This is a genomic window from Paenibacillus doosanensis, assembly GCF_025060755.1.
In the GTDB taxonomy this organism is placed as follows: Bacteria; Bacillota; Bacilli; order Paenibacillales; family NBRC-103111; genus Paenibacillus_S; species Paenibacillus_S doosanensis.
Genome location: NZ_JANYUY010000019.1, coordinates 1 through 57671, shown reverse-complemented (window position 1 = coordinate 57671; position 57671 = coordinate 1). Strand labels below are relative to the sequence as shown.

Below are 57671 nucleotides of genomic sequence, written 5' to 3'. Positions count from 1 at the left end.
CACATACGGAGATCGGTTTGATTTCTTCGGTAACGCAAGCTTTTTGCGGTAGCTGCACGCGGGCCCGTCTATCTGCGGAGGGGCATTTGTATACGTGCTTGTTTGCTTCGGATAAAACGGATTTGCTGAGTGTAATGCGGGCCGGCGCCAGCGATGATGAAGTAAGGCAGCGGATCGTTCAAGTATGGAGCGAACGTCAGGACCGTTACTCGGAAACGAGACTCGCGCAGACATCTCCTAGGCGCAAGGTAGAGATGTCCCATATTGGCGGATAGAAATAAGGTTTTCAATAGCAATTCCAGCAGAGCCTCTGGCGAGTGGCGAGTGTTGAAGCCGGGGGCTTGTTTTTTTGCTGCCGATTTGTGAAAACAAATGAGATTGATTTTCAAAATGTGAGGGGGATCACAATCCCCTTGGATTCGCTGAGGTATATTGAATAATGACATGGGCCTGATCGCTCGCGTATTCGCCTGGTAGCTGCTTCCAGTGACTTCGGCGAGAGGGCCGGGGCAGCCGGTCATTTGCTGAGTCTTTTCGATATTAAAGGGCTCACAATGACTTTTATCACGGAGGACGGACGGCCGCTCATGGTTTAATACAAACATCAGGTCAATAAGCGAGGGAGCAATGATAACATGGATCGAGCATTCGCATCAAAATTTGCCAAATGTGTGTTCCTCACCGTATGCGGTTTAATTATTCTGATGGGCATTGGATCAAGAATGTTCACACACGTGGATTTGGCTTTGTATGGGTACATGGTAGGTACCGTTGTTTTCGTCGGAGGTTTCTTTTATCGATTTATTGCATGGGGAGAGCGGCCGCCGACCAAAATCATTTTGAAAAAAGGCATCAAGCTGCTGTTCCGCAAAAGCACGCCGCAGACTGCAACGGAGCATCTGATTACTTACCGGTTTATATGGAACCGAGGCTGGTACCGTTGGACGCAGCACGTGCTGCTGGGCTGGGGCTGTATACTGTCCGCCTTCGTAACCTTTCCCCTCGTATTCGGCTGGATGTACTTCACGATGAGCGAGAACGGAACGTACACCGTAGTCGGCTTCGGGATCGACATTATGAAGATTAAAGCGGACGGCATGCTCGGATTTCTGTTCTACAACGCTTTGAACATTACGGCGTTCATGGTCATAGGCGGCGTATGCATGGCTTTGTACCGCAGAATCAAACATATGCAGGCCCGCGCCGAGCAGACCTTGATTTACGATTTTCTACCGCTGTATATGCTGCTTTTTGTAAGTATCACGGGGCTGCTGCTCACATTCTGCAATATTTTCCTACATGGGTACGGACATTCGGTTGTGACGCTGATTCATCAATGGTCCGTAATCGTAACGCTGATCTATATTCCTTTCGGAAAATTGGCGCATATCCCATTCCGTCCGATGAGCGTATTCGCCCGAAACTATCGCGAGCATTACGCCGGGCAGGCGACCAAAAGCTGCAAAGTATGCGGAAACGGCTTCGTATCGGTAGAGCAGTCCGATGATGTTATCGCTGTGCTGAAAGTCAACGAGATTGAATTCAAAACCGAAGAGGGCTATCACTTGGCCGAGCTGTGCCTGCCATGCCGCCGTAAATATAGAATGTCTCGGTTTACCGGAATACCCACGCATCAGATTCACGTGAAGGAGGCCAACCAGAATGCCAAAGGATAAATTTTTTAAAGTCATTGCCAACAAACAGCACCCGAACGAAGAGCTGGTGCCGACCCATTGCTCCTACTGCGGCATGCAGTGCGGCATGAACCTTCGAGTCGATAAATCGACCAACAAGATTATCGGCGTTGAGCCGCGATATGACTGGCCTGTTACGCTCGGGAAGATGTGTCCGAAGGGCGTAACGGCTTACCAGCAGACGAACCATGATGACCGGCTGCTGCGGCCGCTGATCCGCGACGACGCAAGTCTCAAAGGAACGAAGGAAGGCTTTCGCGAAGCCAGCTGGGATGAAGCTTACGCGTTAATCGTGAAAAGATTCCAAGAGCTTCAAGGGAAATACGGCAAAGATTCGCTATCCGTATTCAGCGGCGTCTCGATGACCAATGAAAAATGCTACCTGACAGGGAAGTTCGCCCGGGTTGCTCTGCAAACCCGCTACATCGACTATAACGGCCGGTTCTGTATGTCGAGCGCAGCCGCAGGTTTTCTTCGCAGCTTCGGAGTAGACAGAGGCTCGACGCTTCCTTGGACGGACCTGCACGAAACAGATTGCTTGTTCATCGCCGGAAGCAATACGGCCGAATGCCACCCGACCTCCATGTTCCGGGTATGGGAAGTACAGAACCGCGGCGGCTATCTGATCGTAGCCGATCCCCGCGAGACGCCGATCGCCCGCCGCGCGGACGTTCATCTGGATCTGCGCCCCGGCACCGACTTGGCGCTGGCTAACTGCATGCTCAACCTGCTCATTCAGAACGGTCACGTCGACACTGAATTTGTGCGTAATCACACCAACGGCTTCGAAGAAATGCAAGAGGTCGTGAAAAAATTCACTCCTGCATGTACCAGCGAAATCACGGGAGTCGCGCCTGAGAAGCTCATTCGGGCAGCCGAAATTTACGGCAAAGCGCCGAACGCCGTCGTCATGTTTGCCCGCGGGATTGAGCAGCAGCACAAGGGAGCGGACAACGTTTCGGCCTACACCAATATGTGCCTGGTGACCGGCAAAATCGGCCGTCCGAAATCCGGCGTGGCGACGTTCACCGGGCAAGGAAACGGCCAGGGCGGCCGAGAGCATGGGCAAAAGTCGGACCTTCTGCCCGGTTACCGCAAGCTGACCAACCCGAAGCATGTAGAAGAAGTGTGCAAAGTGTGGGGCATCGCGCCGGAAGAAATGCCTCAGCCCGGCGTATCGGCATACGAGATGTTCGAGCTGATGGAGCAGAAGACGATTCGCGGATTGTATCTGTTATGCTCCAATCCCGCCGTTTCGGCGCCGAACCAGAATTATGTCCGCGCAGCGCTGAAGAGTCTGGATTTTATGGTTTGCGCAGACATCTATCTGTCGGAATCGGCGGAATTTGCAGACGTAGTGCTTCCGTCCGTTACTTGGTCGGAGGATGAAGGCACCGTGACCAATCTGGAAGGGCGCATTATTAAAATCAATAAGGCGCAAGAGCCTCTAGGCGAGTCCAAGCCTGATTGGCTGATCGAGGTAGAATTGGCGGAGCTCCTCGGCAGAGGGCAGTACTTCCGCCATCTCAAGACAGCTAGAGACGTAGCCGACGAATTCCGTCTAGCTTCCAAAGGCGGCTATGCCGACTATTACGGAGCGACTTGGGAGAAGATAGAGAAGCTGGACGGCGTCTTCTGGCCTTGCCGCAGCGAGGAAGATCCGGGTACGCCGCATATGTTCCTGGATCATAAGTTCTACCACCCGGACGGCAAAGCGAAGCTATGCGCGCTTCCTTACAGACCGCCTGCCGAGGAGCCTTGCGATCAGTATCCGCTTCGGCTGACAACGGGCAGGGTTGTTTATCACTACCTGTCGGGGAATCAGACGAGAAGAATTCCATTCCTGCGGGATATGTGCCCCGAGCCGTATGTCGAGGTTCATCCGGAGACGGCAGCCAAATATAACATTCAACACGATGAAGTGGTTCGTTTATATACTCGGCGCGGAGAGGCGTTTTATAAGGTTAAAATTATTGAAGCGATCCGTCAGGATACTGTGTTCGTTCCTTATCACTTCGGACATGAGCAGTCTATTAATCTGCTTACCATTCCGGCGCTGGACCCGATGTCCAGAATGCCGGAATTCAAAGCCTGCGCGGCCCAGATCGAAAAGCAACCAGAGAGGATAAATGTCCGATGAAACAACATTTATATATCGAAATGGACAACTGCATCGGCTGCCGCAGCTGTTTGGCTGCTTGTACCCAATGCGGAGGCCACGATCAAAGGAACCGCAACTACGTATATGACGTGAATCCGCTTGTCACGCGACAGACGATCCCGCTGATGTGCTTGCACTGCGTAAATCCGGCTTGCGCCCGAAGCTGTCCTGCGCAAGCTATCCAGATAACGAAGGAGGGCGCAGTGCTCTCGGCTCTGGTCGAGAAATGCATCGGCTGCCAGAACTGCACCATCGCATGTCCTTACGGCATTCCGAAATTCGATGAAGAGCAAAACTTAATGTATAAATGCGATCTTTGCTATGACCGCACGAAGGAAGGAATCCCGCCGATGTGCGCCTCGGTTTGTCCGACGAACACCTTGCAGTGGCTGACGGAAGAAGAGCTTGCTGCCAAGAAAGAGCAGCATCGGTTAGGGAAATGGACGGCCAGTCATGAGCTGCCCGATCCTCTTGAAGGGGAAACGAATGTGAAGATCAGCCTTCCGGGCATTCTGCAAGGGAAGCAAAAATTGTTCTAATCTATTTTGGTATTGGAGTGAGGCTGTATGGAACAGGACAACAAGCGCGATAATAACCATAGTCCTTTTAATGAGGATAATTATACCCATAATATACGCAAAAACAACGAACGAAAGCTGGATCGCCGCAGCTTTATGAAGACGCTGGTCGGGGCGGCGGGGGTCTTCGCCGTTTCTACTCTTCCATGGGGAGCGCTTGCGGCTAAAGAACTGACCGGCCTCAAGAAGAAACCGTATCAGCCGCTAAAGATTGCCGATATCCGATCGCTCAGAGTGGGGGACGCCGTTGAATTCGCGTACCCTGGCGAACACGACTCCGCGCTGCTGATCCGGCTGGGCGAGAATGAATACAAAGCTTATCAGAATGCATGCACGCATCTGAAATGCCCCGTATTCTGGAGCCAAGAACAAAGCGAAATGGTATGTCCGTGCCATCACGGCATATTCGATGCCAGAACAGGCGCTCCAACCGCCGGACCTCCGAGAAGACCTTTGCCCGAAGTGCTGCTCAAAGAGGATCAAGGCGCGATCTATGCGATAGGAGTGAAGCGCTATGAAGCGTAGCTATGTAGGGGTGCTCCTGCTTTGCGTCGTGTTGTTTCTGAATATTATCTGCACGCAGAAAGCCGTGAATGCGTACTTTTTTGAACAGTATCGTACGGTTATTGTATATGCAATTTGCAATATATTATTATTTCCATTCGCTATTTGGATTTATCGACGGGAGTGTAATTCTCAATGAATACGATGATAAAAAAAATACAATTGCCGCTGCAAACCGTTAACCTGGTGCTTGGCTTCATGGTTTGGGTCATACTCTCATCTTTGATGCCGTTTATTAAAGAATCGATTTCATTGACGCCTTCTCAGCTTACATGGGTAACTGCCATTCCCGTATTATTCGGCTCTGTTATGAGGGTGCCTGTAGGGTACTGGACCAATCGGTACGGAGCACGAAAACTATTTGCCATCAGCTTTATTCTTCTGCTGGCTCCCGTGTACTGGGTCAGTCAGGCCGACTCTTTCACGGACCTGATTATCGGCGGATTCTTCTTGGGGATCGGCGGAGCCGTATTCTCCGTAGGAGTAACTTCTCTGCCTAAATATTATCCGAAAGAAAGACACGGTTTCGTTAACGGGATTTACGGGGCGGGTAATGTGGGTACCGCGTTGTCGACATTCGGCGCGCCGATCGTCGCCGACCATCTGGGATGGTCCAAAACCGTCATGCTATACAGCATCCTGCTTATCATTATGGCGGCTCTCAATTTTTTCGCAGGCGACCGTAAAGAACCGGCCGTAAAAACGTCCCTCGTCGAGCAAATTAAAGGGGTATCGGGCAACTCCAAGCTTTGGTTCTTATGCTTATTTTACTTCCTTACCTTCGGTTCTTTCGTTGCGTTTACCGTTTATTTGCCCAACTTTATGGTCAGCAGCTTTCATTTGACCAAAGTGGATGCGGGCATGCGTACAGCCGGATTTATCGTTCTTGCAACGGCTATGCGGCCTATCGGGGGATATCTGGGAGATAAATTTAACGCTTTCAAAATTCTTATCTTTGTTTTCGCCGGCTTAACCGTTTCCGGAATTCTGCTTTCTTTTGCTCCGTCGATGACCTGGTATACGATAGGATGCCTGACGATTGCGCTTTGCGCAGGCATAGGCAACGGGACTATTTTCAAATTGGTGCCTATGTATTTCTCGAAACAAGCCGGTATTGCCAACGGTATCATATCGGCGATGGGCGGCCTGGGCGGTTTCTTCCCGCCGCTTCTGCTTACGTTCCTGTTTAAACTCACAGGCCACTACGCCATTGGCTTCATGGCTTTATCCCAGGTGGCTATGGCAAGCTTGATTCTTATTGTGTGGATGTTCTATCAAGAAAAGCTGGGTCTGTCGTCCAAAATCATCGAAAATACGGTTGAAGGCATCATGGTTACCGATACTAACGGCAATATCCGCTCGGTGAACGGGGCATTTACGCAGCTTACCGGTTATGAATCCGATGAGGTCATCGGCAAAACGCCAAGCTTGTTGAAGTCAGGCAAACAAGACCGCCATTTTTACAATGCCATGTGGGATAGCATCCGCGCGCTGGGCTTCTGGCAGGGCGAAATTTGGAATCGAAAGAAGAACGGCGACATTTATTTGGAATGGCTCACGATTAGCGCGGTTAAAAATGATGCGGGAGATATCGTGTACTATGCCGGTATGTTCAGCGATATTACCAAGCAGCGGGGGCTCAAGCAGGAAGGAAGATGAGGATGCCTACAGAGTTTGCGTTGGACCTGTGCTTTATCCGGGAGCATGGGCAGCTTCCCTTGCCGACGCTGATCGACCGGGAGCTGCAAAAACTGTTTGCCGGAAGAGGGAGCTGGTATATCGATTTCAAGGTAAAGGAAGGTCTCGATATTGCGGTCGCTGAAGTCAAGGGGCTGGGGACATGGGAAACTGAGGATGAACTCCTTCAGTATATCGAAGAGAGCATGGAGCAGGACTCTGATTCCGCTGAAGACAGCTGGGAATATCTGCAAGGGTATCAAGTGAAAGTATGGCCAAAAATAGATGCAGGCTCCTGCCGCATAAAGACGAGGTGAATGCGAGATGAAATGGGAGGATAAGCTGTCACAATGGATGGGGTCCCAGATCGAGGTGCATATTGAGGATCAAGCAGGTCTTGATCCTGTTGCTCCTCCTAAAAAAATAACGCTGGAGAAAATAAAAATGACCGACAACAATGAATATATGCAAATCTATATGAACGAACATCAATTTCTGGCCATACCTATTCTAGGCGAGGACAGCACGAGCTTGGTCACAACAGACGACGGCGCAGTGCTCTGTTCCTCCGATGCGGCGGCGCAGCTTGTGTACAAGGTTTATTTCGGCGTATAATCTTTATTTTTCCATACCTCCGTCCGGATAACTGCCGTCATTCCGGTGAAAATAGAAAAAAAGGGAGGTAGAGGAAATGGACTGCGATGAAACAGGAGCGAAGTGCGGCATAGATGCTGCTGAACTCAAGAACGAGCTGCAGAGGACTTTGGCCTATGAAACGGAATTGCTTCGCACCTATACGATCATGTCGGAAAGATTGCACAGTCGGGAGCAGCTCAGGGAACGGCTTCAAAATTTTGCGGAAGGAAACGCCAAGCGTTCCCGGCAGTTAATAGATGAAATCGAACAATTAAATTCGTAAATGGTAAGAAGGGACAGTCGCGATATCAGCGGATACTGTCCCTTATGCATGAGCGGATCGTTCAATTGGATGTTCGGCCCTAATGATGCGACAACAGCTTCTTCATCTTTCCTAGCAGCAGTTCAGGGTCCGGATGAATGAAAGGACGGGTCCATTCAGCTACTCTCCTGTGCGATAACAAAAGAGTCAAGATTAGTCCGGTTCCAAGCAGCAGCCACAAGTGTCCGAAATGTGCGGCACCCCGGTATACGCCCGCCGCGGTAAGCAGCTTTAATGCCGCTCCATGCATCAGGAAGACATACACCGTCCGCTCGCCCCATTCCGTCACGATGCTTTTCTTATCCGTCTGCAGCAGCAGGAACGCAAGAGAAACTACGGCAGCGAGTGCATATACGGCGAGTCGGAACAATACCGCGTACCATTCAAGCATATTAAGCTCGGTATAGGTTCGGCTGCCGAGGAGCCAGCCCAGTTGGAGCCGGAAGATGCCATTGTAAAAGAGTGCAAGGAGCAAAGCAAGCACGGCGGCTGCCATAAGCTTTACCAAAACATGACGGGCAGCTTTGCGTAGGCCGGCCCCGTTATAATAATATCCGGCAAGAAAGAACGGAAAAAAAATAAATGTCCTCCCGGCACTCAGCCAAAATCCATCGAAAGGCAAGTAGCCTATAAGCGCCCCTAGCAGAATGGCTGCGACAATCGGGTGCTTCAATTTGACAAAGCCGAGCAGCAGCAATTTCCAGAAAAGATGGCTCAGGAGAAACCAAAGCATCCAATAAGGCGCCCAAAACGAGTAGATGTTGCCTTCCGTATGAAAGCAGAAGAAATCTAGCGTCGAATAGATCGTTTGGAAGACGACATATTGTAAAAAGATTCTCATCAGCACTTGGAGATAATGCGGGTCCTCCGTAAAGCCTTTCGAAAAATATCCGGTCACAAAAACAAACACGGGCATATGGAAAGTAAATATCGTCAACACGACGGCATTTGCCCCGGAATCATGCGGAATGACCGGCATAAGGAGGTTTCCGAGCACGACCGTCACAATGAGGACGAAGCGGGTGTTTAGCATAAAGATATCATTTTTGTTTATTTCCGCTGGTCTGTTCATTTAAATCACGGCTTTCTTAAAGGATTGCAGGCATAAAGCCCGATGTCATATTCATTATACGTTGCACAAGCAGCAAGATATGTGATTGTTTTCACAATCAAGCAAAATTCGGCGGAATGATTTTTATCACACCATCCCGCGACGATCTATCCTATAATCAAGAGCAAGCTAGAGAGAGGTTATACAGGAGGGATTGGAATGGAGCGGCAGAGAAAAAAACTCGTTCTTATTGGGAATGGCATGGCTGGCATGAGTGTCATCGAACAGGTACTGAAGCTGACTGACCAGTATGAGATTACCGTGTTTGGCAGCGAGCCTTATCCGAACTATAATCGCATTCAGCTGTCCTATGTGCTGGAAGGCAGCAAAACGATAGACGACATTATTTTGAACCCAAGAGAATGGTATGAAGAGAACGGGATTGCACTTCGAACAAGCACTACGGTTACAAAAATCGATACGATCAATAAAAAAGTGTACGCGGACGGGCTTGAGCCGGCGGCTTATGATGCCCTCATTATAGCAACGGGCTCCAAGCCATTCGTTCTCCCGATTCCCGGGTCCGACCTGGCCGGTGTCATCGGATTTCGCGACATTCAAGACTGCGAAGTCATGCTGGATTCTGCAGCAACGTATCGCAAAGCTACGGTCATCGGCGGGGGACTGTTGGGATTGGAAGCGTCCAAAGGCCTCGTGCAGAACGGCATGGATGTCACCGTTGTTCATTTGATGGGTACGTTAATGGAACGGCAGCTGGACAAGACGGCGAGCGACATGCTGAAAGCTGAACTGGAGGCCCAGGGCATCAAATTCCGCATGAATGTGAAAACAAGCGAGCTAATAAACGACGGCAGCGGCCGGGTCGGCGGAATCCGCTTCGAAAACGGAGAGACCTTGGAGGCGCAGCTTGTGGTCATGGCCGCAGGCATCAAGCCCAATACCGATGTCGCGAGGGCCAGCGGCATTCAAACCGGTCGCGGTATCGTCGTCGATGATCTGCTTCGTACAAGCGCTCCGGACGTCTATGCGGTCGGCGAATGCTGCGAGCACCGCAATGTTTGTTACGGTCTTGTCGCACCGTTGTTTGAGCAAGCGACCGTGCTGGCCAAAGTTCTGGCCGGCCAAGATACGCAGCCGTATGAAGGTTCTTCCGTTGCAACCAAGCTGAAAATTTCCGGTGTAGACGTATTTTCCGCCGGCGAATTCCTGGAGAAACCGGAACATCAGGTGCTCACGCTCTGCGATTCCTGGAAGAAAACATATAAAAAGATACTCCTTCAGGAGGGTCGAATCGTTGGAGGCATCTTATTCGGCGATGTCGCACATGCCCAGAAGCTGACCAAGTGGGTGCGAACCAATGCCGTTTTGGATGAAGAGATTCATGGAGAGCTTTTTGGCGGCGGAGGTTGCTGCGGCAAAGAGAATTCAATGCTTTCGGTAGCCTCCATGGACGACAGTGAAATCGTATGCGGCTGTAACGGAGTTACGAAAGGAACCATCGTTTCGTGCATTCAAAGCGGCTGTACAACAATTGACGCGATCAAAATGTCGACAGGGGCGACCCGCTCCTGCGGCGGGTGTAAGCCCGTTGTCGAGCAGATTCTGAAGTATGTGCTTGGAGAGAATTACGACGGAGCCGCAGTGAAGAAGGAAGGCATCTGCGGATGTACGAAGCTTGATCGCGACGAGATCATCGCAGCGATCAGGGAGAAAGGGCTCACCCATGTGCGTGAGGTCATGCATGTTCTGAATTGGAGCAACCCGGAAGGATGTTCGAAGTGCCGGCCGGCGATCAATTACTACCTCGGTATGCTGCTGCCTGAAGAATACGAAGACGAGCCGGAATCGCGATTCGTTAACGAGCGATTGAACGCGAATATTCAAAAAGACGGAACCTTCAGCGTCATTCCGAGGATGTACGGAGGCGTAACGTCGCCTGAGGAGCTGCGTAAGATTGCGGATATAGCAGAGAAGTATCGAGTACCGATGGTGAAGCTCACAGGCGGCCAGCGAATCGATCTCCTGGGCGTAGACAAGGCGGATCTGCCGAAAATCTGGGAGGAGCTCGATATGCCTTCCGGCTACGGCTATGCTAAAGCGCTTCGTACCGTAAAAACTTGCGTTGGCTCTCAATTTTGCCGCTTCGGCACGCAGGATTCAATCGGGATGGGCATTGCCCTGGAGAAAAAATTCGAGCGGCTGAATATGCCGGCCAAATTTAAAATGGCAGTCAACGGCTGTCCGCGCAATTGTGCAGAATCGGGAATTAAGGATCTCGGAATCGTCGGCAACGATGGCGGGTGGGAACTCTACATCGGCGGTAACGGCGGAACGAAGCTGCGTAAGGGGGATTTACTCTGCAAAGTAAAGTCGGATGAAGAATTGATTGCGATCTCCGGCGCATTTATCCAATATTACCGAGAAAACGGCAAATACGGCGAAAGAACAAGCGAATTCGTAGAGCGAGTCGGGCTAGAAGAGATTGAGAACGCCGTCGTGAAGGATGCGGAGAACCGGAAGTTGCTTGTCCAAAGGGTAGAGGAGGCGCTTGCCCGCTTGAGCGACCCATGGCAAGCCGTATTGCACGATCATACACAACGCGATCAAATGTACGAAACGATACAAATTCCGGCGAAAGTAAAATAAAGGTACAGGAGATGGTTTACAATGGAGCTGAATACGCTGGAATTGCGATATGTCGAAATTGGCGCCTTGGCGCAATTCAAGCCGTTCATCGGCAAGGAGGTTCGGATCGGAGAATATAGCCTTGCCGTGTTCCGTGCAAGCGATGGCAAGCTATTTGCGCTTGAGAATAGAACCCCGCACAAGAAAGGCGGACCCTTGACGGAAGCTATTGTCAGCGGACATACCATATATTGTCCGCTGCGGGATTTGCATATAAGCTTGGAGGATGGCAAAGTGCTGGAGCCGGACACAGGCGAAGTTCAAACCTATCCTGTTGTTATTGAAAATGAAGTTGTGAAGATCGGACTTCCAGAAACTATTGCGTTGGGTTGAAAGAAAGAAAAACCACTGACACAGGCTGCCAGCATGATTGGCAGCCTATATTCAACTATCGAGCAGTTTAGTTCAACATTTGCCTGTCTTCAAACTGTTTACAAATGAAATAAAATCAAATCCTTTTCTAACATCGGACAACCTTTCATCTTGAACAAAATGTAATGTACCCTTTTTTGAATCAAGAATTGCTATACTCCCAGGTTGGACCCTTCTCAATATCTCTTACAGATCTTGGTCGATGCTACAGTGGGCGTGATAGAGGGAACAACATCTTTGACCAATGCATTCGGATGGTTGGCGATTTTTATCGGGATTTTATTTTTACATTCGATATTTGAGATGATAAATCAATGGTACGGTTCCAATTTACGTGAACATATTAAAGTTAAAGCACAAGAACAATTACTTCATAAAGCCAGCAGACTTTCACTGGAACACTTCGAAACACCTGCTACATACGATCAGTTGCGCCGGGCACAGCAAGGAGTAGAACAATCACTTTCGGGAACGCTAGAGCATTTATTTTATTTATTTTTGCATTTCTTCACAGCAGCCGGATTGTTGATTTATATTGGGTCGACTCATGTTATTTTTCCACCCATTCTCATTACCGGGGTCATCGTATTACAATATGTGCAGATCCGATTCAATCGGCAAAAATATCTTTTGGATCAAAAACACACGCCTTCTGAACGAAGGCTACAGTATCTAAGCAGATTGTTGGTGGAAAGACAATCAGCCGCAGAAATCCGTGTATTTGGCTTACAGAATTATTTATTCAATAAAAGGGAGGAATTGTTTCATAAATTGCGAGATGACCGACTAGAATTGGCAGCACATGGATTTAGACTAAGAATATTTCCCTCCATACTCGAACAATTTATGTACGTTCTAGTGCTAACTGGCGTTGTGGCATTCGTAGCAATTGGTAAATTATCTCTAGGTCATTATGCTGCTTTTATTGGTGCGGCGGAACGATTCCGAGACTCAACCATGTTGTCATTCGGGAGTTTAATCACACTTGATCATGATTTAAGATACATTGGAGATATGTTGGATTATCTACAGATTCAAGAGAAATCCTTTTCAGGGAATGTCACGAAATTGAATGATGAAGGAATTAACTCCAGTAAGGAAAACCATATACCTACTATTCGATTTGAATCCGTTACTTTTCAATATTCGGGATTTAGCAAACCTATCCTTGATGGAGTTAGTTTTACTATTCATCCAGGTGAAAGAATTGCATTGGTAGGATTAAACGGGGCAGGGAAAAGCACACTTGCTAAACTGCTCCTTGGACTTTACCGGCCTACATCGGGTCGAATTACAATTGATGGTCAAGATCTATCCGATGTAGATCCAGCTTTGTGGAGGGTCCAAACAGCGGCGGTCTTTCAGGATTATATGAAGTATCAACTGACGGTTCGGGAGAATATTGGTTTCGGCAATCTTGAAATGATGAATAACGAGAAGATGATACACGATGCCGCTGTAAAAGGTGGGGTGGACCAGGTAATCCAATCTTTACCTGCCATGTACAATACTCTTCTTGGTAAAGAATTCGATGAACAGGGAGAGGATCTCTCGATTGGGCAATGGCAGAAGCTGGCTATATCAAGAGCTTACATAAAAAACGCATCCGTACTTGTTTTAGATGAGCCGACGTCAGCCTTAGATGCTAAAGCAGAGGTGGATGTATACAATCATTTTCAAAATATGGCTGAAAACAAATCTGTATTATTTATTTCACATCGATTAGGCTATGCTAAACTAACGGATCGAATCTTTGTTCTTGACTCAGGGAAAATCGTTGAGGAAGGTTCACATGACGAGCTTATTAGCATTAATGGAAATTATGCACAGCTTTACGAGATACAATCCCAATGGTATAAATAAACGAAAAACGAAAAACGATAATAATTTCGAATACATGAGCACTTACAAGTATATGTGGGTGCTCTAAAATATTTTATTAATTGAAAGGCTCAGCGTAACATTGACTCCGAACTAAATTGGAGAATTTATAACACATAATTACGAACTAAATGGAGTCAGTTTGAAAGCAATGTTATTAGAGTTCGTATTTAATTGTTACTGGACATATGGAAGTTCGGATTAAGGGTTTACTAAAGTCCGCCTTACATTTGCACAAAACCCGTATTTTGTACATATGTCTATAAATCATGAAAAGCCCTTGTTAATACTTTAGTTTAGTGTCATACATTATATTAGCTCTATTTTCAGATTTGGTCAGCATTTACAAGTTCATTTATTTTTTCAGAAGAATATAATGCCCCAATTGGAGCAACACGCATTGCCGCTCCACATCCATTACCTTCAAAAGCTATCCTAGAGGGATCACCTATTTGTTGGAATTTCCCCAGGAGTAATGTTGGACGATTAGATTTTCTACAGAGCATAAGTTCTTTTCCTACAGAAGTATGGCTGAGGGGTGTACCATTTGCAATCACCCTAGCAATGGAAATAGATTGTTCTGTATCGTCTGTTGTCTCCCCAAACCTCCATAGATAATGTTTTCCATCGTAACGAGGCATGACGGTATTTATAGCGCCGTGAAGTCCACTAATCCCTTCAGGAAACCATTCTTTTATTTCTTCGAACTTCAATGACTCTGTCTGTTTTCCAATAGCATCACCTATTGCTAAACCCTTGAAGCAACTAAAAACTCTTTCTTGTACGTCATGGTAAGATTGCATAATATCCGCCGCCTTTCTGTTTATAAGTATCCGTAAAAATATCACCATAGTCTGGAAGAATTTTGTTGCTTCTAAGGAAATTCTTGTCCGAATTTTACTCCCTTTAGCGTAGAAAAGCTGCCCGGTCAATTCCCCGGCAGCTTAACGTATTTCATGACCAAATTTACTTGGAAAAATATCAAAAAGAACCTAATAAAACAGGCTATCATTTATTCATATACCATAACCCAATATTTTTCTTCTGGCTTACCTTCTTCAACAACTTTCTTCCAACCATTATTTTCATAGAACTTCATTGCCTTTTGATTCTCAGACACACACTTCAATCTTATTGGTTTATTCATTTTTTCTATGGAGGCATTAACCAACCGCCCACCAACACCCTTACCTGAGAAATCAGGATGGACAAATAAATTGTGTATAAAATTATCTGGCAAGTACAAAGAAGCAAATCCAAGAATTTTAGCATCTTCCTCTGCTAAAATTATATACTCTCCTACAGTATGCTTATCAAAATCTTCTAAAGTCATTTCTTCTATATCCGCCCAATAAAAACTTTTACGACGTGATTCTAAGTATATACATCTTAAAGCAGGGTAGTCTATTTCACTCGCTACTCTAATATTCATTTTCACTCTCACTTTCTTTTACAAAGATAAATAATAGCATCTTGGACACATATCCGGCTAATGCGGTGCACATTCAACTATTCGTTCGCCTTAGAGCGTAATAATCCGGCTCTCAGTACTAAACTTTACTTTTATAATAAGTTTCGAATTCAGCAACAGAGTCAAACTGGTTTAATGATACACCTTCTGCTTTGAGGTGATTCTCTAACTTTTCAATAAGCTGCAGAACGGCTATTCGCAACGGTTCAAAGTCGGTTGGATCCAAAAGCGCGACAAGATCTGGATACCCATAACGAACGTAAAACTCACGATGCTCACCCAAGTCAACAAAACTAGGCCAACGTCCCTTTTCTGCAGCGTACAAAATTCGGGCTAGCCCATCTTGTACGCCAATTGCTACGAAGAAAGCTGTTTCGTAATGTTCTTTATCGCATGCGGTTAGCAGTTTGTTCAGCATTCCCCTTTCCTCTTCGTAATACCCCTCCATTCGTCTGCTGAAAGAGCGAATTTCTTCTCGTCTTTTTTGTCGCTCCGATATAAGTAGAAGCGTATCTCCAGTTAGTTTCTCACACGCTGATATTATTTCATTTGGCGTACGGCTGAACATAATGGTATCAAGGTATTGATCCAGTTGATCCGGCTTAATGGGGAGATTTCTGACTTGCTCGCGATAATGCCCCCAACTGCGCTTATAGTAAATTTGGTTCAAGAAGCCAAGAGACTTAAAAATGTTTGCCGCGATCTCTTGAGCCTGGGTTCGACAATAGACCAACTCCTTGGAGGCTTCGGTAAGCCGCATTTTAGCCAAGTTGATCAGGCAATCCTTTAATACGGATTCGGCTTTGCTGATCAAGTCAGCTGCTTTGGACTCACTGCACATGTTGGATATTATCTCACGGAGCCCCATGAACCTCGCAAGATCATCTTCTGATCGAACATATAACAGCTCACAGTCTGCAATAATCGTCGTGCTCCACTCTTCAGATGTTGCCATTCTTTCAGCACGTTCCCATCCGATTGGCCAGAAATCAAAACTTATACCGTCGATTATAAACTGGCACTCTACTTCTCTTCCTCTGGCCGTGGCCGGAATGAAAAAGAAATCCAAATCTGATCGTTCAGTCGCTCGCCCCTGCAAATATGATCCATAGTATCCGACAATGGCAACATCTTGAGGGAAATGGGTCTTAATATGTTTTACAATAATGTCAGCTACAGCAAAAACATCAACCATCAGATAACCTCCTTGTTGTACTTCAAGTTTTGGTAGTCATCCCGTAGAACATAAAAAAATATATATAGCGTGTGTATACATTTTGAACCTCCCCTACAAATCCTCACTTTAGATGATTATATCAAATGCAAAACCTAATTTTTGGGAAACATTAATTTTAACTATTCAAATCATCAACGCAAAAAATGCTGCCAAGTTGTTCATTAACACGAAAAGCGATGGACAAATACCACCGCTATCTTGTACATGTTTTGCTTTATTGAAAAAAAAAAGAAACCGCTTCATAATGAAGCAGTTTCTAAATTATCAATTATCTGATTATTTACCATTCTGAGCCTTGTAATTCTTTATATATTCGTCTTGCACTGCCTGGCCACCCTGACTCATGTACTGTTGAACCAATGTTTTATACAGGCTATCCACTTCGGCTGGCTTAGCAACAATTAGTTTTGCAAGCATTTGAGCTGAAAGATTTTTAAGCTCTGTATTGCTTTTGGCATCCGCTGCATTCGGCAATGAATAGTAGTATGTAGTGTAGCTGTCCACCATACCTACCTTTAAAGCATTCTCTACATCCTTTTCATAACCGGGATATCCTGCAGAAATGGCTGCCGTATTCTTCTGCTGATCACCAAGTTCGATACCGTTTGAAAGTATATCGTAGTCGAGGTTGTTAGCAACAGTCATCATCTTATCGCCTGAATTGGTCGTTCCTGTCTGTTTGGGAACATCATTAACCATGTTGTAGTCCACGCCTTCCTGGCCGTTCTGGAGGAAGAGGGTTACTTTGGGATCAGCCATCCAGTTGAGGTACTGTATGGCAAGGTCAACATTTTTACTTGTTTTAGGTATAATGATATACATACCATTTGGGCTGTACACGTTCTTTGGATGTTTGCCTGCATCGTTCTGCCATGGATCGATAGGAATAAGCTGAGCGCCAGGAACGTTCTTGGCAAGGTTGGCATAGGTGCCGGGAGCTGTCCTGTACGGACCATCCCAGTTCGTCTGGAATGCTCCGACTTTTCCATTGGAAATATCTGCGTCGAGCAGTTTTCCATCCTTGTCAGTTGCGAAATTTGGGCTAATCAAGCCTGCATTATACATCTTGTTCATATATTGAACCGCTTTATCAAACCCTGGCATATTCCAGTTTGTCAACCAGATCGATTGCGGCTGAAGCGTAGCAAACTGTTCTTCCGTAAGGCTAGACGGCTTAAAGGCTTCGGGTATATAGTTCAACCCTGGATTTGAAGGCTGCAGGGAAAAACCATAAGGAATGACTCCGCTTACATTTCCAGGATTCTTCTCCTTAAATGCAACCATGGTGTCATAGAATTGTTCCGGTGTAGTAGGAACAGGAAGACCCAGTTTATCGAGCCAGTCTTTACGGATAAACGTATTCGAACCTGCGAGAACAGTCCTCTTCCCCGGTATAGAAAATTGTTTGCCATTAAATTTGCCATACTTTAATACATCATCGCCAAGATACTTTGTAAGAGTAGGTCCATACTGCTTAAGAACGGAATCAAGCTCTGCCAAACCACCCTGCTGTACATAATTATAAACAACACCCTGGGTGTAGGTGAAGGAAATGTCAGGTGCCTGACCAGATGCCATCAATACGTTCAACTTGTCTACTTCCTGGGCTCTAGGTACTGAAACAAAATTGACTGTGGCATTAAACTGCTTGCCGAAATTATCGTTAATATACTTGGTCCAGAAGTTATTATTCAAATCCGGCTGTCCGGGCTTGCCTCTGTCGAAGACTTCGACAGTTAAAGTACGATGTTCTTTTGAAGCGTCTGCTGTAGTGCCTGCTGCCGTGCCTGCCGTACCGTTTTGTGTGCCGCTTGACGAATTACTTGAACAAGCGGCCAATGCGGACGCGAATGTTAGCGCTACCAAAGAAACGCAGATAGATCTTTTTCCCTGTCCCTTCAAAGAAATCACTCCCTTTAGAATTTGTATTTAGCACATTTACTTATATAAATTCGCGAAATAGATACAACCATCCATTTCACAAACCCATATCAGCCTTTCACAGCACCAATCATAATGCCGGATACAAAGTATTTCTGGAGCCATGGATACACGAGAAGAATCGGAACCGTACCAAACATAATACTTGCCGCTTTTAATGCTTCTGAAGGGAGATTTACATTGACATTCTCGCCGGACATTTGCTGCGAAATGTTGATAACATTGTATAGCTTAAGCTGTATCGTATATAAATTCTGGTCTGTGATGTAGAATAGCGCATCCTGAAAATAATTCCATCTGAATACGGCATATAATAAACTGATTGTGGCAAGCGCCGGCTTGGAAAGCGGCAGCACAATCTTAAGCAGGATCTGCAGTTCGTTGCATCCGTCCAGATGCGCGGCTTCCTCCAGGCTTTCAGGTATGCTCTGGAAGAATGATTTTAATATGATCATATAGTACACGCTCATCATACCCGGAAGAACCAGTGCCCACGGAGTGTTCAAAAGACTCAGATTTTTTACATTCAGATAATCCGGAATCAAACCGCCGCTAAAGTACATGGTAAACAGCATCATGAGCAATAAAGCATTTCTGCCTTTGAGTCTTTTTTTAGTCAGCGGATACGCTGCCAATATAGTCACGATCAATGCAAGGAGCACGAATACGGCCGTCAGGATCACCGTATAGAACAAGGAGAACAACATACTGGTATCCCCGAGTACAACTTTATAGGCTTCTATATTAAAGTCGATCGGATAGATGGTAACTGCCTGGGATATAATCGCCCTATTAGAGCTCAGTGATTGCGAAAGAATATAGAGAAAAGGAACAAGGCATATAAAAACCGCAATTAAGACAATAAACGCTGCTATATAGTCGGCCATTCTATGTTTTAAATTCAGTGACATTGTCAGTTCCTCCCTACCATATTCCATTTTCGCCTAATTTGCGGGTAATAAAATTGGAACCTAACAAGAAAATTAAACAAATAACAGACTGGAACAGGCCGACAGCAGCGCCAACTGAAAAGTTCGCAGATTGAATGCCTACGCGATAAACATAAGTGCTGATAACGTCGCCGAAATCCATAACAAGGTTGTTTTGAATGTTGAATGGACGGTCGAAGTTAATCGCCATAATATTGCCGAGCTGCAGGATCAGCAGGATCGCAATGGTTGGTCGGATACCTGGCAGCGTGACATGCCAAATCTTCCTTAATCTTCCTGCCCCATCTGCGTCGGCAGCTTCATATAACTGCTTGTCAATTCCCGTCATTGCAGCAAGATACAATATGGTCCCCCACCCTGCGTTCTGCCATACTCCAACAAAAGAATAGGTTGCAACCCATGCATATTTATTCGTGAGGAACGGTAACGCTTGACCGCCCATATGAGTAATCAAGGAGTTTAACATGCCGGTAGGAGAAAGCAATTGAGCGACAATTCCGCCGATAATAACCCAGGAAAGGAAATGCGGCAGATACAGTATGGTCTGACTTACCTTTTTAAACTTATTCCAGACCAGTTCATTAATTAAAATAGCCAAAATGATCGGCGCTGGAAATCCCACAAGCAAATCCAATCCGTTAAGCACCAACGTATTTCTAACAACCTGGAAAAATTGTTGCGATGAAAAAATTTGCTTGAATGTTGCAAAATGATTCCATGGACTCATGTTGACGCCCTGAAAAATGTTGTAATCCTTGAAAGCAATCTGTATGCCATACATGGGAGCATATTTAAATGTCAGTATATACGCAACAGGGATAATCAACATAAGGTAAAGGATAGAATCACTTTTTATATAGGAAAACAATCCTTTTTTTCTTACCAACGGCTTTCCACCGCTTTCCTGTTTATCCAGAGCAACACTGCTATTCATCGCTTTCATAAACTACAACCTCCATTTTACTAGTTTCTCAACTTGCTCAGGACGTAAGCATGAAATTAGAATAGCCATCAACCCACCGTCTACTGGCACCGCGCGATTCCGGTTACAACCTTCCGAATCTTTTCATTGACGTATGTACTGCAACCTGCTCTCCTGTTTCCTCTGCCCCCTCCCGTTTTGCGCTTTCGAGCGAGTCCCAAATTCCCCACAAATACATAATGCCGAGAGCCCGGTCATACAGCCCGTATCCAGGACGGCACTGTTCATCCCAAATATGTCTTCCGTGATCCGGCCTGGCATAACCCGTAAAGCCCTTCTCATGATACGCCGTAACAATATCGCAGATGCCGACCGTACCGTCCTGGGATCGGTGAGACGTCTCGATGAAATTTCCGTTATCGTACAGCCTCACGTTTCGGATATGGGCGAACGGAATACGGTCTGCAAATTCCCTCACCATGTCCGCTATATGGTTGTTCGGGTTTACGCCAAGCGACCCGCTGCACAACGTGACGCCGTTATAAGGGCTATCGACCAATCTCAGCAGCCTGCGGATACTATCCCGGTTCGTAATGATTCTCGGCAGCCCGAAAATTGGCCACGGCGGATCGTCCGGATGAATCGCCATTTTGATGTCGTTGATCTCGCAAACCGGAATGATCTGCTCCAGAAAGTATTTGAGGTTGTTCCACAAGTCCTCTTCCGTAACGTTCTTGTAGGCCTCAAAAAGCGCGGGCAAGCGTTTCATTCGCTCCGGCTCCCAGCCCGGCATCGTGAAGTCCGGATTCTCGTTGATGACGCGGACCAGCTCCGCCGGATTATTCATGCTGTCGATCTGAGCCTTTTCATAAAAGAGCGCAGTAGATTTGTCCTCCAGCGGCTCAAATAAATGAGTGCGGACCCAGTCGAAAACCGGCATAAAGTTATAGCAGATCACCTTCACGCCGACCTTTGCCAGCCTCTCGATCGTTTTTTTATAGTTGTCGATATATTTGTCCCTAGTCGGTAAGCCCAGCTTGATATCCTCATGTACGTTAACGCTCTCTACAACCTCAATGTGAAAGCCGTATTCGTCAGCCTGCTTCTTGATCTCCAGCATTTTTTCGAGCGGCCATTCTTCCCCTGCGGAGATGTCGTGAAGCGCCCAGACAATGCCTTCCACGCCGGGAATTTGTCTGATTTGGCCTAAGGTTACCGTATCATTGCCTTCACCAAACCATCTGAATACCATTCTCATCGCCGATTCCTCCAAAATGTCTTAGATTCATTTGAAAAATTTGGCGTATTTCTGTTTTAAGTTTTCTTTTTCAATCACTACCAGCTCCAGATGATCCCTTAGCATTTTTTCCGCTTGGTCGGGGTCCTTCTCCTTGATGGCGCGAACAATTCCACGATGCTGGGCAAGGATGATTTGCCAATCGGAATCGGAAGCAAGCCGTAAAAACCGGATGCGATTGTCATGTGTTGCCATTTGTTGAATAAGTCCCCACGTACGGGCCCGGCCGCAGCCGATCATAATCGATTTGTGAAACTCTTCATCAAGCTCAAACAGACGCCCGTAATTCTGCTCGGATTCGCACAGCTCCTGCAACGAGACGAGATTTTGCAGATGAAGCACCTGTTCCTTGCCGAGCAGCTCACATGCTTCCCGAACAACGGCGGATTCCAATGTTTTTCTGGCAAACCGGGATTCTTCAGCATGCTGCAAATCGATAAGCGATATGATGGAGCCCTTTTGAGGAGTGGTAGCGATTAATTCCTCCTGAGTGAGTTTAACCAATGCTTCACGAATCGGCGTCCTGCTCACTTGGAGCATTTCGACCAGTTCTTTTTCCGAGATAAACCGCCCCGGCTCGAGTCGTAGCTCCATGATGTTCTTCTTCAAGGTTTCGTAAACGAAATCCCGTATGAGTCCTCTTTTGTCTCTTAAAGCGTCAATCTGAATACTCATAAGATCCTCCCGCCCGCGGATAACGAGCCGTTCGTTATTCATCCTTCAAGCGCTTACAAACAAAATCAGGATGGATAGATTTTTGCTGCCTTTGGTTAAGTGATAATACTAACATACCACGACTACAGCGGAGTTGACGATGCACTAATCGCAAATAAAATTACCCATTTCTCGCATTTACTTGAAAATGAAAGCGCTGTATAATTAGTTTAGTAATAGATTGGATGAGCCAAGGGGGAGGTAATTGTTATGATCGCCGATTCCGTTGAACTGGGCAGGCTTCCCGACGTTCGAATGTCCTTTCATCTAATGGGGCTGCATGTTCGCCAAGTGGATTCCCGCTGGACATATCCATCCCATGAGCACCCTATGTACGAGCTTCATTGGATGATCGAGGGGGATATGCAGATGGACGTCGAAGGCCAAATTTATGACCAAAAAAAGGGAGACCTGCTTTTCATCCGTCCGGGAGTCATCCATTCGTGCAAGTCGGCAGGCTCGCATGGTTTCACTTATTTTTGCGTGCATTTCAGCATAGCCGATCCCGCTTTCTCCAAGGAGCTGGAGCGCCATCAAGCCACCTGCTACAATGCAGCCTCTCCCCTTGTCAAGGAATTGTTCCCCTTCCTAACGGACTTATGCAATCTTGCGACTGAAAACAGGAGTCGACCGCTTTCCGCCGCAAAAAGCATGAAAGTGTACGCAGCCGTGTTTGAGCTTTTGGGAACGTTGGTGGAGCAGCTGTTACAAACCGGCAACGTAGTGCTAACGAGAAAGGAACTGCTGGCCGGCCGCATCGCCGAAAATATTGAGGATTCGATCCGCAGCAGTCTGTTACACGGCCAAATGGAAGACAGCGAAAGAACACTCGTCCAAGATATAGCCGAATCCTTAAAATTGAGTCCGTCCCAGGTGAATCGGATATTTCAGCAGGTTTACAGGAAAGCTCCCCGCCAATATATGTCGGAAGTTTTGTTAAGAGAGGCCCAGCGCCTGTTGCTTCAGACGGATCTGTCCGTAGATCATATAGCCATGCTGCTTGGGTATAAAACAAGCGCCCATTTCAGCCGCCAATTTAAGCGTTGGACAGCCATGACCCCGAGCGGGTACAGAAGCGGCGCGGAGCGTGAATGCCCGAACGATCGATAAAGCGTCCCCGGTTCGGAGACGCTTTTTTTTCCGGGTTCCGGAGCTAAACGATCCGTTCCACATCGTAGACGTTACCTCTCCCATGCGCCGCCGGCTGACCGACTGCAGTTCGGCACACAGCCTGGTATCGTCCCAGTTTTGAACACGCCCGTCCATTTGCCAACGGAGGTACAATTACTATTCAAGTCCTTCAAAATTGCATCGCCAATCAGACACCCATGCGGGAAAATACCCTAATCGGTAAGCTACTCTCTGGGAAGAAATGTTGCTTGCGATTACGTCATAGCTCGGTATCTCTCCACGTTCCAGTATTTCAAAAGTTAACCTGTTTACAAGATAACTAGCTAATCCCAAATTACGATATTTAGGTAATACCTCTATGCCAATTTGCCACAGCTTTGTACAGGTTTTGCTTGCTCCTGCCACACCAACAATTTCCCCATCTTTCTTTGCAAGCATAGCCAGATCCGTCTGCCAGGGAAGATTCGTATCATATATAATAGCTTGATTGAATTTTGCAGCATCCAATAAACCGACCACTTCTTCTCGCTCCATCCGTTCAAACGAAAAAAGGTTCGGCGGTGACATCGGCTTAATTTTTTGTACATCAGGCAGAAAATGCAAGTAAAGTCCTCGGATAAACGGTAAGGAGAATACGGTATCCCTGTTTTTGCCCTCCATCTGTGTTTTGGCAATGATCAACCGTTCGGGTGTAGCCGATACTACAATAGATTTTCCCATAGACAGGATTTCGAAATAACGCGCCTTCCTCGGAAAGGGTCTGCATCCAGGATTTTTTTTAGCTTCAACAAAAATAATGCTATCCTTTTCGCCGTTCAGGTCATCGATAGTGCAATTCAGGTCAATCGCAAGCTGTGATTGCACAATGAACAGCATTTCTTTTTGGGTCATAATCATCGTTACCCTTCCTTTCGTTTCTGGGACGCAAGAATCTGTTTTATTTTTTCCTTGGGAACAGCAGCTCGATTTGGGTGCCTGCGTGAATGGCGGATTCAACACGGATGACACCCCCGTGCACGTTCACGATCCATTTGGCGATGGATAAGCCAAGCCCGGTCCCGCCTTCTGCGCGGGATCTCGCTTTATCCCCGCGGTAGAAACGATCGAATATATGAGGGAGATCTTCCGCAGCGATGCCGACGCCGTTATCTTTTACACGAATGCAAACGAAATTCCCTTGATACCGGCCGCTGATTTCGATTGTTCCGGAGGGCGGAGTATTCTTTAAAGCATTGTCCAAAAGAATGATCAGCAGTTGCCTGATTCTTCCCTCATCTCCCCACAGAGTCAACGGCTGCATAACATCGGTTACAATATGAATGTCCTTCGTACTTGCCAACAGTTCAAACCGTTCCGACAATTCTTCTATCAATGCATCCAAGGATATTTGGGATGAGGAAATTTCCAGTTGATTCGAGTCAGAACGGGCCAGCGTCAGAAGATCGTCCAGCAGCTTGCTCATTCGCTTGCTTTCTTTTAATATCACGACGATATGAGAGCTTTCCTGTTCGATGGAGTGATTCGGATACCGGAGAAGCAGCTCGGTTTGCGCGTGGATGACAGCCGTCGGGGTTCGCAGCTCATGGGAGGCATCCGCTACAAACCGTTGTTGTTTTTCCCATGCTTGCTGGATTGGAATTAATGCACGGCCGGCCAGAAACAACCCCGCAAAGGCAGAGATGACCGCGCCGACAACCATTCCGGCACCTATATCCCAAAGCAGAGAACGAAGGGTATGCTGCAGGTCTTCCAGACTTCGGACAATTTCGACGGAGGCTATCGAGCTGTGGCTCTGGCTTTGGACCGTGAACTGCATCGCACGGTAGCTGCGTTGGTCCACTCGTACCGTTCGTACGGCTGCTGAATCGGAAGGGGCTCTAAGCTGATCGGCCAATTCGCCGGAAAAAGCTTGCTTGGGCGATTGCCCTACCAGTTGTCCCTGGGCATCCCAAAAAAGGTACACCGTTCTTTCATCCTTCTGAAGATCGGCCCGGTCCGAACGAAGCAGATCATTCAAATTCCGATAGGAATGGATTCTTTTTTCCGCTTGATGTAAAATTTCATCCGTTTCGTGGAACAAGCGAGATTTCATGTGCCAATAGAATAAGGAGCTTAACAGACACAGAATAATCAAAAAAACCACCGTGTTAAGAATAACAAGACGCCTTCTTGTGTCCTTAAACATGGAATACATAGCCGACCCCCCGTACCGTTCTAAGCAGCGAGTCTGCGCCATGCGCCGCAAGCTTTTTGCGAAGATGATGGACATATACGTCGATCGCCGATGTGGCCGCTCCCGAATCAAAGCCCCACACACGGTCAAAGATTTGCTCGCGAGTTAAAATGCGGTCCTTGTTGCATAGGAAAAATTCCAACAACGCATACTCGGTCGCCGTCAAATGCAGCGGGATTTCCCCGTTAAAAGCATCGCGCAGCCCGGGAACCAGACGGATCGGTCCGCAGATCAAATCTCCTTCCTGTCCGATCCGCCTTCGGAGGACCGCCCTAGTCCGTGCCATAAGCTCGGAGACAGCAAAAGGCTTCGTCAAGTAATCGTCGGCTCCCGCATCCAAACCCGACACTCGATCCTCCACCGCATCCTTTGCCGTTAGTAAAATGATAGGCACCGGCATCCCTTGCGACCGTAGCCGCCGGACGATTTCGATGCCGCTCATCCCGGGCAGCATCACATCGAGCACTATTAAATCATGTATGACTTGTTGAGCCAAATAATATCCTTCGTCGCCGCTTTCGGCCGTATCCGTCAAGAAAGACTCGCCTTCAAAAATGTCTCGGATGACGGCAAGCAGGGATACATCGTCTTCCACTATAAGCACACGCATACCGGCTTCTCCTCTTATTAGTATTCTTTATATCCATACTATCAGAAAGACCGATTTTAAGAAAATTTAAATAATTCCCCATTATAATAAAGCTCATCGGCAGAGAAAAATGAATGACAATCGGATTGGAGCGATTCCCAATGGCCAAATTGAATAAGAAGTGGGTAGTTCTGTGTTCAACAGCTATAGCTGTCGTATATGCGGCTGGATATGCTGCGACGGAAACCCAAGCCTCGATAGATCAAACCGCGACTTATGTCCGGACGGATCAACCGTATACAAATGTATCCAGCAGGAAATACAAGGACGGCACATATACAGGGATGGGAAGAAACCGCAGAGGCTCCATTCAAGTTGCGGTAACAGTGAAGAACGACAACATCACGGACGTAGAGATCAGTGACTTCGCCATGCATTATTCGGAAAGAGACGTGGCCGGGCTGCCCAAGGAAGTGCTGCAAAAGCAAAGTGCCCAAGTGAAAAACGTTTCGGGTGCGACTTACAGTACGCAGGCATTCCGGGATGCCGTTCAGGATGCACTCGCCCAGGCCATGAATGCTTAAATAAGATCGATTAATGAGGTATTGACATGAAGAAAACCAAGCTATATATGGATACCGTAGTTGATATTCAGGTTGTTGCCGAGGGGGCGAAGGAATCCTTGGCGGTCGAAAGAAGCATGGATCGGGCTTTCGAGATGTTTCGGCAAGTCGAGCTTGCTTGCAGCCGGTTTGATCCTGACAGTGAGTTAATGAGAGCATGCCGACATGTCGAAACCTCCGTTAAAATAAGCCCGTTCTTGTTCGAGCCTCTAAAGTTTGCTCTGGAGATTGCTGAATGGACGAACGGCGTATTCGATCCTACTGTTGGCAAACTAATGGAGGAACGTGGGTTTAACCGCCGCTACTTGACTGGGGATATCGTGGATAGTACTGCATCCGGCTCCGCAACTTTTCGGGATATCGTCTTGAATGAGCTCGAACAGACCATCTGCTTGCTGCAACCGGCCGTGCTTGACCTCGGAGCGGTAGCCAAAGGGTTTGCCATCGACTTGGCAGCGAAGGAATTAAGCTGCTTCCCCGGTTTCTTAATCAATGCCGGTGGGGATATTTATGCGGGAGGACAGGATGAGTCCGCGGAACCGTGGACCGTAGGAATCCGTCATCCCCTGAATCGACAAGATGTTATCTATACGGTATCCATGTCCAATGAAGCCATTTGCACCTCGGGAAGCTATGAGCGCAAGAGTCCCAAAGAGGCGGGACAGCATCATTTGATTCATCCTCAAACCAAGCTTTCTCCTTCCGGCCTGGTGAGTTGCAGCGTTATCGCGCCTTATGCCATGTTGGCCGACGCCCTTTCCACGGTATCGTTCCTTCTAGGGAGTGATGGCGCGCGGCAACTGATCGAACAAGAGAAGCTAAAAGGCATTTTGATCAATTCATCTATGCAAATCATAAAAGCAGGTGAGATATAAGTGACGGCAAAGCAATGGCTTCAATCCCCCAAGGGCTACGTAACAATGGCAATGATCGCCTATCTTGTTATTGCGTCCCTAGGCTCTCATAGCGCCGCGGGCATCATGAACGGACTTATCGCTGTAGTTGTTTCGCTGCTTATCGATTATTTGTGCTCCCGGGCGGAGAAGCGCAAGCGAATCGTGCTGGACGGCGCAGTGATCACCGGGCTCATTGTTTCCCTGGTGCTCAGCAGTACGGCTTCTTGGCTTATTCTATCGGCTACAGCGGCTATGGCTGTGATCTCCAAGCATCTTATCGTGTATAAGAAAAAGCCGGTATTAAATCCGGCGGCGCTAGGTTTGCTCCTCTCTATTCCGCTGTTTCATGCTGGGCAAAGCTGGTGGGGAGCCTTCGGCGACCTCCCTGTCTGGAACATCCTCTTTTTGCTGGCAGGAGGCTATATCATATCGAACCGAGTACAGAAGTATCCTCAAGTTTTCGCATTTTTTGCGGTATTCTTTCTTTTGCTGCTGGTAATGGGAGTTCTCCACATAGGAGAGGCTTCTGACGCACTCCGGCCGCCTTTTATCAATGCAACATTGTTTTTCGGGTTTTTCATGCTTACTGATCCTCCTACTTCCCCCGCCAAAGTCAAGGACCAGATCGTTTTTGGTATTGCGGTGGCAGTGACGGGAGCTGTCGTGTATGCGATTTTCGGCGGATTGACCTACTTATTCATCGGACTGCTTGCAGGCAACATATACCACTGGCTTAAAGCGCGCTTACCGCTGCAGCTGTCGAAGGAAAACCGATATAATCATTTTAAGTGAATATGACGATATTTGAAGAAGAGCGGTTAAAGCTACCATCGAAATCATTAAGTGATGAGGTTGAAAAAAAATGACGCAACGAACAAATTCCAATTCGCCTATACTTGAAATCCTCGGAGCCTCCGCGAAACTTGGTTTGACTTCATTTGGCGGCCCTATCGCTCATTTAAGCTATTTTCGTGATGAATATGTCAACCGTAGAAAATGGCTCGATGAAAAAAGCTATGCAGATTTGGTCGCCTTATGCCAATTTCTGCCGGGACCTGCAAGTAGTCAAGTTGGAATATCCATCGGCATGATGCGTGGTGGGTTGCTTGGTGGAATCGCTTCCTGGATCGGTTTTACATTACCTTCCGCTTTGGCGTTGATGATTTTCGCATATGCATTAAAAAACTACGATGTAGGCAATGCCGGTTGGCTTCATGGGTTAATGATCGTCGCTGTTGCCGTGGTTGCACAAGCGGTTTGGGGAATGGCTCGGAGCCTTGCTCCCGATCGTACTCGGGGGACGATTGCTATCCTCACCTCGGTCGTCACCTTATTATGGCCTTCCGCTTACGGCCAATTGATACTCATCGCCGCTGCGGGGCTGTTCGGCCGATTTTTTCTGGCAACATCCGAAGTGCCGGAAACTCCTCGTATAGGCATATCCATCAGCCGCCGCGCAGCAATGTTCGCCTGGATTTTGTTCTTTGGATTGCTGATTGGGTTGCCGCTATTGCGAGCGGTTTTTCCCTCCTATTGGTTAGCGGTTTTTGACAGCTTTTTCCGCGTGGGTTCGCTTGTTTTTGGCGGGGGGCACGTGGTACTTCCAATGCTTCAGGCCGAAGTCGTTCCTCCGGGCTGGCTAACGGATTCTCAATTTCTTGCCGGCTACGGTGCAGCTCAAGCCGTCCCGGGTCCATTATTTACCTTCTCCGTTTATCTGGGAACCGTCATGCACGGATGGATTGGAGCGATGATCGCCCTAATCGCAATGTTTCTTCCGTCCTTTCTGCTCGTCACAGGCGCATTACCGTTTTGGGATGCGGTTCGCCGTCGCCCAAATTTCCAATCGGTCTTAAAAGGAATAAATGCCGCTGTTGTGGGCATTTTGCTCGCGGCCCTGTTTAATCCCGTTTGGATGAAGGCAATACATACACCTTACGACTTTTGTCTTGCTATTGCTGCGTTCGGTTTGCTTATGCTGTGGAAACTTCCTCCGTGGTTGATCGTGTTGTTCTCGGCAGCAGGCGGTTACTTGATCTCCGTATTTTCTTAAGTTTTGTCAGTCTGAAAGCAGACTCTTGTGCGATTGCCGCTGTCTGTACAACGATAGTTCAGCCGTGATGATATAAAGCAAAATTGCATCGAACAGAATCCATAAACCTAGTAAGCCTAGAATGATTCCAGCTAATTTCTCTGCCCATTCGCCAAGGTATCGCTTCAACTTAGAACCAAATGCGAGTCCCAAAAACGTAAAAACAAACGCTTGCAAAGCAACTAAAATAATGGTCAGCGCAATAGGTATACCAATAAGTCCAATTGAAAATCCAATAGCTAATTCATCCAAACTAATACTTACTGCGGTTATAATTAAGGTCCATCCCACCAAATTCCTTTCCAGCTTGTCTTCCTCTTCATCCTCGTCCTCAAAGAAGACAAGCCAGACGGCTACTACCAACAAAGCAATTCCTCCAATTAACGAAGCCCACTCCCCAAAAAGCTGACCTGCACCTTTTCCGATAAATAAGCCAACCAAAGGCATCAAAGCTTCAGCAAAAGCAAAAATCAATGCGATTTTGACTTTACCCTTCGTTTTAATAAATCCCAATGAAATAGATATCAGCAGCGTATCCATTCCAAGCGATACAATAAGTAAAATCATTTTCAAGGCTACCAATAAATCCTCCTCCAATTTTGAGTTATTGTATAATAATGAAACAATATGTAACCGTGATTTTTTTCAAGCTGAATATACTGCAAAAAGTCAAAAGAAACTGGATGACTGCATGGCTTCACTTGAGCATTTTACGTGTGGCAGCTAGGGACAAAAAAGTCCAAGACTGCCACCCATAACTGCGTCTATCTGTTCCGCGACGGGCTCGGAAACGCCTCGTCGTCCGCGTGAACGGGCTCTTGGCGTTGTCGCGCTCACGGCTGCCGTGGGATGGTAAAAGAGACGACGGTTCCCTCTCCCGGCACGCTCCTGATAGACAGCCCTTGGCCGTACATTTGGAGCAGACGGCGGTGCGTGTTGGCAATGCCAATTCCGGAACGCGATGGATCGGATCGGTTCAGCAGCCGTTCAATCAGATCGGAAGCCATACCGACACCGTCATCCTGTACTTCAACGGACACGCCGTTAGCCGTGCGCCCCACTCGCAGTCGCAGTGTCCCTCCTTTTGCCCTCTTCAAAATTCCATGCCGGACGGCGTTTTCCACCAGCGGCTGAATCGATAGCGGCGGGAGCAACAGGGAAATGCCCGGTTCGATCTCTTGGACGACCGACAGTCTCTCCCCGAATCGTTCCTGCTCGATATACAAGTAAGAGCGCACAAGCTCTAGTTCATGCTCCAGATCGACCATGGCGCGCGTATTCGAATAATCGAAGCTGATTCGCAGAAAGGTCGCGAAGGCATCGCCGATCTGGCGCATTTTCTCCGTATCAATATCCCCGAGGGCAATCAGGGAATTTATCGTATTAAACAGGAAATGAGGCTTGATCTGCGCCTGCAGATAGGCCGCTTCCATCCGAAGCCGCTCCGACATCGACCGCTTCAACGCAATGAGCGAGCGGATTCGGTATTTCAGCTCCATCGCATCCGCAGGCTTGGTCACATAGTCATTGGCTCCAACGAGAAAGCCGGTATACATATCCGCCGGCTGGCCGCGCGCCGTCAACAGCAGCACCGGCAGCTCAGAGACGGAACGGCGTTCCCTCACCTTCTCCGTCAGCTCATAACCCGACATGCCCGGCATCATGACATCCGCAATCAACAAGTCCCACTCGCCTTCCGCCAGCAGCTCCAATGCCTGATGCCCCGACAACGCCTTCGTAACGCTATACGGCTCGGTTGACAATATGCCTGCAAGCACATCCAGGTTCACTAGATCGTCGTCGACAATCAGAATATGAATCGGGTTGTCCGGCGAATGAAGCCAATCCGATAACGTGAACCGGGCGTCCGTTTCACCGGTCGCATCATCCGGAAAGCGATATTCGGCCTCTGCTACCGGCATGACTGTCGCTGCTGCCTCCAGCGCAAACGCCTCGTGCCGCACCGCATCTGCCGCCCTCTCCGCCGCTCCGTCCGCCACAGGCAGTCGGAAGAGAAAGGTTGAGCCGCAACCCGGCTCCGATTGCACGAACAGTTCGCTTCCGTGCAGCTCCACCAGCTCCTTGCAAATGTTCATGCCAAGGCCGAGGCCCCTGCCGTCGCCTCTGTTGTGCGTTCCTTGCATATATGCGACGAACAGGCTGGATAGCGTCTCTTCGTCCATGCCGATACCTGTGTCGGCTACTCGTATCTCGATCTGCCCGTTCAGCAGCTCCGCCGAAACCACGATTTCGCCTTCTTCGGTAAATTTGAACGCATTGTGCAGCAGGTTATAGAGAATTTGCACCAGCCGCTTCTCGTCCGCCCATACGGGGGGCAATGATGTAGCCAGCGCAAGGCGAAACCGAACGGGCTTGCCCTCGGCTATATATTTGAGCATGCTGGCAACGCCTGGCACGATGGCGTGAAGATTGAGAGGCTCAGGATGGAGTATAATGCGATGTTCCCGAAGTTGCGCCAAATCCAGCAGATCGTCGAGGAGCCTGGACATGCGCCGGCTTACCTTTCCGACCAGCTCCAAAGCCTGCCGGCTATCATCCTCCAACTTGTCCAGTTCCCGCGTATACACGCTGTTCGATAAATTCATGATGCCGTGCAGCGGCGTTCTCAGTTCATGCGAAGTATTCGCCAGGAATTGGTCCTTCATCCGGTCGGAGACTTTCAACTGCTCGTACAGCCGCTCCACATCATCGGAATTGCGGATATATTTCTTGAACCAATACACGGAGAACGCGATAAGCGCAATAGTCAGGTCGAACGGATAATAAACGCTCGACACTTCCACGTAATTGTCCAAGTTAGTCCACATCAAATTGGACACTATGCACACGGCGGTAATGAGAATAAAATGAATATCCTGATCATCCGTTTTGCCGAATACCATTTTCCACACAACCCCTACAAACCAAACAAGCGGGATCAGATAAGAAAGCAAATAAACGCCGGCATCCAGCATCCGGTTCACCATCGAGATTGGCAGGAACAGGGTGCCAAGGCCGAGGCACAGCAGCATGACCGTGTAAGCCTTGAATCCGACACCGACTCTCTGAATACCGGCGAACTTTCGATGCAGGTACAAAACCGCATAATTTTGCACCATCACCGCAAGAATACGTAATTTAATGTTCCAAGTATAATTGAGCGGCAGCCACATGGCCAACACCTTGTCGTGACTATTGGCTACGACAAGGGCAACCGCCACATAGATAAGACCGCTGACCAGAAGAGAACGGTTTTGCGGCTTATACGCATAGACGATGCTTCCGTACAAGCCATGCAGCAGCATAATCAGCACCGTCATCATTTGGAAATCGATCGAATAGGTTCTGGTTGACTCTATGCTTGACTGCAACCCGAACAGCACGGGTTGCACAAGCCCGCCCGACATCGGCGAATCATAATTGGCCACGCGCAGCAGCAGTTCGATCTCTGTGACATCCGCTTTATAGTAGACCGCCGTATAAGGTATGTTGTCCGGCTTGTATTCCTCCGGATCGGCCGCTACCGTCCCGGACATTCCTGCTGCCTCCCCGTTTACTTCAGCTTCGGAGGAGCTTTTGATGCTGCGTATCGAGAACGCAATCGGACTCTTCAGCGGATCGATAAGAATCCGCAGCCTGTACGTGCCGTATCCGTAGGCGCTATCATCTCCCGCCTTTTCCAGACTAGACGGCATTCCCCAGTTGCCGGGAACCTGAATGGTTTGCCGCGGCAGCTCCTTCAATTGAAGCTCCTCGTGAGACAACAGCCGCCCCGGATACCAAGCCCATTCCCCGTTCAGTGTCATCGGTCCGGCTTTCTCCCAATTCTGCCCGCGCAGATCGATCACGCCGTCCTCAGCCTGCATGGTTCGGTCCACCGGGAACAGCAGCCCGGACCATAGCAGCCCTCGCAGACTGAACAGCAGGCCAAACAGTAGTATACACAGCAATAAATTTCTATATTTCCTAATGATCAATACGATAGTGTCCATATATCTATCTTAGTTCGACAGCCGCTTCGCATAATCCTTGTACTTCCCAGCTGCAAATGGTGCCTGACGTTATTTAGATGATAACGGGATAAGACTGTTCTATCCACCATGCGCCTAAACCTGAAATCAGCCCTCCTATTCCCGTTATGATGAGGCTGGGGATTATAACTTTTTTTCTGCCGATTCTGTCGGATAAGTAACCTGCAATTGGAATGAGGATAATCGCTATGACAGAATATACCGTAATTAGCAAGCTCACTTGAAGGGATGAAATTCCGAGCTTGCTCCGAATGGATGGCAGAACCGGTATTAGCATGGAATTACCGAGTGTTATTATAAGCGGTATAGACGCAATGGAAATAAGATCCCATTTTTTACCCTCTTCCATATTTCTCGCACCTTACCCCGTTTTTTTTGATTGAGCATACAATGGAGATGCTGTATACTAACGTTCCCAGAAAAAAAGCCCTCTATTCCGACAGGAAAAGGGAAAAATGGATGTGATACACAAACGGCAGGAGTTAATTAAAATGGCTTGACGACCATAAGGACCAATATGGCAATCATCAGCAGCTGCGCTGTCGTCTCGATGGGTACGATCTTTTTTAGCAGCCGTCCGAACTCGGCGGGTATTTCATTACCCTGGTCTTGACTTTCAGATAGGATCTTTACGATCTTTTTCATACGCGGCTCGATCCATCCGTCAATCATGACGACCATAAGCAGTGATAAAAGGATGGATACATTCAGCCACATTTGGGATAACCCCATCTTCGTTATGATCATAAGCCAAACCCCGGTTAAAATAAGTACGAATCCGCCAATTTTAGGTATTACGGCGAGCTTGGTCGTTATATTAACAGCAAAGTGCAGCTGGCTGACGGTTCTGGCGGATCTGCGAATGACGGGCATTACGAAAGCGGGGCCAATGATGGCGATCGAAGCCAATATATGCAAAGCGAGCAGTAATCCAAACAAACCCATTATCCCCTTTCTCCTCAGCGCGCGGCAATACTGCTTCGATAGGCTAGACCGACTCTTTTTCTTTTAAACGCTCCTCCGAACTCAAGATGGTCCAGCATGCATTTTGCAACATCGTCATAAGCAACATTCAGTTCTTGAAGTCGGCTGAACAAGTGACCGGCTATATCTGCCTCGGAATATTCCTTGATCGTCTCCGGAATCGGAACGGGCAAGGTTTCCGTCGTTACATGCAGATGAACCGGATCTGGATACTCTCTCGAATCAGTCATGGTTCCCGGACACATAATGGACCAATCGAGCGTAGTCTGCTGCAGCCTTTGGAAATTCCGGTTATGGTTTTTATATTCAGGCGGGAAGCCGGGCAAATTGTTGCCGATAAGATCCGTATAGGGAATATCCAGCAGGCCGGCTCCTCCCATTATCCATACCCGCCCGGAGAAACTAGGCTGGAATTCACATTGGCTTATAATGTTGTCAATGATACGAACAAACTCTTCTCCCTGGCCTGCATGACCGGCTGCGATAATAGCGGCGTCTTGATGCGCGAGCGCCTCACCGACGCTGACCGGGTCCATTATATCGTCCGCGATGACCTTCACCTGTTTCGCGGAATGCTCCCCTAGCTGTTCATAAAGCTTCTCGGCATTTCGCACAAATGCGGTCATTTCATGCCCCATTTGTAGCCCTTGCGCCAGCACTCTTTTCCCTGTATTCCCCGTCGCTCCGAAAACAATAATTTTCACTGTTCGTTCCTCCTCTTTAGTGGCCCAATATTTGGTTGACTCAAGATTAACATCGCTTCAGAGTTATGTTAAGAACCCACTTTAAAGTAGGGTACTTACTTAAAAGTAAGTATGACCCACAGGGGATACGCGGAGGTCAGGGAGGACAGGAGTTCTAAGACAGTGCGCAGGTAAACACAAAAGCTGCCCGGAATCCCGTAGCAGCTTTTGGATTTAAGTTGATTGAATTAGTGTCCAAGCCCATGGAACCAGCTTTATGACGCCGGCTCTTCATATTTCCGCTTATTATGATTTTCTCCCCAAGCACACATGACTTCTGCTACAGGAATTAACGTTCTGCCGTATTCACTAAGAGAATATTCGACCTTTGGAGGGATAGAAGGATAAACCGTTCTATCGACTATGCCTTCTTGTTCCAAATCTCGGAGATGCTGCGAAAGCATTTTTTGTGAAACATCAGGTATTAGCTTTTCCAGATCGTTGTATCGCCGTTTGGATTCAATCAAATGCCATAAAATCATTGGCTTCCATTTGCCGCCTAAAACATGAATGAGCGTCTCAACTGGACATTCTCGCTGATGAATCATAGATAAATCCTCCCCTTAATTACTCGATAACAAGAAACTGAAGAATCGTATCATTTACTAAAATAGGGTTTTCCCTAACCATATGTGGTCTATGGCTCCCGCCCGGGACAACAAAATAATTCGATCCTTTGACAAGCGAAGCCAGACGTTTGACTCTCTCCTCGCCGGCAAATGGATCATGTTCCCCTGTAATAAATAATGCTGGACATTCAATGCTGCTAAGCTGGTTCTCTGTAAGCTGCGGGTATAATCGCCAATCTTGCGCCGATTGTCTCATGTGTTCTTCCCAATTGCCTTTATGCGCTTCTTCATGTCTTTCGATCATTTGATTGATCATATCGTGCAACCCTTTTTCAATCATCCATTCCGGCTCGAACTCTTCGGCACCAGTTGGATCGCAAAAACCGCCGGTGCCTATCGTTGTGAGCGTACTCACTCTTTCAGGATGGTTAACAGCAAGGTAAAGCCCGACATTCGCCCCTAAGCTATATCCGATAAAATGAGCTTTTATTATACCTAACTGATTCATGAATTCGAGGATGTCGTCTGAAATTTGAGGTGTAGACCATTCGAGACTTGCGCATCTTGTTCTGCCATGTCCTCTGAAATCCGGGAAGTAGCAGGTATACTTCTTTTGAAAATCCAGCATTTGGCCAGCGAAAGCCAATATACCGCGTGAGTAGCCGCTGTGCAAAAAAATGATAGTATCCCCATTGCCCATTTTTTCGTAAAACATTTCCAGATCTTTAACCTGGATATAAGGCATTGCACTTCCCCCTTTCTTGTCAACGTTTACAAACACAGGGTTTTCTCGACTCATATGTGGTCTATGACTTCCACCAGGCACTACAACATAACGCGAGTTAGGAATTAGACTTGTTACTCTTTTAAGCTCTTCCTCTGGTTATTCAACTCCTCAATCGTAAATAGGTGCTTTTCCAAATTGTAGTAGTAGTTGCCGCTTATTGAATTAAACTCGTATACGCAGTAGTCAGGATCATCTACTCCAAGTGAATAATACTTCTCGTCCCCTTCTGTCCAAAGCATTCTTCTGCTTTCATGATCTTGGCATACCTTCATATCCCCAATCAGCATAAGGCCATTACTTTTGCCTGCAAAATAGAGGCATGCCTTTGAATTCACCAAGAATTGTCTGGTACGAATCGAGGAAGTGTTTGTTGAAAACCAGAATTTAGTTAGCCCTTCATGTACTTTTTTGAACATCTGTTTTGTATTGGGATAGCCATTTTCATCAGTAGAACTGACTATGATCGTACGAGCCTCTTCCACCAGAGACATGATTTGCTTCAAGGTAACGGAATCCATAAAATCACTCCTCGTAATGTTTTAGATTATTAAGTACTTTTGCAAGCATGCTGTCGAACTGCTCCATTTCCTTATCCGAAAATCCCCGGTAAAACAATTCATTCATCTGCGCTGTGACTTTATCGTAGTTATCACTAAGAGCTCTAGCTTGCGGTGTAAGCGCAATCAATATTTGTCTTCGATCGTTTGGATCTTGATTGCGTTGAATATGACCTTGCGCACACATTCGATCAAGCATGCCAGTAAGTGTCGTTTTTGCAAGCGAGGTCTTCTCACCCAGTTCAGTAATTGTTATATTATCTTTCTGCCAGAGAACAAACAAGATACGTCCTTGAGCGCCATTGAATTCCTCGATAGCATTTTCTTTAAGTAATTTTTCGAAAATTCTATTGCTAAGCTGTTTAATTTGGGATATGTAAAACCCCCCACGAGTTTCTCGATTCATTAAACACCATCCTCATATTACTATATAGGATAATACTATATGGTACTAAATGCAAGCGGTTATTCTTATTAAACTCGAGTCATTTTCCGTCAAAGTACGGAAAATGACTCCTCGTTACACTCCGCTCACACGCCCTCCTGTCCTTGGACAAGTTCCTCTCTTTTACAGCTATATGGATGGTCGATGTCGAACACGAACTGCTCAATCCGGGACTTGATTGCATCGCGAACCTTCCGGAATTGGCTCATAATCTCATCCTCTGTGCCAGTTGCTTTAGCCGGGTCATCAAACCCCCAATGCCATTTCTTTACATTCTTATTGGAAATGACGGGGCAATTCTCATCCGCATGGCCGCATAGTGTAATGACATAATCTGCTCTGTTCAACACATCCGGATCGATCACGTCCGAAGTATTTTGACTAATATCAACACCCGCTTCCTTCATCACTTGCACCGCATAGGGATTCAGCCCGTGCGCTTCAAGTCCTGCGCTCTTCACTATATATTTATCGCTTCCTAGAGCAGTTAAAAACCCGTCTGCGATTTGGCTTCTGCAGGAATTGCCGGTGCACAAAAAGTAAACTAACGTTTTTTTCTCCATGGCGAGTATCTCCCTTTTGATTGAATTCGTTATATCCGCAGCGTTTGCAGCACATAGAGCCATATAAAAAGCCCGGAGAGTGTAATGAACAACGTAGGTACTGTCAAAAGGATGCCAACTTTAAAATAATAGCCCCAGCTAATTTTCACGTTTTTTGCGGAAAGCACGTGTAGCCAGAGCAAAGTAGCCAGTGAGCCGATCGGTGTAATTTTGGGCCCCAGGTCGGAACCGATCACATTGGCATAAATCAGCGCTTCACGGATAATTCCATTCGTTGGCGTACTCTGGATCGCCAGCGCGTCAATCATGACAGTCGGCATGTTGTTCATAATGGAAGACAGGATCGCGGCTATAAACCCCATACTAATCGTAGCCACAAACAGCCCTTGGCCTGCAATCGCTTGAATGACATTGCCTAGCGCGTCGGTCAGCCCGGCATTTCGCAAGCCGTAAACAACTACATACATGCCAATCGAGAAAATCACCACTGCCCAAGGAGCACCCTTCAGCAGATTCCTTATATGAATCTCATGACATGTTCTCGCCGCGAAAAAGAACGCAATTGCGGCGATACCCGCAACAACGGATACAGGGATTGAGAAAAATTCACAGACAAAATATGCGGCAAGCAAAGCGGCTAAGATCGCCCAAGATAATTTAAAAAGCCGCAAATCTTTTATAGCTTCATGGGGCTTTTTTAGTTGAGTTACATTGTAGCTGCCCGGTATGCGTTTCCAGAAATAAATGTAGAGTACAATAAGGCTCGCTGCAATGGAGAAAAAATTCGGAACAATCATCCGACTCGCATATTCCGCAAAACCAATTTTGAAGAAATCGGCGGATACGATGTTAACCAGGTTGCTGACAATTAACGGTAAGGATGCGGTATCGGCTATAAATCCGCTGGCCATAATAAACGGTAAAACCATTTTTTCGTCGAACTTCAGCGCTCGGACCATGGCAAGTACAATCGGCGTTATGATCAAAGCTGCCCCGTCGTTTGCAAAAAAGGCGGCGACCGCCGATCCAAGCAAAATGATAAATATAAACATGAGCAGACTGTTCCCACGCGCGAGCCGCGCCATATGTAGAGCTGCCCATTCAAAAAATCCGATTTCATCGAGAATCAATGAGATTAAAATAACGGCTACGAATGCCAGGGTAGCATTCCATACGATGCCGGTGACGGTGCCGACGTCCGCAATGCTGACTACCCCGAACATTAGGGCAAGAAGAGCTCCCGCACTCGCCGACCACCCGATATTTAATCCCCGTGGCTGCCAAATGACGAAAATTAAAGTAACGAAAAAAACAAGAAACGCAATGACGGCCATGTTGTCCTCCAGCTTATTCGCAGCAATCGTTTTTCATTGGATCAATTTTTTGTTTTAACGACGGAATATAATCCAATACTGCCTGAATATAAATTTTGCCTTCAATATTTAAAGAATAATAAATCCACTGTCCCTTTCTTGTTTCACTAACAAGCCCAGCCGATTTTAATTTTCGCAGATGCTGGCTTGCATTAGGCTGGGACGTTTCCAATATATCCACGATGTCGCAGACACAAAGCGGCCGTTCTTTTAATAAAGCCAGTATCGTTAACCTTGTTTTGTCTCCGAGCAGTTTTAAATTTTCCGCCAATTCATTTATTTGTTCCATAGAATCCCTCCACTTAGCCACTATCCAAGTTTTGTCACCCACCTCAACTCAAATAAATTATATAATAGTATAATTATATAATCAATTGATTATATATAAAGAAATTGTAAACGAGCTATTGTCAGACAAAAAAACATCGTCAAAATTAGACGATGTTTTTGTTTACAAAATTAAAACGTATTGTATACATTTTCGCATTCTTCCCCAGTCGGTTCATAAAAACAGTGCTTCCTGAATCGTCCTACGAGCGGCTGATTATACCAAGTATCCGGACATGGTCCGGGATTTTCGAATGATCCTGGACGGAAATACCATAGGGAAAATTTAGCTGGCCAATTCCGCTCCCCATTCACCGCCCGTTGCGCCAGACGGCGTTCTCTATCTCTTGCGCCTTGATAGTACAAACCATGCTGCAACGCTTCGAACGCATGCGGCTGGTTGATCATTTGGGGAATGGTCCGGATTCCTTTGAAATCGGAGCAATTCGCTCTTATTCGGTTAATGCCAACATTTCCTACAAGGAGCATGCCCATTTCGCCTTCGGTCTCAGCTTCAGCTCGAAGCAACCTTGCCAGCATATCAATATCCTGTTTCCTGGCTTTTACGACTGCCATTGACTCACCTCCTAGATTGTATTTCTAGAATTATGATATTGTAGGCGAAGCGGATGTATTACTCTGGCAGCAAAATAGTGAGCGAAAATAAATAGCTGTTCCGTAGTCCATTGGCATTCAGCTTTGGAAAGTTACTTGATCCTTGCCTCCAAATGATGTATATTTTACATTGACATTATAGCAGGTCTAAAAAAAGGGGGAGCCATGTCACCACGTACTAAAGAACAGAATGACGCGATCCGTGAAATGCGGATGAACCAAATTATGCAAGCGGCTGCGGAAGTATATTTGGAGAAAGGTATTCAATTGGAAATACGCGATGTTGCGGTCAAGGCAGAGCTCGGTTACGGAACCGTATATCATTACTACAAAAATAAGCACATGCTTTTGGAAGATTTACTATGGGATGCCCTGAATCAGACGGAGTCGGCCGTGCTGTCCGCTTTGACGGGAGACGCCGGCAGTTTGCTTAAAGCTGAATCGTTCTCCAGATTGCTCCTGCAGAAGTGCATCCAAGATCCTTCTGTGTTTATTTTGCTTAAAACGGTTGCGGATAATTTTCAGCACTTCCCGGGAAACCGCTTCATCAAGCTGTTTGCCGATTTTCAGGAACGAATCTATTGGCCGTTTGTGGAAACGGTTCGTGACGGAATCGATTCCAAATCGCCTGAGAAAACAGCTAATCTGATATTTGGCTCGCTAGTTGGCTGCACAGCATTGAACATTCACCATAATATGCGAAACGAGATGGATGTGGAAGGTATCGTCAATATGATTTTTTCTGGTATACAGCCAAAGGAGTGATGAATGGAATGGTCATCCTGAAATCGAGAGCAGAAATTGAAGAAATGAGAAAAGCCGGTCGAATTGTCGCTGCTTTTCATCAAGCAATCGCAGGTATGATCCGGCCGGGTGTCACGACGCTCGATATCGAGTCGTTCGCGGTGCGGTTCCTGAAGGAGAATGGCGCCAAGGCTTATACGATAGGCTATAACGGCTATCCGTTTGCGACATGTGCGTCTGTCAACGACGTCATTGCACATGGTTTTCCGAACCAGAAGCCGCTCAAGGAAGGCGATATCGTCAAAATCGACATCGTCGCGGAGGCGGATGGCTGGATCGGCGACTCAGCTTGGTGTTATGCGGTCGGCGAGGTGTCGGAAGAAGCCCGCAATCTGATGCGGGTAACGAAGGAATGCTTATATCTTGGTATCGAAAAAGCTGTCGTCGGAAACCGGATCGGCGATGTGATGCACGCGGTTCAAACCCATGCCGAGCGAAACGGATTCTCGGTGGTGCGCGATCTGCTCGGTCATGGCGTAGGAAGAGAAATGCACGAGGAGCCTAATTATGCCCACGTCGGGAATCCGGGCAAAGGGTTCCGCTTGAAGGAAGGGATGGTTTTTACGATCGAGCCGATGATCAACGCCGGGAAAGCGTTAATGACGGTTGATGCCGACGGATGGACCGCCAGAACCGCTGACGGCTCGCTTTCCGCACAGTACGAACATACGATCGCTATCACTGAGGACGGCCCGATGATATTGACCGCACAATAGTACTTTTATTTGGTCGTCTGCTTGAAATACAAGATGCTGCATCCGAGCTGCCCCTGCCTCCCCCTTCTGTGCCGTACCGGCAGCCGGGAGCCAGGGAGTTGGCTAACATTCTGGTCACTAAAAAACACCATTATCCCTTCCTGATCCACTCGATTCAGATGCTTATCCAGCGTGTTCCTGATTCCGTCACTAAGTTCATGGATGGAATGTACATATGGGAAATAATCGAATATCAGCCCTTCCGATCGTTCGCTCGCCCTATTCATGATCAAATTTGCCTCATTTTCAGAAATGTGATAGCTTTCTTTTAATAAACTCTTAATCCCATCCATTATTACTGGGTTTTCCCTTTCTTTTATAATCTCTACAGGAATCCACATGCTCCCGCCTCCAATCAGGTTTTTCATATTTTAAATAAAAGAGCAGTAGATATTTCGAACCCTCCGCCTTTGCGCCTTTTCTTAAAAACTTCCCGCTCCTCTTCCGTTTTTATGAACAGGTATGGAAGGAACAGCTCTCTAATCAGGTGTTTCGTATGGATCGCAGCACAGCTTATATTTCAGGCTTAACTCCAATCCAGTACCGGAACAGCAATTTAAATTAAATGAATCAACATCCGTTTGTCATTACCTGTCAATTCCATATGCGCTGCGTGGGAAAATATGTTTTAATATATTAAAGGAGTGTGGTACAGTGGACATAAAAACTTTTCTATATCCCAAGAATGAGGTCTCTTACATCACGACATCTTCCAATATGAAAGAAGCCTTAGATAAACTGGAGGCGTGCCACTATTCGGCCATTCCGATCCTGCACGACAATGGAGTATATTACGGAACGCTTTCCGAAGGAGATTTGTTATGGAAAATGAAAGCTACACCTGGCCTCAATTTCGATACGATGCATGAAATTCCCGTCGTCTCCATCAATAAGCGACTAAAAATCGAATGCGTCAAGATTGGCGCCGATTTGGACGACATGCTTTCGCTGGCTGCAGATCAGAACTTCGTCCCGGTTGTAGATGACGAGGGCGTCTTCCTTGGTATTATTCGGCGCAAAGACATTATCGAATACTACACACGAAATATTACGGATTAATTGCGAAAGAGCCGATGTTTCTCCCGACAATAACAGCAATAAGAAAACACCGTCTATTTTATGACGGTGTTTACTAAAGATTTAGATCCTCCCCGGCGTTTTTTTAACTTCAAATGTAGTAGCATCGGTATAGCTAGTGGTCGATAAGTTCTCATAATTGGAGGGGACTTCCCCGATCTGATCCGCAGATGCTTCCGTTTCTTCCGTCTCCGGCAATTCCCAGCTTGCTTTTTCGAAATTCATCTTTTCTTCTATTACTTTATCTTCGGGCATGAATGTTCAGACCTCTCATTATTTGATGGTTTAATCCATTAATACTTTTTCCTCGCTGTAAAGGATTTATTCTTCGCCGCAACGCCGGCCCTTCCCTCGGTGCCGGTTTTCGCGTGGGCTCTTAATCGAATCATGAACTGGTTTAAAATAGCGATAAATGGAAAAGTTATTTAATACCGATAATCCATCAGCGCGAGGTATTTATGACCTATTTCCATTGGTTTATGAAACGAGGCTCTGAGATCCATGAAGACAATGAAATGAACAACCGTCAAAAAGAACCGGTCCCTGTAGAGGACGAGACGTATCCCATTGAAAAACGGATGGCTTGGCTTCGTCAGCAATTGACCGACAATTCGGATGTAGCTTTTCACAGCTTTATTGCAGGTCCGGCGGTGGCATGTGCCATTGTTTATTTGCGCGGTATGATTGATCTAGCGACTTTACAGGAGGATGTTCTTAAGATTGTTCTTCGTATGGATGCGCCGAATGCCGATGAATTCCGCAGACAGCTGTTCGACCGCAAGCAATTGTCCGTTTCGGACTATCGATTCCTGCTCACGCTTTCGGAAGGAATATCGTCTATTCTGGATAGCAAAGCCATTCTTATGATAGACGGCGAACAGAGAATCATTGAGCTTCCTCTAACTAAGCATTCCAAACGTGCCATTGAAGAACCACCCAATGAATCCGGTATAAGAGGTCCACGCGAAGCTTTTATTGAAGATGCGGATATTAACCTGACCTTAATTCGCAAACGCCTGAAAACGCCAAAATTTAAGACGGAGACGCTGCGGATTGGAGCATTAACCCAGACAAAGGTTTTGGTTGGTTACATTGACGGCATTTGTAAGAAAGACTTGCTGGATGAAGTGAAATTTCGGTTGTCCAAAATTGACGTCGATAGCGTTCTTGGAAGCAGCACTGTCGAAGAATATTTGGACGACACTCCCTTTTCACCCTTTCCGCAGCTGCAATATACCGAGCGGCCAGATATTACGGCTGCCGCGCTTCTTGAGGGGCGCGTGGCGATTATTGTCGACGGGACGCCGATAGTGATTATCGCTCCGGTTACGTTAATGATGCTGCTGCAATCCTCTGAAGATTATTACCAGCGCTTTATTGCTTCAACCTGGATTCGCTGGATCCGATACTTCTTTTTGTTCGTTTCGCTGCTGCTGCCGTCTACTTATATCGCAATTACGACCTTTCATCCGGAGATTATTCCTTCGAAGCTGCTTGTCACCGTGATGTCTTCCAGAGAAATTGTCCCGTTTCCTGCCTTAATCGAAGCTTTTATTATGGAAATTTCTTTTGAGGCCTTGCGGGAAGCGGCCATTCGTATCCCCAAATCAATCGGACAAGCGGTATCGATTATTGGAGCGCTTATTATTGGCACTGCAGCTGTACAAGCAGGTATCGTGTCAGCGGCAATGGTCATCATAGTATCTTTAACAGGCATTGCTTCATTCATTAGTCCGCATTACGATCTGGGCCTGGCTTTTCGTTTATTGCGCTTTCCTATCATGATACTAGCCGGCTTCTTTGGTTTGTTCGGAATCGCCTGCGGCATGTTATTTCTTTACATTCACCTTATCAATCTGCGTTCCTTCGGAATGCCTTATTTATCCCCGATCACCCCTTTGATTCCCAGCGATCTGAAGGATACTTTAGTTCGAGCGCCTTGGTGGCTTATGAAAAAACGTCCGATCCAGGCCGCGCCGAATAAAACGAGACAAGGAAAGGTGACTCGAAAGTGGTCGTATTCGGAGGAGGATAGCAATGATTAAGTCCAAATTTCCCGCTTACGCTGCTTTGTGGCCTTTGCTAACCCTATTCCCTTTATTGCTGTTAACCGGCTGCTGGAATTCAATCGAAATTAACGACCGGGCCTTTGTTCGAATGATGCTGCTGGATAAATCCGAGTCTGGAATTGAAGTTACTCTTGGCTTCCCCCTGCCTAATCGCCTCATTCCAGGACAAACCGGCGGTTCCGGCGGACAAACCGGCAAACCCTATACCTTTGTTACGAAAACAGGGCGTGACATCGGGGAAGCCTATCGTTTCATTCAATCGGACCTTTCAAGAACAATTACATTTGGACAGACGAGTATCATTGTTATTGGGAACGCATTGGCTGAAGAAGGGATTTTGCCCGTATTAGAATTTATCGCCCGTGAGCCGCGGTTTCATATCAATGCCAGCATGTTCGTTACCGAGGGCAAGGTGAAGCAAATGACCGCAGTTCCTAATGTATTCGAACGATTTCCCGTAGATATCCTGGTTGCTTATGTGAGACAGCATATCACTGTCCGAGCGACCGTTAAGGATGCCCTCATGGCTGCCTATTCAGGTGGAGATTTATTCATACCAATGCTTGACTTTGAACTAAAAACCATGACCAGTGAAAACAATAAAACTCAGCAATGGATGGGTACCGATGGAGCTGCTATTTTCAAACTTGGAAAGATGGTTGGAACATTAAATACGAATGAAATGCGCGGCGCAATGTGGGTACAGGAGACGGTGAGGGATTCAGAAATTACGGTTCCTTCCACCATAGACGGGAAGGATGTTAGCTTCATCGTAAAAAATAATCAAACATCGATAAGACCGGTTTTATCCGGTGATCAAATCGCCATAAATATCCAAAGCAGGGCCAACGCCGATCTCATCTCGTCCGAATCGGATATCAACTTTCAGGATGCGAAGCAGCGGGCCATTCTTGAACATGATCTCGAGGCTTTTGTTCAGGATCGCATGTCCAAGGCTATCAGAAAATCACAAGAAGCAGGCTCCGACGCATTCCAATTCGGCCAATATATCGACTGGAATTATCCAAACAAATGGATTGCCCTCGAACGGCAATGGCGTTACCTCTATGCCAAGAGAGTCAAGTTTAACATACAAGCACGTATAATCATAAAGCATTTGGGTACGGAAAAGCATCCTCTCCGAATACGAACCATCAAGGACACGGGGGCCTGATCATGATACTAATCGGGATCGCTTTTGGATGCATTATTGGCTATGAATGGCTTTATCTGAAACGAAAACAACGAAAGCAGCGAACTTACTTTATCGTGCTGGGGACGGCGCTATTCCTCTTTTTAGGAACGGAAACGCTATATATATTCAAAAATGAATTTACAATGGCTCAACTCCTTCAAAGCATCTTCATGTCCATTGAAAACTATATCGTTGGGGGTGGTACGGAATCATGACGAACTATTTGGGACGAGTATCCCAATTACAGGTATACATGCTCTTTTCGCAATATCTATTTACAACCATACTCGGTTTCTTATTGGGTACATTAATCGAGAAAGCGGGCTTTGCCGCATGGCTATCTTTACTTGCGGGCGCTCTTGGAGGTATTGCATTTACCTATTTTTCGTTTCGCTTAGGTTTAAAGCGCCCGACCCAGTTTTTTGGTCATTACGGGCATACAATTATCGGAAGGTGGATTCATTATCCGCTCGCTGCCCTAATGATATTCTCTTTCTTGTTCTCAGCATCATTTGTAATGAGGGAACTGCTGGATTTCGTCAGCGACGTTTATTTACCGGATACCCCGAATTGGGCTGTGGCCTCTGTTTTCGGCCTTTGCGTGGCTTATGCTGTACGGTCGGGGGTAGAAACTATTTTTCGTGCTGCGCAAGGCATCTTTTTCTTTAGTGTTGTTGGCGTTCTGTTTGTCCCTCTCTTCGTCGGCAATACGATGAATCCTGACATGTGGATCGCATTGACGAATCATTTTAAACCAAAAGGTATATGGAGCGGCATGTACATTGTCATGGCACTGTACGGCCAAATGAATTTTCTTCTGTTCCTCTTTCCCTACTTTGCCGAGAAGCACAAAACGATGAAGTCGATGATTTGGGCCGTGATAACATCTTTATTCATTATTTTGGCTAATTTGATACCGACATTATTGATTTTTGGAACCGAATTATCAGCCAATATGTTCTTTCCGGAGCTCGAATTAATCAGTTACGTACGAATTGGTTCGTTTCTAGAAAATTTGGACCCGATCCTCATATCCGTATGGCTGTCAAGCCTATTTATCAAAATTAGCTTATTCTTATTCGTGTCTGTCATCGCACTTACCCATACATTTGCGTTAGAGGATCATAAACCGTTCTCGTTCTCTATGACTGCGACAATGATCGCATTATGCTTGCTCATGGCGCGATCCGCTCCGGAGCTAACGGAATTGCTTAAACATGGAGAAATGACTTTTCTCATTTTAACCGAATGTATACCCATTATTTATTTCCTGGTAGATGCTGTCCGCTTTAGGCGGTTGGGGATAAATGAGAAAAAGTAGACTGCTTGTGACAAGTGTCACATTATATAAAAAAAGCCGCAATATATGCGACCACGAAAAGGAAAATGTTTAACTAGCTATGCAAGCCTCCCTCTAGCCGGGGGCGGGGAAGGTAGCGACCGACAGGGATTTGGACGAGGCTGGTTCGCCCTTGCACAGACATCTTGTAGAGCTCGTCGCACGATCCGGCCTGAAAGCCAAGAAGCGGTCGCCCGCCCATGCCGAGAGCGGACGCTGCTAGCAGCAGGCGCTGCAGGAGCATGCCAGCTTCCATCTGCTGGATGCGGTATCCTCTATACCCCAATTGGGGAATCAAGTGATCGTCATCACCGGCTATGTGCAGACAGATAGGTACTTGAAACAAATTGACGTTATGAAGGGTCATCCCCTCTTGCAGCCGGAGCCGATGATCACCGGGAAGCTCGCGTCGGAGCGCATGGGCAGCTGCGTCATAGCGATAAGCGCCGTCCGGTATGCCTTCGACGTTATAGAAACATCCATATAACGCAACACGAAGCGCAGGCGACTCCCCTACGCCGTCCAAATCGTTGCGATACGTGAAGGAAGCCGTAGCCTCCTGCAATAGGGCGGCTAGCTGCTGGCCCGTGATACGGCTCAAGACGAATTCGCTTTCAGGCGAATGCCGCACACGGCTGGTCGCCGCCAGATCGATGCTCAGCCGCTTCACGGGCGGTAAATACACAGTCTGAAGTCCGCTTTCCTCTCGATTGGCGGGCTCGAACCGGTGAAACGGCAACAATGTATTGAGCGCCGAAGCTTCGTTCATCTGAGTCAGCCCCGGAACCTCCTTCACGGATTTCGATCGCACGTAATAATCATGCTGAATAGCCGGAAGCTCGCGGCACAGCTCATCCGCTGCGACTTGCTTCTGTGTACCGTCAGCACCGTCGAGCCAAGCGATGACGCGCTGCACCGAAAGAGGTATGATCGCATAAACGTTCTCTTCTGGGCCGGATAGCCCAAGCAGATGGCCCACGGCTCGGTCCAGAAACCGGAAATGTACTCTTGATGCATAACCGAACCGTTTCGCAGCTTCCAGCAGCTGCCCGAGCAGCACGCCTGAATCAAGGCCTTGCAGACGATAGGAAAAGGTATTGTATTTAAAAGCATTTTTCCAAACCATCGCCGATACAAAGACAACGCCGAAGCATGAGGATAGATCACAGCGGTTGCCGAGTGCCCGGGCTAAGTACGAATCGTAATCTCCCTCGCGCAGCATCACCAGCCGGTGATGCGCTGCATCGTAATGATAAAGTCCGGGAGTGCCGGATTCCGTGCGAAGATATACGTACAATTCGTTCGGGTACAGCCCTCCGCCGGAAGGGACGAATCTGCGGTACGTCCGTATCGGAACCGCAAGAGAATCGCTTACTTGCGTCAGCCCGTAGACGTACCAAAGAAAATGGCCGATGTCTTTCAGACTCGGTCGGGCATGCATTTCCGCCGCCTCCAGCGCCATCGGGATATCCGAGGACAGCGGAAGTGTCGGCAGGCCGCGATACAGCTTATAGGCAAGCGGCGCATCGTCCCAATCGACCTCCCAGCCGGGCAGCCCGCCCCCGTTGCCGTCGGCATGAAGCTGGCGAATAAACGATTCCAGACTCATTCTGCTTCCTCCAATCGCCCAATAAAGATACCGCACACATCGATCCAGCCCATTTATGGGAACGGATGCGGATGAGCATTGAGCTCTTCCGGACGTAAAGGACGCTTCGTGTACCCGAGCTCGGCCGGCACTCGAAGCGCCCTTTCCAGTCCCGTCAACCGGGTAAAATGGTAGCCGAAGGTCATTGGAAGCATGCCGGGCATCAGCACTTTCACGCAGTGCAGCCCGTTACGCCTCAATTCCGGTGTCGACTGGTCAACCACGATCACGTCCAAATGCAGCCGAAGGAACTTGCCGATCATCGCCTTCAGATCATCGGTCAAATCCGGGTGCTTCGGAGTAGGCCCAAATTGTTGAGAGAACGCCCGCATCGGCCGGTTTTCCTCCAGCAGAAAGTGCAGCCGCGGCTCCGCCTCCGGCAAGCTATACAGCATGGAATGGTCCTCCATGCCCCGAACCAGCGAAGGATCGTGGAGCATCCGCACATAGTCCTCCCGATTCGCCTCGAATTTGTGGTCAAGTGTTAGCATCATCCCCGAAAGCTCGTGAACCGCCCCTTTCGCTGCTTTTACCGGATCAGGATGCGCTCCGGCCGCACAAATAAGATTCACTCCAGTAGGCTTTCTGTTTTTCGCTACTGCCCAAATGCTGGGAATGCCATTTTCCATCGTCGCGTTAAACAAGAGCACATCAAATCCGGCAACGGCCCGCAGCCGGTCCACCATAAGCTTCAGTTCGCGGTCTCCGGCAGATTGTGGATCTAAGCGGGGAAGCGGTAGCTGCGCGTACCAGGTCAGCAGGAACGAATCGCGCTCCACCACCTCCAGCATTCCGTACATGATCGCTTCCTCCAAGCTCCCGCCCAAAGCGCAGCCGTTGGATGTCTCGTACACGAAGCCGTGCCGGCAGGGAGAGCTGTAATATGCAAGCCACTGCAGCACCAATATCGGGCGTCCATGCCCAAACGAGTACCCCCAGACCCAGTCGGTCTCGGCATCAGGATCGAATGGCCGGAAAGGAAATCCGGGCAGCTCATACTGCTCCTTCGCATACAGCCCGACTGTCACAGGATCGAGCGCTTCCCCCGCCAGTTGCCGGTAGCTGCCGCGAACAACCGGTCGCTTGCCGCGCGGTGCCATGCCGCAATAACGCTCCAAGCCCTCCAGAATAGCAGATAGTTCACTATCCGCATAGCTATTTGTTCGACCCGCCGTCACCTCGTCCTGCTCCAGCATCGGAAGATTCACAGTCGCATCGGCCAAGGGTGAAACCAGATCCAGCATTTTTCCGTTCAGAAATCCGATCTTGTAATCGAGATAGTCCCTGGCCAGAAAAGCTTTCAGCTCTTGGAGCGACCGAGTGCGGTATATATTTTCTCCGGCTTTTGGGGACGGCTTGAGCGATATCCGGGCCGCATCCCGCGAATCTGCGGGCAGACGTCCACATATAGGACACAACGGGTCCGGCAGGAAGAAATGGCTTGAGCAATTCAACGTCTTGAGGTTAACCAAAACCACGCGCTCTTCCGTATGGGAGCGGATGCGCCGCAGTACGTTTCGCGCTTCTGCTGTAAGCAGATGCGCCATCTGCAGCAGTCCCGTGCGCGATGCCCATGTGTCGGACAGGATTCCCCCGGTCTCCGTGAAACGCTGCTGCAGGCCCCACATTTCCCGGCGGTCGCGCCCCGCTATAAGCAACCGGGTATCGGCGCACACGGAGCATCCGGACTGGCCTGGCCTTACAAGCGGCCCGATGATACCTTCACCGAAGGAGACGAATCCGCGAAGCCATGGAATACCGGCAGCCTGCAGCTTCTCCTCCGCCTCACGGTGAACGGCCGGATGCCAGGCATCGTTCAGCACCAGGGCAAACTCTGCATCTTTCGGCAACTCCTGCCTAATAGTGGTCAAATGAACGATTCGGCTCTTGGAGCTCAGCTCCCGACACACCAGCTCCGCTAGCACCCCTTCTCCGACAACGGCTACAACCGCGCTCATCCCGCTTCCCCCTCTCCCAGCAGCACGCCGAAGACAGCAGCTGGACCTTCATGCAAGAACGGCTCTGCCGCCAAATCGATGACGAAAACTTCCCGGCCGCTTTTTTTCAGCTTCTGCAGCGCATTCCTGACTCCATCCAGCTTCGACTTGGGCTCCTCGGCCGGGACGGGCAGCTCCAGCGGGGCGCCCGAATCAAGCAGTACGCTCTTCACCTCTAAAGCCTGCGGTGCGCGGTATACAGAGCCGTTTTGTGCCCTCATCAGCGACGCCTGCAGCGCCCTGCGCAGCGCTGTTGTCACGCTCAGGCCGGTGGCTGCGAACCATCCATCCTCCGTGCCTGCCCATACAACGGGAAACCCGAACACTTCCTCTCCAAGCCCAATTATGGGTGTACCCCGCATTGTGGTCAGCGCATGTAAATAAAACCGGCATGGCTCATCGTCAATCTGGTCGAGCCGAACCCGAACGACAGACGGTTTCCGGTCCGTCAGTCGCGCCTCCAAGTGCTTCGTCAAACAAGCCTGCAGTCCGCGAGCCATACCTTCTGCGGCCGTCTCCCCGATACCGACGCCAATAAACTGCTCGGTGTTCACGAGAGCCCCCGCAAGCCTCGACACATACGCCTCAAGCCCGGCCAGCCCCGCTTCACGCCTAGCCTCCCCGTGTGTCAGTCCCGAACATACGATGTCCGGAAGCAGACCGGCTGGCCCTTCCGATAGCGGATCGGCTGCCTGAACACGGCACTGTGACAAGGGCAGCTGGCCAAGCTCCCCTTCCTCCCAGCTATGGAAAATTCCCGTTCGGTCCGATGTCAACTTGCTGAAGTACGGAAACAGCCCGTTCACGGCGCCTCCCGCCGGTCTTTCCTCGAGCCTTACATCCACATCATCTACCCAGTTCACTGCAGCATCGACTTTTCCGTCAACAAGCGGATGCGGCAGTACTGGGTGCGAGCTTCCTTCCAATGTCTCCAAATCAAGCAGATACAGGGAGTTTCTAAGCTCCGGTTCGGCGGCGCCCGACACCGTCTTGAACAATTCGAAAACAATCGCATTCGAAAGCAGCGCCCCCGCAGTTGATGAAAAGGCAAACCGCTCCGGATCATCCTTGAACACTTCGGACTCGTGGATACGCCGCCATGCCGATTCCCAACAGACCGCACTCTCCGGCTGTACGATTGGGCCTGCAATGCCAGCCTGGTGTAGTCGCACGGCGGGAAGTAATGTTTTGCGTTCGGCTTGGCATGCCTTATGTAGAAGCCGCAGTTCTTCGCTATCGCCCTGCTCAGACACATAGAGAACCGTTTGGAACGTCCGCACGGCTTCCCTCCAACCGTCAGCACCCTTGTTCGGCAGTACAACTTCCTCGATCTCCACCTCGGGGTCCGTCAAGCGAGCGTGCTCCGCCAAAGCCGTAAGCCGGCGCCGATCCGTCGGCAGCGAATCGGTAATCAGTATACGGAACCTGGGCAGGCCCGACTCAAGCAACGACGACACAAGTGCGGAAAAGATCTGACCTGAGCCGACCGCGAGTACCTTGGCCTGCCGGTAACACTGAAACCGGTAAGCGCCGGAATCGCCAAAGCTGTTGAGAAAAGCGATTTGCCCTGCATATCTGCGAACCGTTTGCTCCGGGAGAACGTGCGGGCGATCCTGGCTCACATCGCGCGCAAAGCCTTTTTCCCTCAGCACTTCCGCGATTTCGTACACCCGCTCCCGGTATGAGCCGGATAGACCGTCCGTCAATTCCGCCAGCGTGTGCTCTCCGTTGAACATAGGAATAAGTTTTTCCAACCAGCGGTCAATCATCTCACCTTTCATTTGGAACGTGCCGACGTTGTTTCGGAAATAGACGCCTTCATGTACAATCGGCAAATAAAATGAATCCGCCTTTACCTGAAGACGAGCAGTCGGGGTCAACTTTGACATCTCAGCCCTCCTAGCTGGAAATGCTATTCTCCAATACGCGATCTTCGTTCTACATCTTATGTACTTCTATTTGTCCCTCATGTCAGTCATCTCTTTAAGGGATAAAAAATCTCCCCCGCACAAACCGTGCAGAGGAGATCGATTTGCTGCAATTCGGAAGAGAAGCCGAAAAGCGTCAGCGGCAGCGATGGCAAAAGCCCCCGCAGCGGTTGCAGCGGAAGCCGCCGCAGAAGCCGCCGCAAAACCCGCCACAAAATCCGGCGCAAAACGTACCGCAAAATCCCGTACAAAACCCTGCACAAAATCCGACGCAAAGACGCGAAGGGTCCACCGGCACCTGGCCGTTCGGAAACTGGCCGGCAAAATACTGAGCCTGCTGATCCCACGGCGTCATTTCGGTTGCTTGGAACTGCGAAACATTCAACTGCTGAAGCTCATTTTGAAAATTGGTCATGTGATAAACCTCCAATAACTTTTTTCGTATCGACATGATTCCAATTTATGGTCGGAGCTCCGCATTTGTTCTTGAGTCGAAAGACTCATTTATTAGGCGTTTGTACATCGCGATATGACCTCATCAGTGGTTTAAGTCGACCGAAAGCAGAAATACACGATTTCATATAATCGAATGTGCTGCTCTTTTTCCCTGAACTAGCTCGGTTATGGCAAATACCTATGTGGTGTTCCGAGGAGTAAAGACTGCCTTTTAACGCAACAAAGCTGCCGTTCAACACGGCAGGCTTGTTGCGATGTCAATTTTTCCGGGAGCCAGTCCGCTTTGGTATACGACTTGCGGTTATCGAGCGGCGTGCCGTACCGGTTCAAAGTCATTTAATCGGGTTAAGCGTGGCGGTTCTCAGAATAATCCGGTCCTCGGTCCAATGCTCCCGGTACCAGCTGCAGCTTTCAAAGGTATCTCCGATTTCGTTCATCTTCTTCTCGAGCATCGTCCTGAAGCCGCTTATGACCGGCTCGAAGTCCGGGCACTCCGCCAAATTGTTCATTTGGAACGGGTCCGCTATATTATCGAACAGCAGCTCCTTCTTATCCGCCCGATATACGGCATAGGTGAACCGCTTGCTTCGGAGCGCCCTCCATTCATGTCCGTCCGACCAGTTGGCCGTCGCCCCGGTCCCTTGCAGGAAAGCCGCTTCCGGCTCCTCGCCCTTTTCCCCGAACGCGAACGGGCTTAAATCCATGCCTTCGACTTCGGCCGGTACGGGCAGCTCCAGCATCGAAAGCAGCGTCGGCATAATGTCGCAGGTGTTCAGGCAGACATCCGACTCACCGCCCTGCGGAATATGCCCCGGCCAGCGAAGCAGGAATGGAATGCGAACGGCTTCCTCGTAAAAAATATTTTTCCCTTTTCTGCCGTGGGCTCCGAAAAGCTCCCCATGATCCGAGGTAAAGATGAATATCGTGTTATCCCTAAGCCCAAGCTCGTCAACCGCCTGCATCAGTCTGCCCACATTCCAATCCAAATTGGCCGTCATCGCATAATACACCTTAAGCCAGTCGGTAATCCTCTCTCTTTCCTCAGGACGGAGCTTGGCCCAATTGTCCGCATACGGATCGTTGTGTTCCAGGTAATTCGGCGGCAGGGAAAACTCCACATCTTTGAACTTCTCGTAATATTCCGGCGGAACGTTGCTAATATCCCACGGATCATGCGGCGTGCCGAGCGATAAAAACATAGCGAACGGCTTTTGCGCGGCGGCCTTCTCCTTGAGCTGTTCGATCGCCATGCTGGTCTGACCGTCCGGCTCGTAGCCTTCCATCGGAATCTTGGCTTCCGTGTCCGTGTGATAGTACATGTTATAGTATTCGTGATGGAAATTGTAAGCCGCCCAGAAACCGTCGAAGCCGAGCCGATGCTCTCCCGGAGGTATAAAAGAATTTCTCGGTTCGTAATGATGGCCGAGCTCATTGGCCCATAAATGCCATTTACCGATGTATGCGGTATCATAATCATGTTCGTGAAGCACATGAGCGATACTGCGATGGTTCGGATTCATGCGGATTTCGTTGATGACCATGCCCGTGCTCGTCGTATATTTGCCGGTAAACAGCGTTGCCCGATACGGGGCGCAAACCGGATGGCCGGAAATGGCGTTCGAAAAACTCAGGCTTTCCGTTGCGAGTCTGTCGATGTTGGGCGTTATCGCTTTACTGTCGCCGGCAAAACCGCAGGAAGACAAGCGCAGCTGATCGGCGAATACATAAACCAAATTGGGTTTCAAATCCATCACTCCTTGTTGGCGGAATACATACGGAGTATGCAAACTCGTATTACCCCTATCATAATTGGACTCCATACGGCTTGTTAATATCGAAAAAGGAATTGTTGGTGTGCAATAAGGACATTTCATTCGAAACATGCCCGCCGATATGCTATAGTTGACATATACCTTCGCCGGAAAAAGGGGATTCTATGAAGCACGGAGATTTGTACTTTAACCCGCTGGACATCGAAGTTCCGATGCATATTCCGATGTTCGGCATTAATTACTGCCATTCCGATTACCGGAACATTCGTAAAAATTCGGAAATTACGGTGGTCGCCTATGTGCTGAACGGCCAAGGCTCGATTCAAGTGGATTCGCTATGCTACTCCCCGAAGCAAGGGGATGTATTTATTTTGCCTAAGGGAAGCTACCACGAAGTGAGCGCCGACCCGAACCAGCAGCAGTACTGGACCTACTTATGGTACAACTTGCGCGGCAACAGCTTGCGGCTGCTTGAAACCTTCCGGCTGCAGTCGACCATTCTTGTGCCGGACGTCCCTTTGGAGCCTTTATTTCGCAAAAGCTTTGAGCTGATGCAAAACGAAAAGCCGGACAATGAGCAGCTGCATATTCAACTGCTGATGAATTGTACGGAGATTATGGCCCATCTGGCGAATATTTTGGAAAAAAGAAAGTCGATCTTGCCTTTCCGCATTCAACAGATGAAGCAGTATTTAGATCGGCAAGATCTCGAGTCGTTCCACTCCAGCCGGATGAGCCGGCATTTTGCCATGTCCTTCAAACAAATGAACCGCTTGTTTAAACAAGAAATCGGAACGACCGTATACGATTATATCATGATCAAAAAAATAAACACCGCTAAATTGCTTCTGATGGACACCGATCTATCTGTCAGTGAAATCGCTTACCGGATCGGTTATTCCGAACCGCATTATTTCTCCAATTTGTTCAAGAAAAAAACGGGCTTCAGCCCCACCGATTACCGGAAAAGTATGACGACCGAGTAAATGGCTGCGGTAAAGCCCGCTATCCTTTGAGCGGGTCATTGTAAAAATTGGGCAATGCATACCTCTGTTTGATAATGAACGGTTACTTCTCCGCCCTCTTGATATTTCAAAAATAGATTGCGAAGCTCTTGAACGAATTCGTCGTAATGCATATCCAATTTTGACGGCGTATACGATAAGGATAACGCGTTGCCAATAATGCCTTCTTGATTGAACCGCTGCCAGTTATCATAATATTGTATCGAATACCCTTGTCCGAAAAAGTTTAGCTTTTCTTTATCAGGATCAATGTTGGCATTCCCGGCTGTATGTTTCACTGTGTACTTGCCAAGAGTTTTCACGTATTCTTTTGCGAATTCGCTGTTTTTTTGCATCATGTTCCATAAAAGAATAACGTAGCCGTCTTTTTTGAGAATCCGTTTGAATTCTGCTTTGGATAATACCTTATCAAACCAGTGAAACGCCGAAGCGATCGTAATTACATCGATACTGTGCTCAGCTAATGGAGTCCGTTCAGCAGTTGCATGGATATATTCAATATTCTTGTGGGCCGAGCAATACTGCCTGCACTCATTAAGCATCTGTACATCGGGTTCTACGGCTATAATTTTGCAATCCAATTTGCACAGCAAGTTAGTTAGCAATCCCGTCCCCGCGCCAATATCTGCAATTACAGAATCTTGTCCAATTCCAAGCTCCTGGATTTTGCTTAAAATCTCCTCCGGATAAGTCGGTCTACCTGCCGCATACGCTTTCGCCTTGTTCTCAAATTCATTCATAACCATTCCTCCTCGTATAGTATTTCTAGAACCAAGTTTTAAGCCGATTTCCAGTTCCCATGGGAACTGGCCGCAAACTTTTCGATTTCCAGTAAATCGCACCTTGAAAATTGCAAAAGGGACTGGACTTTCCC

Annotated in this window: 57 protein-coding genes and 1 pseudogene (1 of these 58 running past the window's edge); 25 read left to right on the top strand and 33 right to left on the bottom strand. The window is 48.0% G+C overall.

What is annotated here, in order from left to right:
• From moaA to N0M98_RS15230, 9 genes are all read left to right on the top strand, one after another.
• Positions 1 to 275, top strand: the 3' end of a protein-coding gene (moaA, locus tag N0M98_RS15270; RefSeq protein WP_259618440.1) for a GTP 3',8-cyclase MoaA. The gene continues 751 nt to the left of window position 1, outside the view; 275 of the gene's 1026 nt are visible here — the last part of the coding sequence; its start codon lies off the left edge, out of view; the stop codon is at positions 273 to 275.
• Positions 276 to 635: 360 nt separating this feature from the next.
• Entirely contained in the window at positions 636 to 1676 is a 1041-nt protein-coding gene (locus tag N0M98_RS15265; protein ID WP_259618439.1) for a hypothetical protein, read from the top strand.
• Positions 1663 to 3834: a molybdopterin oxidoreductase family protein gene (locus N0M98_RS15260; RefSeq protein ID WP_259618438.1), complete on the top strand. Its 2172-nt coding sequence runs from the start codon at positions 1663 to 1665 to the stop codon at positions 3832 to 3834. Before N0M98_RS15265 ends, N0M98_RS15260 begins: the two co-directional genes overlap by 14 nt.
• The gene (locus N0M98_RS15255; protein ID WP_259618437.1) at positions 3831 to 4394 is read left to right on the top strand and encodes a 4Fe-4S dicluster domain-containing protein; all 564 of its coding nucleotides are present in this window, start codon (positions 3831 to 3833) and stop codon (positions 4392 to 4394) included. The genes N0M98_RS15260 and N0M98_RS15255 overlap by 4 nt, the downstream gene beginning before the upstream one ends.
• A gap of 27 nt (positions 4395 to 4421) precedes the next feature.
• Entirely contained in the window at positions 4422 to 4958 is a 537-nt protein-coding gene (locus N0M98_RS15250) for a Rieske 2Fe-2S domain-containing protein (protein WP_259618436.1), read from the top strand.
• Between the two features lie 183 nt (positions 4959 to 5141).
• Positions 5142 to 6656 carry an MFS transporter gene (locus tag N0M98_RS15245; protein ID WP_249866135.1) on the top strand — a complete coding sequence of 505 codons (1515 nt, stop codon included), beginning with the start codon at positions 5142 to 5144 and terminating at the stop codon, positions 6654 to 6656.
• Between the two features lie 2 nt (positions 6657 to 6658).
• The gene (locus N0M98_RS15240; RefSeq protein WP_249863255.1) at positions 6659 to 6991 is read left to right on the top strand and encodes a hypothetical protein; all 333 of its coding nucleotides are present in this window, start codon (positions 6659 to 6661) and stop codon (positions 6989 to 6991) included.
• Between the two features lie 7 nt (positions 6992 to 6998).
• Positions 6999 to 7289 (top strand): hypothetical protein, encoded by a 291-nt coding sequence (locus tag N0M98_RS15235; protein ID WP_249863256.1) that lies wholly within the window; start codon positions 6999 to 7001, stop codon positions 7287 to 7289.
• Positions 7290 to 7365: 76 nt separating this feature from the next.
• The gene (locus N0M98_RS15230) at positions 7366 to 7593 is read left to right on the top strand and encodes a hypothetical protein (RefSeq protein WP_249863257.1); all 228 of its coding nucleotides are present in this window, start codon (positions 7366 to 7368) and stop codon (positions 7591 to 7593) included.
• Positions 7594 to 7672: 79 nt separating this feature from the next.
• On the opposite strand, the gene N0M98_RS15225 is transcribed toward N0M98_RS15230, so the two are convergent.
• Positions 7673 to 8665 carry an acyltransferase family protein gene (locus tag N0M98_RS15225; RefSeq protein WP_259618435.1) on the bottom strand — a complete coding sequence of 331 codons (993 nt, stop codon included), beginning with the start codon at positions 8663 to 8665 and terminating at the stop codon, positions 7673 to 7675.
• Positions 8666 to 8902: 237 nt separating this feature from the next.
• Here N0M98_RS15225 and nirB point away from each other — a divergent pair, with 237 nt between their 5' ends.
• The 3 genes from nirB to N0M98_RS15210 all read left to right on the top strand — a co-directional run bounded on the left by nirB (position 8903) and on the right by N0M98_RS15210 (position 13624).
• Complete coding sequence (gene nirB, locus N0M98_RS15220; protein ID WP_259618434.1) at positions 8903 to 11350, top strand: nitrite reductase large subunit NirB; 2448 nt, start codon at positions 8903 to 8905, stop codon at positions 11348 to 11350.
• A 21-nt stretch (positions 11351 to 11371) separates the two neighbouring features.
• Entirely contained in the window at positions 11372 to 11722 is a 351-nt protein-coding gene (gene nirD, locus N0M98_RS15215; protein WP_259618433.1) for a nitrite reductase small subunit NirD, read from the top strand.
• A 276-nt stretch (positions 11723 to 11998) separates the two neighbouring features.
• A complete protein-coding gene (locus tag N0M98_RS15210) occupies positions 11999 to 13624 on the top strand; it encodes an ABC transporter ATP-binding protein (protein ID WP_259618432.1) in 1626 nt (541 codons plus the stop codon).
• A 344-nt stretch (positions 13625 to 13968) separates the two neighbouring features.
• On the opposite strand, the gene N0M98_RS15205 is transcribed toward N0M98_RS15210, so the two are convergent.
• From N0M98_RS15205 to N0M98_RS15170, 8 genes are all read right to left on the bottom strand, one after another.
• Positions 13969 to 14445: an ADP-ribosylglycohydrolase family protein gene (locus N0M98_RS15205; RefSeq protein ID WP_259618431.1), complete on the bottom strand. Its 477-nt coding sequence runs from the start codon at positions 14443 to 14445 to the stop codon at positions 13969 to 13971.
• Between the two features lie 209 nt (positions 14446 to 14654).
• On the bottom strand, positions 14655 to 15074 hold the full coding sequence (locus tag N0M98_RS15200; protein ID WP_249863263.1) for a GNAT family N-acetyltransferase: 420 nt from the start codon (positions 15072 to 15074) through the stop codon (positions 14655 to 14657).
• 118 nt (positions 15075 to 15192) lie between these two features.
• The gene (locus tag N0M98_RS15195; RefSeq protein ID WP_259618430.1) at positions 15193 to 16308 is read right to left on the bottom strand and encodes a kanamycin nucleotidyltransferase C-terminal domain-containing protein; all 1116 of its coding nucleotides are present in this window, start codon (positions 16306 to 16308) and stop codon (positions 15193 to 15195) included.
• A gap of 318 nt (positions 16309 to 16626) precedes the next feature.
• Positions 16627 to 18252 carry an extracellular solute-binding protein gene (locus tag N0M98_RS15190; RefSeq protein WP_249863265.1) on the bottom strand — a complete coding sequence of 542 codons (1626 nt, stop codon included), beginning with the start codon at positions 18250 to 18252 and terminating at the stop codon, positions 16627 to 16629.
• 89 nt (positions 18253 to 18341) lie between these two features.
• Positions 18342 to 19202 (bottom strand): carbohydrate ABC transporter permease, encoded by an 861-nt coding sequence (locus N0M98_RS15185; RefSeq protein ID WP_259618429.1) that lies wholly within the window; start codon positions 19200 to 19202, stop codon positions 18342 to 18344.
• Between the two features lie 13 nt (positions 19203 to 19215).
• Positions 19216 to 20184, bottom strand: coding sequence for an ABC transporter permease (locus N0M98_RS15180; RefSeq protein ID WP_259618428.1), 969 nt, complete (start codon positions 20182 to 20184; stop codon positions 19216 to 19218).
• Positions 20185 to 20287: 103 nt separating this feature from the next.
• Positions 20288 to 21421, bottom strand: coding sequence for a mannonate dehydratase (gene uxuA, locus N0M98_RS15175; protein WP_259618427.1), 1134 nt, complete (start codon positions 21419 to 21421; stop codon positions 20288 to 20290).
• Positions 21422 to 21448: 27 nt separating this feature from the next.
• A complete protein-coding gene (locus N0M98_RS15170) occupies positions 21449 to 22135 on the bottom strand; it encodes a GntR family transcriptional regulator (RefSeq protein WP_259618426.1) in 687 nt (228 codons plus the stop codon).
• Between the two features lie 249 nt (positions 22136 to 22384).
• Here N0M98_RS15170 and N0M98_RS15165 point away from each other — a divergent pair, with 249 nt between their 5' ends.
• On the top strand, positions 22385 to 23284 hold the full coding sequence (locus tag N0M98_RS15165; RefSeq protein WP_259618425.1) for a helix-turn-helix domain-containing protein: 900 nt from the start codon (positions 22385 to 22387) through the stop codon (positions 23282 to 23284).
• A gap of 177 nt (positions 23285 to 23461) precedes the next feature.
• Here the strand turns inward: N0M98_RS15165 and N0M98_RS15160 are convergent, their stop codons facing one another.
• The 3 genes from N0M98_RS15160 to N0M98_RS15150 all read right to left on the bottom strand — a co-directional run bounded on the left by N0M98_RS15160 (position 23462) and on the right by N0M98_RS15150 (position 26148).
• A complete protein-coding gene (locus N0M98_RS15160; protein WP_259618424.1) occupies positions 23462 to 24202 on the bottom strand; it encodes a GNAT family N-acetyltransferase in 741 nt (246 codons plus the stop codon).
• A gap of 40 nt (positions 24203 to 24242) precedes the next feature.
• Complete coding sequence (locus N0M98_RS15155; protein WP_259618423.1) at positions 24243 to 25268, bottom strand: sensor histidine kinase; 1026 nt, start codon at positions 25266 to 25268, stop codon at positions 24243 to 24245.
• Positions 25269 to 25482: 214 nt separating this feature from the next.
• Positions 25483 to 26148 (bottom strand): response regulator transcription factor, encoded by a 666-nt coding sequence (locus tag N0M98_RS15150; RefSeq protein WP_259618422.1) that lies wholly within the window; start codon positions 26146 to 26148, stop codon positions 25483 to 25485.
• A gap of 140 nt (positions 26149 to 26288) precedes the next feature.
• Here N0M98_RS15150 and N0M98_RS15145 point away from each other — a divergent pair, with 140 nt between their 5' ends.
• The 4 genes from N0M98_RS15145 (at position 26289) to chrA (ending at position 29699) form a co-directional block, all read left to right on the top strand.
• Positions 26289 to 26711 (top strand): FMN-binding protein, encoded by a 423-nt coding sequence (locus N0M98_RS15145; protein WP_259618421.1) that lies wholly within the window; start codon positions 26289 to 26291, stop codon positions 26709 to 26711.
• 26 nt (positions 26712 to 26737) lie between these two features.
• A complete protein-coding gene (locus tag N0M98_RS15140; protein WP_259618420.1) occupies positions 26738 to 27625 on the top strand; it encodes an FAD:protein FMN transferase in 888 nt (295 codons plus the stop codon).
• Complete coding sequence (locus tag N0M98_RS15135; RefSeq protein WP_259618419.1) at positions 27626 to 28438, top strand: RnfABCDGE type electron transport complex subunit D; 813 nt, start codon at positions 27626 to 27628, stop codon at positions 28436 to 28438.
• 70 nt (positions 28439 to 28508) lie between these two features.
• Entirely contained in the window at positions 28509 to 29699 is a 1191-nt protein-coding gene (gene chrA, locus N0M98_RS15130; protein WP_259618418.1) for a chromate efflux transporter, read from the top strand.
• Positions 29700 to 29705: 6 nt separating this feature from the next.
• Here chrA and N0M98_RS15125 read toward each other — a convergent pair whose 3' ends face one another.
• The 13 genes and pseudogenes from N0M98_RS15125 to N0M98_RS15065 all read right to left on the bottom strand — a co-directional run bounded on the left by N0M98_RS15125 (position 29706) and on the right by N0M98_RS15065 (position 40693).
• Positions 29706 to 30320, bottom strand: a complete 615-nt coding sequence (locus N0M98_RS15125; protein WP_259618417.1) for a manganese efflux pump MntP — start codon at positions 30318 to 30320, stop codon at positions 29706 to 29708.
• A 251-nt stretch (positions 30321 to 30571) separates the two neighbouring features.
• The gene (locus N0M98_RS15120) at positions 30572 to 33688 is read right to left on the bottom strand and encodes an ATP-binding response regulator (protein ID WP_259618416.1); all 3117 of its coding nucleotides are present in this window, start codon (positions 33686 to 33688) and stop codon (positions 30572 to 30574) included.
• A 118-nt stretch (positions 33689 to 33806) separates the two neighbouring features.
• Positions 33807 to 34118: pseudogene (locus tag N0M98_RS15115) on the bottom strand (MFS transporter); the annotation flags it as partial.
• Between the two features lie 137 nt (positions 34119 to 34255).
• Positions 34256 to 34714 (bottom strand): DUF2269 family protein, encoded by a 459-nt coding sequence (locus tag N0M98_RS15110; protein WP_259618415.1) that lies wholly within the window; start codon positions 34712 to 34714, stop codon positions 34256 to 34258.
• Positions 34715 to 34728: 14 nt separating this feature from the next.
• The gene (locus N0M98_RS15105; RefSeq protein ID WP_259618414.1) at positions 34729 to 35457 is read right to left on the bottom strand and encodes an NAD(P)-dependent oxidoreductase; all 729 of its coding nucleotides are present in this window, start codon (positions 35455 to 35457) and stop codon (positions 34729 to 34731) included.
• 254 nt (positions 35458 to 35711) lie between these two features.
• Positions 35712 to 36044 (bottom strand): winged helix-turn-helix transcriptional regulator, encoded by a 333-nt coding sequence (locus tag N0M98_RS15100; RefSeq protein WP_259618413.1) that lies wholly within the window; start codon positions 36042 to 36044, stop codon positions 35712 to 35714.
• Positions 36045 to 36063: 19 nt separating this feature from the next.
• The gene (locus tag N0M98_RS15095) at positions 36064 to 36810 is read right to left on the bottom strand and encodes an alpha/beta fold hydrolase (protein ID WP_259618412.1); all 747 of its coding nucleotides are present in this window, start codon (positions 36808 to 36810) and stop codon (positions 36064 to 36066) included.
• 113 nt (positions 36811 to 36923) lie between these two features.
• Entirely contained in the window at positions 36924 to 37370 is a 447-nt protein-coding gene (locus tag N0M98_RS15090) for a pyridoxamine 5'-phosphate oxidase family protein (RefSeq protein WP_259618411.1), read from the bottom strand.
• Between the two features lie 4 nt (positions 37371 to 37374).
• Positions 37375 to 37815 (bottom strand): MarR family transcriptional regulator, encoded by a 441-nt coding sequence (locus tag N0M98_RS15085; RefSeq protein ID WP_249863285.1) that lies wholly within the window; start codon positions 37813 to 37815, stop codon positions 37375 to 37377.
• A 125-nt stretch (positions 37816 to 37940) separates the two neighbouring features.
• Positions 37941 to 38417, bottom strand: a complete 477-nt coding sequence (gene arsC, locus N0M98_RS15080) for an arsenate reductase (thioredoxin) (RefSeq protein ID WP_249863286.1) — start codon at positions 38415 to 38417, stop codon at positions 37941 to 37943.
• A gap of 29 nt (positions 38418 to 38446) precedes the next feature.
• Positions 38447 to 39751, bottom strand: coding sequence for an arsenic transporter (locus N0M98_RS15075; RefSeq protein WP_259618410.1), 1305 nt, complete (start codon positions 39749 to 39751; stop codon positions 38447 to 38449).
• 13 nt (positions 39752 to 39764) lie between these two features.
• The gene (locus tag N0M98_RS15070; protein WP_249863288.1) at positions 39765 to 40079 is read right to left on the bottom strand and encodes an ArsR/SmtB family transcription factor; all 315 of its coding nucleotides are present in this window, start codon (positions 40077 to 40079) and stop codon (positions 39765 to 39767) included.
• A gap of 170 nt (positions 40080 to 40249) precedes the next feature.
• Positions 40250 to 40693 carry a cell wall hydrolase gene (locus N0M98_RS15065; protein WP_249863289.1) on the bottom strand — a complete coding sequence of 148 codons (444 nt, stop codon included), beginning with the start codon at positions 40691 to 40693 and terminating at the stop codon, positions 40250 to 40252.
• A gap of 204 nt (positions 40694 to 40897) precedes the next feature.
• Between N0M98_RS15065 and N0M98_RS15060 the strand changes: the two genes are divergently transcribed.
• Both N0M98_RS15060 and map read left to right on the top strand, forming a co-directional pair.
• The gene (locus N0M98_RS15060; protein ID WP_249863290.1) at positions 40898 to 41497 is read left to right on the top strand and encodes a TetR/AcrR family transcriptional regulator; all 600 of its coding nucleotides are present in this window, start codon (positions 40898 to 40900) and stop codon (positions 41495 to 41497) included.
• Between the two features lie 8 nt (positions 41498 to 41505).
• Positions 41506 to 42252, top strand: coding sequence for a type I methionyl aminopeptidase (gene map, locus N0M98_RS15055; protein ID WP_249863291.1), 747 nt, complete (start codon positions 41506 to 41508; stop codon positions 42250 to 42252).
• Between the two features lie 5 nt (positions 42253 to 42257).
• On the opposite strand, the gene N0M98_RS15050 is transcribed toward map, so the two are convergent.
• On the bottom strand, positions 42258 to 42632 hold the full coding sequence (locus tag N0M98_RS15050) for a hypothetical protein (protein ID WP_259618409.1): 375 nt from the start codon (positions 42630 to 42632) through the stop codon (positions 42258 to 42260).
• A 313-nt stretch (positions 42633 to 42945) separates the two neighbouring features.
• On the opposite strand from N0M98_RS15050, the gene N0M98_RS15045 reads away from it, so the two are divergent.
• Entirely contained in the window at positions 42946 to 43350 is a 405-nt protein-coding gene (locus N0M98_RS15045) for a CBS domain-containing protein (RefSeq protein WP_259618408.1), read from the top strand.
• An 81-nt stretch (positions 43351 to 43431) separates the two neighbouring features.
• On the opposite strand, the gene N0M98_RS15040 is transcribed toward N0M98_RS15045, so the two are convergent.
• Positions 43432 to 43623, bottom strand: coding sequence for a hypothetical protein (locus N0M98_RS15040; RefSeq protein ID WP_259618407.1), 192 nt, complete (start codon positions 43621 to 43623; stop codon positions 43432 to 43434).
• Between the two features lie 203 nt (positions 43624 to 43826).
• Between N0M98_RS15040 and N0M98_RS15035 the strand changes: the two genes are divergently transcribed.
• The 4 genes from N0M98_RS15035 to N0M98_RS15020 are packed head-to-tail and all read left to right on the top strand — an operon-like array spanning position 43827 to position 47953.
• Positions 43827 to 45413 carry a spore germination protein gene (locus tag N0M98_RS15035; protein WP_259618406.1) on the top strand — a complete coding sequence of 529 codons (1587 nt, stop codon included), beginning with the start codon at positions 43827 to 43829 and terminating at the stop codon, positions 45411 to 45413.
• A complete protein-coding gene (locus N0M98_RS15030) occupies positions 45406 to 46611 on the top strand; it encodes a Ger(x)C family spore germination protein (RefSeq protein ID WP_249863297.1) in 1206 nt (401 codons plus the stop codon). The genes N0M98_RS15035 and N0M98_RS15030 overlap by 8 nt, the downstream gene beginning before the upstream one ends.
• A 2-nt stretch (positions 46612 to 46613) precedes the next feature.
• Positions 46614 to 46847 carry a hypothetical protein gene (locus tag N0M98_RS15025; protein ID WP_259618405.1) on the top strand — a complete coding sequence of 78 codons (234 nt, stop codon included), beginning with the start codon at positions 46614 to 46616 and terminating at the stop codon, positions 46845 to 46847.
• Positions 46844 to 47953 (top strand): GerAB/ArcD/ProY family transporter, encoded by a 1110-nt coding sequence (locus tag N0M98_RS15020; RefSeq protein WP_259618404.1) that lies wholly within the window; start codon positions 46844 to 46846, stop codon positions 47951 to 47953. The genes N0M98_RS15025 and N0M98_RS15020 overlap by 4 nt, the downstream gene beginning before the upstream one ends.
• A 73-nt stretch (positions 47954 to 48026) precedes the next feature.
• On the opposite strand, the gene N0M98_RS15015 is transcribed toward N0M98_RS15020, so the two are convergent.
• From N0M98_RS15015 to N0M98_RS14995, 5 genes are all read right to left on the bottom strand, one after another.
• A complete protein-coding gene (locus tag N0M98_RS15015) occupies positions 48027 to 49580 on the bottom strand; it encodes a SagB family peptide dehydrogenase (protein WP_259618403.1) in 1554 nt (517 codons plus the stop codon).
• A 53-nt stretch (positions 49581 to 49633) separates the two neighbouring features.
• Positions 49634 to 51577, bottom strand: coding sequence for a TOMM precursor leader peptide-binding protein (locus tag N0M98_RS15010; RefSeq protein ID WP_259618402.1), 1944 nt, complete (start codon positions 51575 to 51577; stop codon positions 49634 to 49636).
• Positions 51574 to 53505 carry a putative thiazole-containing bacteriocin maturation protein gene (locus N0M98_RS15005; RefSeq protein WP_259618401.1) on the bottom strand — a complete coding sequence of 644 codons (1932 nt, stop codon included), beginning with the start codon at positions 53503 to 53505 and terminating at the stop codon, positions 51574 to 51576. Before N0M98_RS15005 ends, N0M98_RS15010 begins: the two co-directional genes overlap by 4 nt.
• 175 nt (positions 53506 to 53680) lie before the next feature.
• A complete protein-coding gene (locus N0M98_RS15000) occupies positions 53681 to 53959 on the bottom strand; it encodes a heterocycloanthracin/sonorensin family bacteriocin (RefSeq protein WP_249863303.1) in 279 nt (92 codons plus the stop codon).
• A gap of 373 nt (positions 53960 to 54332) precedes the next feature.
• Complete coding sequence (locus tag N0M98_RS14995; RefSeq protein ID WP_259618400.1) at positions 54333 to 55745, bottom strand: sulfatase family protein; 1413 nt, start codon at positions 55743 to 55745, stop codon at positions 54333 to 54335.
• A 191-nt stretch (positions 55746 to 55936) separates the two neighbouring features.
• On the opposite strand from N0M98_RS14995, the gene N0M98_RS14990 reads away from it, so the two are divergent.
• Positions 55937 to 56758, top strand: coding sequence for an AraC family transcriptional regulator (locus tag N0M98_RS14990; RefSeq protein WP_259618399.1), 822 nt, complete (start codon positions 55937 to 55939; stop codon positions 56756 to 56758).
• A gap of 35 nt (positions 56759 to 56793) precedes the next feature.
• Here the strand turns inward: N0M98_RS14990 and N0M98_RS14985 are convergent.
• On the bottom strand, positions 56794 to 57671 hold an 878-nt coding region (locus N0M98_RS14985; RefSeq protein ID WP_259618398.1), incomplete at its 5' end, for a class I SAM-dependent methyltransferase.

What these genes read in the sequence shown, in the direction of transcription:
- N0M98_RS15090 (WP_259618411.1), bottom strand. Translation starts at nt 37,370, where the DNA reads ATGGATTCCGTTACCTTGAAGCAAATCATGTCTCTGGTGGAAGAGGCT.
- N0M98_RS15150 (WP_259618422.1), bottom strand. Translation starts at nt 26,148, where the DNA reads ATGCGTGTGCTTATAGTGGAAGACGATGTATCCCTGCTTGCCGTCATC.
- N0M98_RS15225 (WP_259618435.1), bottom strand. Translation starts at nt 8,665, where the DNA reads ATGCTAAACACCCGCTTCGTCCTCATTGTGACGGTCGTGCTCGGAAAC.
- N0M98_RS15195 (WP_259618430.1), bottom strand. Translation starts at nt 16,308, where the DNA reads ATGGTTGATGTTTTTGCTGTAGCTGACATTATTGTAAAACATATTAAG.
- N0M98_RS15265 (WP_259618439.1), top strand. Translation starts at nt 636, where the DNA reads ATGGATCGAGCATTCGCATCAAAATTTGCCAAATGTGTGTTCCTCACC.
- N0M98_RS15140 (WP_259618420.1), top strand. Translation starts at nt 26,738, where the DNA reads ATGAAGAAAACCAAGCTATATATGGATACCGTAGTTGATATTCAGGTT.
- N0M98_RS14990 (WP_259618399.1), top strand. Translation starts at nt 55,937, where the DNA reads ATGAAGCACGGAGATTTGTACTTTAACCCGCTGGACATCGAAGTTCCG.
- N0M98_RS15085 (WP_249863285.1), bottom strand. Translation starts at nt 37,815, where the DNA reads ATGAATCGAGAAACTCGTGGGGGGTTTTACATATCCCAAATTAAACAG.
- N0M98_RS15065 (WP_249863289.1), bottom strand. Translation starts at nt 40,693, where the DNA reads ATGGCAGTCGTAAAAGCCAGGAAACAGGATATTGATATGCTGGCAAGG.
- N0M98_RS15100 (WP_259618413.1), bottom strand. Translation starts at nt 36,044, where the DNA reads ATGATTCATCAGCGAGAATGTCCAGTTGAGACGCTCATTCATGTTTTA.
- N0M98_RS15010 (WP_259618402.1), bottom strand. Translation starts at nt 51,577, where the DNA reads ATGAGCGCGGTTGTAGCCGTTGTCGGAGAAGGGGTGCTAGCGGAGCTG.
- N0M98_RS15160 (WP_259618424.1), bottom strand. Translation starts at nt 24,202, where the DNA reads ATGATTATGACCCAAAAAGAAATGCTGTTCATTGTGCAATCACAGCTT.
- N0M98_RS15240 (WP_249863255.1), top strand. Translation starts at nt 6,659, where the DNA reads ATGCCTACAGAGTTTGCGTTGGACCTGTGCTTTATCCGGGAGCATGGG.
- N0M98_RS15005 (WP_259618401.1), bottom strand. Translation starts at nt 53,505, where the DNA reads ATGTCAAAGTTGACCCCGACTGCTCGTCTTCAGGTAAAGGCGGATTCA.
- N0M98_RS15205 (WP_259618431.1), bottom strand. Translation starts at nt 14,445, where the DNA reads ATGCAATCTTACCATGACGTACAAGAAAGAGTTTTTAGTTGCTTCAAG.
- chrA (WP_259618418.1), top strand. Translation starts at nt 28,509, where the DNA reads ATGACGCAACGAACAAATTCCAATTCGCCTATACTTGAAATCCTCGGA.
- N0M98_RS15000 (WP_249863303.1), bottom strand. Translation starts at nt 53,959, where the DNA reads ATGACCAATTTTCAAAATGAGCTTCAGCAGTTGAATGTTTCGCAGTTC.
- N0M98_RS15050 (WP_259618409.1), bottom strand. Translation starts at nt 42,632, where the DNA reads ATGTGGATTCCTGTAGAGATTATAAAAGAAAGGGAAAACCCAGTAATA.
- N0M98_RS15235 (WP_249863256.1), top strand. Translation starts at nt 6,999, where the DNA reads ATGAAATGGGAGGATAAGCTGTCACAATGGATGGGGTCCCAGATCGAG.
- N0M98_RS15250 (WP_259618436.1), top strand. Translation starts at nt 4,422, where the DNA reads ATGGAACAGGACAACAAGCGCGATAATAACCATAGTCCTTTTAATGAG.
- nirD (WP_259618433.1), top strand. Translation starts at nt 11,372, where the DNA reads ATGGAGCTGAATACGCTGGAATTGCGATATGTCGAAATTGGCGCCTTG.
- N0M98_RS15110 (WP_259618415.1), bottom strand. Translation starts at nt 34,714, where the DNA reads ATGGGTTTGTTTGGATTACTGCTCGCTTTGCATATATTGGCTTCGATC.
- map (WP_249863291.1), top strand. Translation starts at nt 41,506, where the DNA reads ATGGTCATCCTGAAATCGAGAGCAGAAATTGAAGAAATGAGAAAAGCC.
- N0M98_RS15170 (WP_259618426.1), bottom strand. Translation starts at nt 22,135, where the DNA reads ATGAGTATTCAGATTGACGCTTTAAGAGACAAAAGAGGACTCATACGG.
- uxuA (WP_259618427.1), bottom strand. Translation starts at nt 21,421, where the DNA reads ATGAGAATGGTATTCAGATGGTTTGGTGAAGGCAATGATACGGTAACC.
- N0M98_RS15255 (WP_259618437.1), top strand. Translation starts at nt 3,831, where the DNA reads ATGAAACAACATTTATATATCGAAATGGACAACTGCATCGGCTGCCGC.
- nirB (WP_259618434.1), top strand. Translation starts at nt 8,903, where the DNA reads ATGGAGCGGCAGAGAAAAAAACTCGTTCTTATTGGGAATGGCATGGCT.
- N0M98_RS15200 (WP_249863263.1), bottom strand. Translation starts at nt 15,074, where the DNA reads ATGAATATTAGAGTAGCGAGTGAAATAGACTACCCTGCTTTAAGATGT.
- N0M98_RS15185 (WP_259618429.1), bottom strand. Translation starts at nt 19,202, where the DNA reads ATGTCACTGAATTTAAAACATAGAATGGCCGACTATATAGCAGCGTTT.
- N0M98_RS15030 (WP_249863297.1), top strand. Translation starts at nt 45,406, where the DNA reads ATGATTAAGTCCAAATTTCCCGCTTACGCTGCTTTGTGGCCTTTGCTA.
- N0M98_RS15075 (WP_259618410.1), bottom strand. Translation starts at nt 39,751, where the DNA reads ATGGCCGTCATTGCGTTTCTTGTTTTTTTCGTTACTTTAATTTTCGTC.
- N0M98_RS15020 (WP_259618404.1), top strand. Translation starts at nt 46,844, where the DNA reads ATGACGAACTATTTGGGACGAGTATCCCAATTACAGGTATACATGCTC.
- N0M98_RS15180 (WP_259618428.1), bottom strand. Translation starts at nt 20,184, where the DNA reads ATGAAAGCGATGAATAGCAGTGTTGCTCTGGATAAACAGGAAAGCGGT.
- N0M98_RS15015 (WP_259618403.1), bottom strand. Translation starts at nt 49,580, where the DNA reads ATGAGTCTGGAATCGTTTATTCGCCAGCTTCATGCCGACGGCAACGGG.
- arsC (WP_249863286.1), bottom strand. Translation starts at nt 38,417, where the DNA reads ATGGAGAAAAAAACGTTAGTTTACTTTTTGTGCACCGGCAATTCCTGC.
- N0M98_RS15070 (WP_249863288.1), bottom strand. Translation starts at nt 40,079, where the DNA reads ATGGAACAAATAAATGAATTGGCGGAAAATTTAAAACTGCTCGGAGAC.
- N0M98_RS15025 (WP_259618405.1), top strand. Translation starts at nt 46,614, where the DNA reads ATGATACTAATCGGGATCGCTTTTGGATGCATTATTGGCTATGAATGG.
- N0M98_RS15245 (WP_249866135.1), top strand. Translation starts at nt 5,142, where the DNA reads ATGATAAAAAAAATACAATTGCCGCTGCAAACCGTTAACCTGGTGCTT.
- N0M98_RS15060 (WP_249863290.1), top strand. Translation starts at nt 40,898, where the DNA reads ATGTCACCACGTACTAAAGAACAGAATGACGCGATCCGTGAAATGCGG.
- N0M98_RS15040 (WP_259618407.1), bottom strand. Translation starts at nt 43,623, where the DNA reads ATGCCCGAAGATAAAGTAATAGAAGAAAAGATGAATTTCGAAAAAGCA.
- N0M98_RS15260 (WP_259618438.1), top strand. Translation starts at nt 1,663, where the DNA reads ATGCCAAAGGATAAATTTTTTAAAGTCATTGCCAACAAACAGCACCCG.
- N0M98_RS15230 (WP_249863257.1), top strand. Translation starts at nt 7,366, where the DNA reads ATGGACTGCGATGAAACAGGAGCGAAGTGCGGCATAGATGCTGCTGAA.
- N0M98_RS15095 (WP_259618412.1), bottom strand. Translation starts at nt 36,810, where the DNA reads ATGCCTTATATCCAGGTTAAAGATCTGGAAATGTTTTACGAAAAAATG.
- N0M98_RS15035 (WP_259618406.1), top strand. Translation starts at nt 43,827, where the DNA reads ATGACCTATTTCCATTGGTTTATGAAACGAGGCTCTGAGATCCATGAA.
- N0M98_RS15165 (WP_259618425.1), top strand. Translation starts at nt 22,385, where the DNA reads ATGATCGCCGATTCCGTTGAACTGGGCAGGCTTCCCGACGTTCGAATG.
- N0M98_RS15145 (WP_259618421.1), top strand. Translation starts at nt 26,289, where the DNA reads ATGGCCAAATTGAATAAGAAGTGGGTAGTTCTGTGTTCAACAGCTATA.